Source organism: Pseudomonas sp. KH_024_B2 (assembly GCF_057839965.1).
In genome coordinates this window covers 3,725,828-3,782,552 of record NZ_CM174502.1, presented here as the reverse complement: position 1 = coordinate 3,782,552, position 56,725 = coordinate 3,725,828, and the positions used below count along the sequence as shown (strand labels likewise).

Here is a 56,725-nt window from a genome sequence, read left to right as displayed (position 1 = left end):
ACATAGCGTTTCATTGGCAACCCTGCTGGCACTCAGCGGGTTGAGCGCTACCGCCTGGGCGGATGCCTATGAAGACGCTGCCAGGAAATGGATTGGCAGCGAATTCAAACCGTCCACCCTGACCGAAGCTCAGCAGCTTGAGGAACTGAAGTGGTTCATCAAGGCCTCCGAGCCGTTTCGCGGGATGAAGATCAACGTGGTCTCGGAAACCATCGCCACCCACGAGTACGAGTCCAAGGTGCTGGCCAAGGCCTTCACTGAAATCACCGGGATCAAGCTGACCCACGACTTGCTGCAAGAAGGCGACGTGGTGGAAAAGCTGCAGACCCAGATGCAATCGGACAAGAATATCTATGACGGCTGGGTCAACGACTCGGACCTGATCGGCACGCACTTTCGTTACGGCAAGACCGAATCCATCACCGACATGATGGCCAACGAAGGCAAGAACTACACCTTGCCGACCCTGGACATCAAGGACTTCATCGGCATCTCCTTTACCACCGCGCCGGACGGCAAGATCTATCAGTTGCCTGACCAGCAGTTCGCCAACCTTTACTGGTTCCGCGCCGACTGGTTCGAGCGGGCGGATTTGAAAGCGAAATTCAAAGAAAAGTATGGCTACGAGTTGGGCGTGCCGGTGAACTGGTCGGCCTACGAGGACATCGCTAAATTCTTCAGCGAAGACGTCAAGGAAATCGACGGCAAGCGCGTCTACGGCCACATGGACTACGGCAAGAAAGACCCGTCGCTGGGCTGGCGCTTCACCGATGCCTGGTTCTCCATGGCCGGCGCTGGCGATAAAGGCATACCCAACGGCTTGCCGGTGGACGAGTGGGGCATCCGCGTCGAGGATTGTCATCCGGTCGGTTCCAGCGTGACCCGCGGCGGCGACACCAACGGCCCGGCAGCGGTGTATGCGACCACCAAGTACGTTGACTGGATGAAAAAATACGCGCCACCGGAGGCGGCGGGCATGACCTTCTCCGAATCGGGCCCGGTGCCGTCCCAGGGCAACATCGCCCAGCAGATCTTCTGGTACACCGCGTTTACCGCCGACATGACCAAGCCCGGCCTGCCGGTGATGAACGCCAACGGCACGCCGAAATGGCGCATGGCACCGTCACCGAAAGGCCCGTACTGGGAGGAGGGCATGAAGCTCGGTTATCAGGACGCCGGTTCCTGGACCTTCCTCAAATCCACACCGGAGAAACAACGGCTGGCGGCCTGGCTCTACGCGCAGTTTGTGACCTCGAAAACCGTTTCGCTGAAGAAAACCATCGTCGGCCTGACGCCGATCCGCGAGTCGGACATCAACTCGCAAGCCATGACCGACCTGGCGCCGAAACTTGGCGGTCTGGTGGAGTTCTACCGCAGCCCGGCGCGGGTGCAATGGACCCCGACCGGAACCAACGTGCCTGACTATCCGCGTCTGGCACAGCTGTGGTGGAGCCATATCGCGGAAGCCGCCAGCGGCGAGAAAACCCCGCAACAAGCGCTGGATGGCCTGGCCAAGGATCAGGACGCAATCCTGACCCGTCTGGAACGTTCCAAGGCACAAGCCACCTGCGCCCCGAAAATGAACCCCGAGCGCGATGCGCAATACTGGCTCGATCAACCGGGCGCCCCGAAACCCAAGCTGGCCAACGAGAAGCCTAAAGGCGAGACCGTCAGCTACGCCGAACTGCTGAAATCGTGGGAGGCGGCGCGTAAGTAAATCGCTTCAGGCGTTAAGCAAACGGCACCGTAAGGTGCCGTTTTCAATTGTGTCTGTTCCACCGCTATCGCGAGCAAGCTCGCTCCCACCTTAGATCTTCAGTGAACACAGAATCGGTGTACGACAGCGATCCAATGTGGGAGCGAGCTTGCTCGCGATGAGGCCATTCCAGATATCCAGCTTCTCCTGGCTGGACACACAATCCTCAGAGTTCGCTAAGGTAAAGAAAAATCTCCCCCCCAAACGCAAAAACGGCACCCGAAGGTGCCGTTCTGTTTTTCTACCGCGTGTAACTAAGCGATCAACCCGCCAGGCCGGTCTGTTGCACCAGCGCCAGCAGCGGCTGTGGGTACAGGCCGAGGAAAAACGCCAGAACAGCGATGGCCAGCAGCATCACGCCGCCGGTACGTTGTTCCCAATGCAGCTGAGCATCGTGACGACGCAGGTTCGGCTCGATCAGGTACAGGGTGACCATGACGCGCAGGTAGTAGAAGACGCCAATGGCGCTACCCAGCACCAGAGAACCGACCAGCCACCACTCGTGGGCTTCGACACCGGTTGCGATGATGTAGAACTTGCCGATGAAGCCCGCGGTCAGCGGGATACCGGCCAGGGACAGCATCATCACGGTCAGTACCGCGGTCAGGTACGGACGGCGCCAGAACAGGCCGCGGTACTCGTACAACGCATCTGCGTCACGGCCGTTGTACGGCGAGGACATTAGGGTGATCACGCCGAACGCGCCGAGGCTGGTGATCACGTAGGTGACCAGATAGACGCCGATGGCTTCCATCGCCAGACCTTTGCTCGCCACCAGGGCGATCAGCAGGTAACCGAAGTGTGCGATGGACGAGTAACCCAGCAGACGCTTGAGGTTGCTCTGGGTCAGCGCCAGCAGGTTACCGAACAGGATCGAGGCGATGGCAATGATGGTCAGAACGTTGCTCAGTACGCCACTGTTGGCCACTGGCGAGAGCTGGAACAGACGCACCATTACCGCGAACACCGCGACTTTCGAAGCTGTCGCCAGGAACGCTGCCACTGGGGCAGGGGCGCCTTCGTAGACGTCCGGGGTCCAGAGGTGGAAAGGTACCAGCGACAGCTTGAACGCCAGACCGATCAGCATCATGGCCAGGCCCAGTTGCGCGATCGGGCTTGGCAGACCGGTAGCGGCCAGTGCCTGACCGATGCCGCTGAAGCTCAGGCTACCGGCTTCTGCGTAAAGCATCGCCATACCGAACAACAGGAACGCGGAACCGGCTGCAGACAGCACCATGTACTTGATGCCGGCTTCCAGGGAACGTTTGTTGAAGAAGGCATATGCCACCAGACCGTAGACCGGTACCGAGAGCAGTTCCAGACCGACGAACAAGCCGGCCAGGTGCTGCGCGCTGACCAGCACCAGGCCACCGGCCGCAGCCATCAGGATCAGCAGGTACAGTTCTTCGCGGTTGCCCGGATAACCCGAACCGCCATCGCCGAGGTAGGCGTGGGCGAGGGTCACGCAAGCCAGCGTGGCGACCAGGATCAGCGCCATGTAAAGGCAGGCGAAGCTATCGATCTGCAGCAGTGGCGTCACGGCCAGAGGCGCGACTTTCAGGGCCGGGAGGATCGACAGCAGTGCCAGGTTGAGACCCGCTACTGAAAGCAGGAAGGTCTGTGAGTGGTTGCGACGCCAGGCGATTGCCAGCATCACCACGATAATCGTGGCGCTGGTAATCAGCAGCGGCGCAAGCGCGATAAAGTGTTGAGTCGTCAGGTCCATAGCGCTCTTACCGGGCCGAAGCGAGTTGAGTGGAGGCGGTGCCGAACCATTGCTGCACGCCATGCATCGTCGCGGCAGAGGTATCGAGGAACGGTTGCGGGTAAATGCCGATGTAGATCAGCAGCCCCGCAAGTCCGACCACCATGATCAGTTCGCGAGCATCCATGCCGTGCAGTATTTCGTCCGACTTGGACGGGCCGAAGTAGGCGCGGTGGATCATGATCAGCGAGTAGACCGAACCGAACACCAGACCAGAGGTGGCAATCGCGGTGATCCATGGCCAGCTGGCAAAGTTGCCCAGCAGGATCAGGAATTCACCGACGAAGTTACCGGTACCCGGCAAGCCCAGCGAAGCGGCTGCAAAGAACAGGCTGACCGCCGGCAGATACGCAATGCGTGACCACAGGCCACCCATCTCGCGCATGTCGCGAGTGTGCATGCGCTCGTACAACTGGCCGCTGATGATAAAGAGTGCGGCTGCCGAAACACCGTGCGCCAGCATCTGCATCACCGCGCCTTGCAACGCCAGCTGGCTGCCGGAGTAGATCCCGATCAGCACGAAGCCCATGTGCGCAACGCTGGAGAAGGCGATCAGACGCTTGATGTCGGTTTGGGCGAACGCCAGGAACGCACCGTAGAAGATCCCGACCAGACCCAGGGTCATGGCGATCGGCGCGAACTCGGCCGAAGCATTCGGGAACAGCGGCAGGGCGAAACGCAACATCCCATAAGCAGCGGTCTTCAACAAGATACCGGCCAGGTCCACGGAACCGGCGGTCGGCGCCTGGGCGTGGGCATCCGGCAGCCAGGAGTGGAACGGCACCACGGGCAGCTTTACCGCGAAGGCGATGAAGAAGCCGAGCATCAGGATGTACTCGGTGGTCTGCGACATCTTGGTTTTCAACAACTGGGCGTAATCGAACGTGATCACCCCGGTGTCGTTGAAGTTGACCAGTACCAGCCCAAGAATCGCCACCAACATGATCAGGCCGCTGGCCTGGGTGAAGATGAAGAACTTGGTCGCCGCGTAGATCCGGGTCTTCTTGCCGTCCGATGAACTATGACCCCAGAGCGCGATGAGGAAGTACATCGGCACCAGCATCATTTCCCAGAAGAAGAAGAACATGAACAGGTCGAGGGCGAGGAACACGCCGACCACACCGCCCAGGATCCACATCAGGTTCAGGTGGAAGAAGCCCACGTGACGCTGGATCTCTTTCCACGAGCAGACTACCGAGAGGACACCCAGCAGGCCGGTCAGCAGGATCATCAACAGCGACAGGCCGTCGAGGGCCAGGTGCACGTTGATGCCGAAACGCTCGATCCAGACGTGTTTGAACTCAATCACCCAGGTCGGATCGGCGCCAGGCGCCGGCGCAAATGAATAGTCACCCTGGGCCCACAGCATGAGGCCGAGAGCGAGTTCCAGGGACATGGTCAGCAACGCAATCCAGCGTGGCAGGGTAGCGCCGAAGCGCTCCCCCATCCAGCACAGCAGGCCGCCGATAAAGGGGATCAGGATTAGCCAAGGCAGAATCATGACGGGCTCAATTCCTTTCGCAATTTCGCAAGGTTCATATCAGACCGCTACCAACACGATGGCGCCCATGACCAGCACGGCACCAGCAGCCATCGAAGCGGCATACCAACGCAGTTGACCGGTCTCGGTACGGCTCAGGGAGTTGTGACCCCCTTTGGCCATACGCGGGATCAAACCAATGGTCTGGTCGAGCGGGTCTTTGCGCAGTATGTGATTGATCATCAGGTACGGCTTGACGAACAGTTTGTCGTAGATCCAGTCGAAGCCCCAGGCGGCGAACCACCAGGCCGAGAGGAAACGCCCGGGAGCGCTGTTGGCGATGGCGGTGACCAGGCGACGCTTGCCGAGGAACAGCAGGGCCGCCAGCAGGATACCGGCCAGGGCGATAGCGCCTGAGGCGATTTCCAGGCTGTGCTTGGCTTCGCCACCGGCATGGCCGACGCTTTCCGGCAGTACACCGTGCAGCGGTGGAACGATCATGGCGCCGACGAAGGTCGACAGCACGATCAGCACCGACAGCGGCAGCCAGTGAGCAATGCCGTGACCTGCATGGGCTTCGGTCTTGGCTTCACCGTGGAACGTGATGAAGATCAGGCGGAAGGTGTACAGCGAGGTCATGAAGGCACCGACCAGACCGGCGTACAGCAGACCGTGGTTACCGCTGGCGAAGGCTTCCCAGAGGATCTCGTCCTTGGAGTAGAAACCTGCGGTCACCAGCGGCAAGGCTGCCAGTGCGGCACCACCGACGATGAAGCTGGCATACGCCAATGGCAGTTTCTTCCACAGACCGCCCATCTTGAAGATGTTCTGCTCGTGGTGGCAGGCAACGATCACCGAACCGGATCCGAGGAACAGCAGCGCCTTGAAGAAGGCGTGGGTCATCAGGTGGAAGATCGCGCCTTCCCAGGCACCAACGCCCAGGGCCAGGAACATGTAGCCGATCTGGCTCATGGTCGAGTAGGCGAGGACGCGTTTGATGTCGGTCTGCACCAGCGCAGCGAAGCCGGCCAGTACCAGCGTCACGCCACCGACGATCCCTACCAGATGCAGGATATCCGGCGCCAGGGCGAACAGACCGTGGGTACGGGCGATCAGGTAGACACCGGCGGTCACCATGGTCGCGGCGTGGATCAGTGCCGAGACCGGAGTAGGACCGGCCATCGCGTCCGCCAGCCAGGTTTGCAGCGGCAGTTGCGCGGATTTACCGACCGCACCACCGAGCAACATCAGGGTCGCCAGAACGATCCAGAAGTCGCCGACCTGGAATTTCTGCGGTGCCAGTACCAGCAGCTCCTGGATGTTCAGCGTGCCCAACTGTTGGAACAGGATGAACAGGCCGATGGCCATGAACACGTCGCCGACACGGGTGACGATAAAAGCCTTGAGTGCGGCGTTACCGTTGTTGCGGTTGCTGTAGTAGAAACCGATCAACAGGTAGCTGCACAGGCCCACGCCTTCCCAACCGAAGTACAGGAACAACAGGTTATCGCCCAGGACCAGGAACAGCATGCTGGCGATAAACAGGTTGGTGTAGGCGAAGAAGCGCGAGTAACCGGCTTCACCGCGCATGTACCAGGAGGCGAACAGGTGGATCAGGAAGCCGACGCCCACCACCACACCGAGCATGGTCACGGACAGACCATCCAGGTACAGGGCGAAGTTCGGCTTGAAGCCTTCCACCGCCATCCACTGCCACAACACCTGGGTGTAGTGACCGCCTTCAGGCGGGGCGACGTTGAATTGCCAGATCACGTAGGTGGCGACAATGGCCGAGAGGCCAATGGAACCGACGCCGATCAATGCCGAGAGGTTTTCCGAGAGACGTCCCCGAGAGAACGCCAGCAGCACAAAACCGATCAGAGGGAACAGGAAAGTCAGATAGAGAAGGTTCATCCGCGCATCTCGCTGGCAGCGTCGATATCGAGAGTGTGGAAGCGGCGATACAGCTGCAACAGAATCGCCAGGCCAATACTGGCCTCGGCGGCAGCCAGGCTGAGGACCAGGATGAACATGATCTGTCCATCCGGCTGCGCCCAGCGGCTACCGGCAACGATGAAGGCCAGACCCGAGGCGTTCATCATGATCTCCAGGCTCATCAGCACGAAGAGAATGTTGCGGCGGACCATCAGGCCGACCAGACCGAGGCAGAACAGGACACCGGCGACAGCCAGGCCATGCTCGAATGGGATAGAACCGAAAGGGATAGCAGGCATAGCGTTACTCCTTCGCCTCGTTGCGGCCCAAGTGGAACGCCGTGACGGCTGCAGCGAGCAGCAGCATCGAGGCGAGTTCGACCACCAGCAGATAAGGACCGAACAGGCTGATGCCCACGGCCTTGGCGTCTACGGTGGTGTGACCGATAGCGCCGGCGCTTGGATTGGCGAACAGGACATACAGCAGTTCAGCCAACAACAACGCTGCGAGTACGACCGGACCACCCCAGATACCGGGTTTGAGCCAGACGCGCTCTTGCTGAGCCGAGGCCGGGCCGAGGTTCAGCATCATCACCACGAACACGAACAGCACCAGGATGGCACCGGCGTAGGCGATCACTTCCAGTACACCGGCGAATGGAGCACCGAGGCTGAAAAAGGTCATCGCCACGGCAAGCAGCGAAATAATCAGGTAGAGCAGGGCGTGCACAGGGTTGGTGTTGGTGATCACGCGAAGCGTGGACACAACGGCAACTCCTGACGCGAAATAGAAAGCGAATTCCATCTTTCTTCCTTAAGGCAGCAAGCTCTTCACGTTGATCGGTTCGGCTTCATTTTGCGCGGAGCCTTTTGGCTTACCGGCAATGGCCATACCTGCAACACGATAGAAGTTGTAATCAGGGTTTTTACCGGGACCGGAGATCAACAGATCTTCTTTCTCGTAAACCAGGTCCTGACGTTTGAACTCGGCCATCTCGAAATCCGGTGTCAGCTGGATCGCGGTGGTCGGGCAGGCTTCCTCGCAGAGGCCGCAGAAAATGCAGCGCGAGAAGTTGATGCGGAAGAACTCCGGGTACCAGCGACCGTCTTCGGTTTCAGCTTTCTGCAGCGAGATGCAACCCACCGGGCACGCCACGGCGCACAGGTTGCAGGCTACACAACGCTCTTCGCCGTCAGGGTCGCGGGTCAGCACGATACGCCCACGGAAGCGCGGCGGCAGGTACACCGCCTCTTCCGGGTACTGCAGCGTGTCGCGCTTGCGGAAGGCGTGGCTGAAAATCATCACCAGGCTGCGAAGCTGGGTGTAGAAGCCATGCACGATGTCAAAAATATACTTCATGATTCTCTATCCTCACTGAGCCGCGACGGCGGGCGTGTTGAGCAACACGATCGCAGCGGTCACCAGCATGTTGACGAGGGTCAGCGGCAGGCAGAACTTCCAGCTGAAGTCCATCACTTGGTCATACCGTGGGCGCGGAATCGAGGCGCGCAGCAGGATGAAGAACATGATGAAGAACGCGGTTTTCAGTGCGAACCAGATGAACGGGATCTGCGGCAGAATGCCGAACGGACCGTGCCAGCCACCGAAGAACAAGGTCACCAGCAGCGCCGAAATCAACACGATACCGATGTACTCGCCGACGAAGAACATGCCCCATTTCATGCCGGCGTATTCAATGTGGTAACCGTCGGCCAGTTCCTGTTCCGCTTCCGGTTGGTCGAAGGGGTGACGGTGAGTCACGGCGACGCCAGCGATGAAGAAGGTCAGGAAACCGAAGATCTGCGGAATGATGAACCACAGGTTCTGGGCTTGATACTCAACGATGTCGCGCATGTTGAACGAGCCGACCTGGATCACGATGCCCATCAGCGACAGGCCCATGAACACTTCGTACGACACGGTTTGCGCCGAGGCCCGCAAGCTGCCCAGCAGGGCGAACTTGTTGTTACTCGACCAGCCGGCGAACAGCACTGCGTAGACCGACAGACCGGCCATGGCGAAGAAGAACAGGATGCCGATGTTGATATCCGCCACGCCCCAGGTCGGGGTGATCGGGATGATCGCGAAGGCAATCAGCAAGGCGCTCATGGCCACCACCGGCGCCAGAGTGAAGATCACTTTGTCGGCGAACGGCGGCGTCCAGTCTTCCTTGAAGAACATCTTGATCATGTCGGCGGCGATCTGGAAGGCGCCGAACGGGCCAACCCGGTTCGGGCCGTAACGATCCTGCCAGAGGGCAAGCAAACGACGCTCGACCCAGCTGAGCAGCGCGCCGCACACCACCACGGCGAGCAGAATCACGATGGCTTTGACCACCGAGATGATCACATCGATCACTTCAGGCGTGAACCAGGTCATTGAGCTGCCTCCTGCAAACCATCAACGGTTTTGCCAAAGAGAGCCGGTGGGATGCCAGCCAGACCGGCAGGCAAAGCCACCAGACCGGCACCCAGCTCTTCGTTGATACGCAGTGGCAGACGCAGGGTCTGACCGGCCACGTTCAAGCTGAGCAAGGCACCGTCGTTGACGCCCAGGCGATCCGCTTCGGATTTGGCCAGAGAAACGTAGGCGGCCGGGATGCGTTCCTGAACCGGAGCGGCTTTCGAAGAGTTCTCTTCGCTGCCGAACAGGTGATAGAACGGCACCACTTGCCAGGTTCCACGAGCAGGGGAGAACGCGGTCGGAATGCTGGCGAACCAGCTCAGACCATCACCCTGGGTTTCGATCAGGCGAGTGCCTGGGTCACCCGCACGGATGTGACCACCGACTTCGTCTTGGAACTTGTTCCAGGCTTGCGGCGAGTTCCAGCCCGGAGACCAGGCGAACGGCACTTGCTGACGCGGTTCGACGGAGCCCGAGTAGCCTTCCATGGAGAACGCGAACGCGGTGTCGTTGTCCTGAGAGGTACGCGGCTCATGCACGCTGATATCGGCACGCATGGCGGTCCGGCCACTGTAACGCAGCGGTTCGCGGGCCAGTTTCAGGCCTTTGATGCGGAACGCAGCGGACGGTGCGGCGCTGACAATGCCTGCCAGCAGCGAGTTGCTGGCGGCGCAGGCTGCGGTGACGTGGTCCAGTTGGGTCCAGTCCAGCGGCTGGTTCAGCAAAGTGCTGCGCAGGGCATGCAGCCAGCGCCAGCCTTCGTGAACCAGGATGCTCGCATCCAGATAAGTCGGGTCGAAGACCTGGAAGAAGCGCTGGGCGCGACCTTCCTGGCTGACCAGCGTACCGTCGCCTTCAGCGAAGCTGGCCGCTGGCAGAACCAGGTGCGCGCGATCGCTGGTGGCAGTCTTCTGATGGTCGGCAACGATCAGCACTTTCGCAGCGTTCAGTGCAGCATCGACCTTGGCTTTGTCGGTACGGGTGTACAGATCGTTTTCCAGGACGACGATTGCGTCGGCTTTACCGTCGATCACAGCTTGCAGCGCAGCGTCTACCGACTCGCCACCGAGCATGGCCAGGCCGAGGCTGTTGGCCTCTGGCACGATCAGGCTGATGGAACCGTTCTTTTCGCGCAGCTTCAGGGCTTTGGCGATGTTCGCCGCGGCTTCGATCAGCGCTTTGGAACCCAGGGAAGTACCAGCGATGATCAGCGGACGTTTGGCCGCGAGCAGGGCATTGGCAATGCGCTGAGCCAGTTCGAGGGCTTCGCTGTCCAGGCCTTCAACGGCTGGAGCACTGGCGTCGAGGGCGTGAGCCACGGCGAAACCGATACGGGCGAGATCGTCGGGAGCGGCGTGAACGCACTCTTCGGCGATATCGTCGAGTTTGGTTTCAGCCAGGCTGGCGATGAACAGTGGGTTCAGCGCGTTCTGACCGATGTTTTTCACCGCCGCATCCAGCCACGGCTGAACGCGCATGGCGTCGGCCATGTCTTCGGCTTTGCCTTTGACCGATTGACGCAGGGCCAGCGCCATACGGGCGGCGGTCTGGGTCAGGTCTTCACCGAGGACAAAGATCGCATCGTGGTCTTCGATGTCGCGCATGTTCGGGATCGGCAGCGGGCTGTTTTTCAGCACTTGCACGACTAGGCGAATACGTTCCAGCTCGGACGCTTCGATACCCGAGTAGAAGTGCTCGGCACCGACCAGTTCGCGCAAGGCGAAGTTGCTTTCCAGGCTGGCACGCGGCGAACCGATACCGACGATGTTGCGACCGCGCAGCAGGTCAGCGGCTTTATCCAGCGCTTCGTCGAGACTCAACTTGGTGCCGTCTGCCAGCAGTGGCTGACGTGGGCGATCCTTGCTGTTGACGTAGCCATAACCGAAACGGCCACGGTCGCAGAGGAAGTACTGGTTCACCGAACCGTTGAAACGGTTTTCGATGCGCCGCAGTTCGCCGTAACGCTCGCCCGGGCTGATGTTGCAACCGCTGGAGCAGCCATGGCAGATGCTCGGCGAGAACTGCATGTCCCACTTGCGGTTGTAGCGCTCGGAGTGAGTCTTGTCGGTGAACACACCGGTCGGGCAAACCTCGGTGAGGTTGCCGGAGAACTCGCTTTCCAGGGTGCCGTCTTCAACGCGACCGAAGTACACGTTGTCGTGGGCGCCGAATACACCGAGGTCGGTACCGCCGGCGTAGTCCTTATAGAAACGTACGCAGCGATAGCAGGCGATGCAGCGGTTCATCTCGTGACCGATGAACGGGCCGAGGTCCTGGTTCTGGTGGGTACGCTTGGTGAAGCGGTAACGGCGCTCGTTGTGGCCGGTCATTACCGTCATGTCTTGCAGGTGGCAGTGACCGCCTTCCTCGCAGACCGGGCAGTCGTGCGGGTGGTTGGTCATCAGCCATTCGACGACGCTGGCGCGAAACACTTTGGCTTCTTCGTCGTCGATGGAAATCCAGCTGCCGTCGGTGGCAGGTGTCATGCAGGACATGACGATACGACCACGCTTGTCGTTCTCGTCGGTGTACTGCTTGACCGCGCACTGGCGACAAGCGCCAACGCTGCCAAGGGCGGGGTGCCAGCAGAAATACGGGATGTCGAGGCCTAGCGACAGACACGCCTGTAACAGGTTGTCTGCCCCATCGACTTCGAGCGCTTTGCCGTCTACGTGGATAGTGGCCATGGTTCAAAGTTCTTCGTTGGCCCGGTGTCAGCGGGCGTGGCTAATGGAATCTGTGTACTCGCCTGGCGCTATGACAGCCTCGTTGAAAACAACGTTTTCAATAAGTCTGAAGCGTCTTCAGACGATAAGAGGGCGGCACGGACCACCCTCGTTCGATACGTTTACGCGACGACCGGAATCTGGACCGGGCGAGCCAGAGGCGGGACGGCAGCACTGTTGGATGCAATGCCGGCCTCGAACTCCGGACGGAAATATTTGATTGCGCTGCCCAATGGCTCCACGGCGCCCGGTGCGTGAGCACAGAAAGTTTTGCCAGGGCCGAGGAAACCGACCAGACCCAGCAGGGTCTCGATATCGCCGGCTTGCCCTTCACCGTTCTCGAGCGCACGCAGCAGCTTGACGCTCCACGGCAGACCGTCACGGCACGGGGTGCAGAAGCCGCAGGATTCGCGGGAGAAGAACTCTTCCATGTTGCGCAACAGAGAGACCATGTTGACGCTGTCGTCCACCGCCATGGCCAGACCGGTACCCATACGGGTGCCCACCTTGGCGATGCCGCCGGCGTACATTTGTGCGTCGAGGTGCTCGGGCAAGAGGAAACCGGTACCGGCGCCGCCTGGCTGCCAGCACTTGAGCTTGAAGCCGTCGCGCATGCCGCCGGCGTAGTCTTCGAACAGCTCGCGAGCGGTCACGCCGAATGGCAGTTCCCACAGGCCAGGGTTCTTCACTTTGCCGGAGAAGCCCATGAGCTTGGTGCCCATGTCTTCACTGCCTTCACGGGCCAACGATTTGTACCAGTCCACGCCGTCGGCGATGATCGCCGGCACGTTGCACAGGGTTTCGACGTTGTTCACGCAGGTCGGCTTGCCCCATACGCCAACGGCGGCAGGGAAGGGCGGCTTGGAGCGCGGGTTGGCGCGGCGGCCTTCGAGGGAGTTGATCAGTGCGGTTTCTTCACCGCAGATGTAACGCCCGGCGCCGGTGTGGACGAACAGCTCGAAATCGAAGCCGCTGCCCAGGATGTTCTTGCCCAACAGACCCGCAGCTTTTGCTTCTTCCACGGCACGGTTCAGGTGCTTGGCGGCGGTGGTGTATTCGCCACGCAGGAAGATGTAGCCACGGTAGGTTTTCAGCGCGCGAGCACTGATCAGCATGCCTTCGATCAGCAGATGGGGCAGTTGCTCCATCAGCATGCGGTCTTTCCAGGTGTTGGGTTCCATTTCATCCGCGTTGCACAGCAAGTAGCGGATGTTGATGGATTCGTCCTTGGGCATCAGGCCCCACTTAACGCCAGTGGGGAAGCCTGCACCGCCGCGACCTTTAAGGCCCGAGTCTTTCACGGTCTGGACGATGTCGTCCTGAGCCATGTCGGCGAAAGCCTTGCGCGCAGCGGCGTAGCCATTCTTGGCCTGGTACTCGTCGAGCCAGACAGCCTCGCCGTCGTCACGCAGACGCCAGGTCAGCGGATGGGTTTCTGCACTGCGCTTGATGCGGTTGGCAGGGCCGAATGAAGTCAGGGTCATACGTAGCCCTCCAACAGTTTGGCGACGCCAGCAGGCTGTAGGTCACCGAAAGTGTCGTCGTCGATCATCATCGCCGGCGCCTTGTCGCAGTTGCCGAGGCAGCAGACCGGCAGCAGCGTGAAACGACCGTCGGCGGTGGTTTCACCCAGGCCGATGCCGAGCTTGCTCTGGATCTCGCTGACCACCGACTCGTGGCCGCCGATGTAGCAGACCATGCTGTCGCAGACGCGAATAATGTGACGGCCGACCGGTTGACGGAAGATCTGGCTGTAGAACGTCGCCACGCCTTCAACGTCGCTGGCCGGGATGCCGAGGATCTCGCCGATGGCGTAGAGCGCGCCATCAGGCACCCAGCCACGTTCCTTCTGGACGATCTTCAGGGCTTCGATCGACGCCGCGCGCGGGTCTTCGTAGTGATGCAGCTCGTGCTCGATGGCCGAGCGCTCGGTTTCGCTCAAGGCGAAACGGTCTGTCTGGATAAGCGTGCTATTCATGCTTAGCGGTCCACGTCGGCCATAACGAAATCGATGCTACCCAGGTACGCGATCAAGTCCGCGACCATGCTGCCTTTGATCACCGAAGGGATCTGCTGCAAGTGCGGGAAGCTTGGGGTACGAATCCGGGTGCGGTAGCTCATGGTGCCGCCATCGCTCGTCAGGTAATAACTGTTGATACCCTTGGTCGCTTCAATCATCTGGAAGGATTCGTTGGCCGGCATGACCGGGCCCCACGAAACTTGCAGGAAGTGCGTGATCAGGGTTTCGATGTGCTGCAGCGTGCGCTCTTTGGGCGGCGGCGTGGTCAGCGGGTGATCCGCCTTGTACGGGCCTTCCGGCATGTTGCGCAGGCACTGGTCGATGATCTTGATGCTCTGGCGCATTTCTTCGACGCGCACGATGCAACGGTCATAGGCATCGCCATTGGCCGCCAGCGGCACTTCGAATTCGAAGTTCTCGTAACCGGAGTACGGGCGCGCCTTGCGCAGGTCGAAGTCGCAACCGGTCGAACGCAGGCCAGCACCGGTGATACCCCATTCCAGGGCTTGCTTGGTGTTGTAGTCGGCGACGCCGATGGTCCGGCCACGCAGGATGCTGTTGTCCAGTGCAGCTTTCTGGTATTCGTCCAGACGCTTTGGCATCCACTCGACGAAGTCTTTCACCAGCTTTTCCCAGCCCCGCGGCAGATCGTGGGCGACGCCACCAATGCGGTACCAGGCCGGGTGCAGACGGAAACCGGTGATGGCTTCGATCACCGTGTACGCCTTCTGGCGGTCGGTGAAGGTGAAGAACACCGGGGTCATGGCGCCGACGTCCTGGATGTAAGTCCCCAGGAACAGCAGATGGCTGGTGATCCGGAAGAACTCGGCCATCATGATGCGGATGACGTCGACCTTCTCGGGCACCTTGATGCCGGCCAGCTTCTCGACCGAGAGCACGTACGGCAGGTTGTTCATCACACCACCGAGGTAGTCGATACGGTCGGTGTACGGAATGAAGCTGTGCCAGGACTGACGCTCGGCCATTTTCTCGGCACCACGGTGGTGGTAACCGACGTCCGGCACGCAGTCGACGATTTCTTCACCGTCCAGCTGCAGAATGATACGGAACGCACCGTGAGCCGAAGGGTGGTTCGGGCCAAGGTTGAGGAACATGTAGTCCTCGTTGGCACCGGAGCGCTTCATGCCCCAGTCTTCCGGTTTGAAACGCGCGGATTCTTCTTCCAGCTGTTGCTTGGCCAGGGTCAGGCTGAACGGATCGAACTCGGTGGCACGGGCCGGGTAGTCCTTGCGCAGCGGGTGACCTTCCCAGGTCGGCGGCATCATGATCCGGGTCAGGTGCGGGTGGCCGGCAAAGTGGATGCCGTACATGTCCCACACTTCACGCTCGTACCAGTTGGCGTTCGGCCAGATCGAGGTGACGGTCGGCAAGCTGAGGTCGCTCTCGGACAAGGCGACCTTGATCATTACGTCACTATTACGTTCGATCGACATCAAGTGATAGAACACAGTGAAGTCGGCGCCGCTCGGCAGCCCGTTGCGCTTGGTGCGCAGACGCTCGTCCACGCCGTGCAGGTCATAGAGCATGACGTACGGCTTGGGCAGGTTACGCAGGAAGGTCAGGACTTCGACGAGTTTGGCACGGGTAACCCAAAGCACCGGCATGCCGGTGCGGGTGGCCTGGGCGGAAAACGCCTCGGGGCCAAAACGGTTGTTCAGTTCGACGACCACATCTTGGTCGTCTGCCTTATAAGGCGGGATGTACAGAGCACTGCCTGTAGTCATGGTTTTTTATCGCTTTCGGTCAACGTAAAGAATGAAGCCAGTTTCTCGTTTCTTTGTAAGAGCGGAGCTGGATCAGACTTCGTCGGGGCTGCGCAGGTTGGTTACCTGAATACGCTGTTCGCGGCGCTTTTCCTTTTCGGAAGGCATCTCGGCGCGATACACGCCTTGATCGCCAACGACCCAGGAAAGTGGGCGGCGCTCCTGGCCAATCGACTCCTGCAAGAGCATCAAGCCTTGCAGAAAAGCTTCAGGGCGGGGCGGGCAGCCAGGCACGTAGACGTCCACGGGCAGGAACTTGTCCACCCCTTGAACGACGGAGTAGATGTCGTACATGCCACCGGAGTTGGCGCACGAACCCATGGAGATAACCCACTTCGGTTCGAGCATCTGCTCGTAGAGACGCTGAATGATCGGCGCCATCTTGATGAAGCAGGTTCCGGCAATAACCATGAAATCCGCCTGACGCGGTGATGCCCGGATAACCTCGGCGCCAAAGCGGGCGATGTCATGGGGCGCCGTGAAGGCGGTAGTCATTTCCACGTAGCAGCACGACAGGCCGAAGTTGTACGGCCACAGGGAGTTTTTACGTCCCCAGTTGACCGTGCTGTTCAGCACGTCTTCGAGCTTGCCCATGAAGATGTTTTTGTGGACTTGATCTTCTAACGGATCGGAAACAGTTTCCCGTTCGCCGATCGGGTATTGCTCGTTAGGAGCATCCGGGTCGATCCTGGTGAGATTGTATTGCATCGCCAAAGCCTCATTGTTTCAGCTTCGCTTGCCGCTTACGACGAGCTTCCGGAGCCCAGTCAAGGGCGCCCACTCGGAATAGGTAGACAAGGCCTGCCAACAGAATTGCTATGAAAACGAGAGCTTCGACGAATCCGGTCCAGCCGCTTTCGCGGACGGACACAGACCAGGCAAAGAGAAAAAGGGCTTCGATATCGAAGATCACGAAGAGCATCGCGACCAGATAGAATTTGGCTGAGAGCCGCAAGCGGGCGCTACCGGTAGGTAGCATGCCGGACTCGAACGGTTCGTTTTTGCTGCGGCCCCAGGCTTTACTGCCGAGCAGGCTGGAGACGCCGAGCATGAAGGCGCAAAGGCCGCCAACACCCAAAAGGAAAATGGCAAAGCCCCAGTTATGGGCCATGAGTCCTGTCGCTTCGGGCATGCTGGTAATCCTTGACAGAGAGCAAAGGTCTCTGAGCTTGAAAAGAAATAAAGCAGTGACGATATGTCGCAGCGCAATCGATCCCGGTGATTTTATGGCTAAACACCGTGCAAGTAAATTTTCTATAGCGAAATTATTTAGTGAAATAGGGACATGGTGAGCCTCCGGGGCCCCGCAGCCCATACCATGCGGGCATCAGGCGGGGTTTTGTCAATTATGTCTTGTGGGTGTTGCAATGAACTGCCTGGCTGCTAAATGATAATCAATATTGTTTGGGGTGGTTTTTAAACTGTTATTCGAGAGGGTGGTCGGGAAGTTGTGCTTACATGCTCGTTACAGCAAGTTGCGAGCTCGGCCTTTTTAACCTCTTTTTCGGGATCGGATACTGCGTTTGATCAATTTTTTGTGTCAGGGCGGGCGCAAGCTTGATGGGCTGTGCTTTTGTGGGAGCCGGGCTTGCCCGCGAAGAACGGCTCACCGCTTACCCCCCTGTGGGAGCGAGCTTGCTCGCGATGGCGGCTGATCATCCAGTATTGATGTCGGCTGAACCACCGCTATCGCGAGCAAGCTCGCTCCCACAAGGGATTTGTGGCGCTTGTGAAATTGGGGGCAAAAAAACGCCCCGAACCAGTCGGGGCGTTAGATGTGCGGCACTGCAGTTAGCTCTTTACTCGTTCTGCAATGGCCGTTTGCTCAAGAAGTCGATCAGTGGAACTGTTCTTCTTCGGTGGAGCCGGTCAGTGCGGTAACCGAAGACGAACCACCCTGGATCACGGTGGTCATGTCGTCGAAGTAGCCGGTGCCGACTTCCTGCTGGTGAGCCACGAAGGTGTAACCCTTGGCAGCGTCAGCGAACTCTTGCTCTTGCAGCTTCACGTAGGCGGTCATGTCGTTGCGGGCGTAGTCGTGCGCCAGGTTGAACATGCTGTGCCACATGTTGTGAATGCCAGCCAGGGTGATGAACTGGTGCTTGTAACCCATGGCGGACAGTTCGCGCTGGAACTTGGCGATGGTCGCGTCGTCCAGGTTTTTCTTCCAGTTGAAGGAAGGCGAGCAGTTGTACGACAGCAACTGGTCCGGGTATTCCTTTTTGATCGCTTCAGCGAAACGACGAGCTTCGTCCAGGTCCGGCTTGGCGGTTTCGCACCAGATCAGATCGGCGTACGGTGCGTAGGCCAGGCCGCGGGAGATGGCCTGGTCGAGACCAGCGCGCACTCTGTAGAAGCCTTCCTGGGTACGTTCGCCAGTGACGAACGCTTTGTCATACGGATCGCAATCGGAAGTCAGCAGGTCAGCCGCGTTGGCGTCGGTACGGGCCAAAATGATGGTCGGAGTACCGGCAACGTCAGCCGCCAGACGGGCAGCGGTCAGCTTCTGTACGGCTTCCTGGGTAGGAACCAGTACCTTGCCGCCCATGTGGCCGCATTTCTTCACGGAAGCCAGTTGGTCTTCGAAGTGAACGCCGGCGGCGCCTGCTTCGATCATGCTCTTCATCAGCTCGTAGGCGTTCAGTACGCCACCGAAACCGGCTTCAGCGTCAGCCACGATTGGAGCGAAGTAGTCGATGTAACCTTCGTCGCCCGGGCCTTTGCCGGCTTTCCACTGAATCTGGTCGGCACGACGGAACGAGTTGTTGATGCGCTTGACCACGGTTGGAACCGAGTCCACCGGGTACAGCGACTGGTCCGGGTACATCGATTCGGCGGAGTTGTTGTCTGCAGCGACTTGCCAGCCCGACAGGTAGATCGCCTGGATACCGGCTTTAACTTGTTGTACAGCCTGGCCACCGGTCAGGGCGCCCATGCAGTTGACGAAATCTTTCTCAGGACGGAAGGACGGCTTGGCCCCCTGGGTCACCAGGTTCCAGAGCTTCTCGGCGCCCATTTTTGCAAAGGTGTGCTCAGGTTGAACCGAGCCACGCAGACGGACGACGTCAGCAGCGGAGTAAGCGCGTGTCACGCCTTTCCAGCGCGGGTTTTCAGCCCAATCTTTTTCGAGGGCTGCAATTTGCTGTTCGCGTGTCAGTGCCATGGAGATAAACCTCGTCGCGTCTTGTATGGAAAGTTGTTCTGCGGTGGAAAATTCCTTGCTCCAGCCAATAAGCCTTTCTAAGGGGCGTAAAGGCTGCTCGCTGACCAGAAGCTTAGATGGTCAAGTCGGATTCGGCGGGGGTGGCGACGGGATGAACGATGGGCTCGAGGGGAAGTGAGCAGGTAAGGGCGAACTGGCGAGCGCATTCGGGCGTCGTGGGCCTTTATACGAACTTCAGTGGGGTGCCGGGTTACCTAATTACGCTTCCGTCCCTCGGGACAACTTCGTTCCAGTCGGCAACCTCGTCAAACACACCTTGTTGGCGGTACAGACACGAAACGGCTCGCGGGGTAGGTGCGAACAACGCCTCGAAGGCCCTTGCCAGGGCCCCTGATTAGCGGGAGCGAGGCCATCATGCCTTTGCTTTTTTCGATCGTCAAACGTTTTGTAGTGCTTTTTTTCAAGCACTACATCTTTGGTCTAATACGACTAATCAGTCAGTTTTTGGTGCTTTAGTCCAAAGTATCGACTTTCACCCGCAGGGTCATGTCATCCCGGCCCTGAGTCGAGTGGCTGCGGGTCAGACCCTGTTTGTCGGCCTGCGTCTGGCGGTTCACGCCGGCCAGGGTGATCCATTCGCCCAGTCGCCCCGTGACAGTTGTGTCAGTGCTTTGCACGTTCACTACATCGGGACGTTCCTGGCTCATGCGGTCACGGTTGGTACTGATCGCCAGGTGAACGATGTCGCCGGTGACGCTGGCGGTGACGTAGAAGCCCTGGGTGACGTTGCGATACTGCGTCTGGTTTTGCTGGTTGCCGTAGGGGTCGGTCCGGGTGGTGGTCAGCGGCACGCTCTGGCCGACCTGGATCAGTGCCGGCGCTCCTTCGCTGGCCTGGATCTGCTGGATGCCGCCATCGCGGCTGTCGGTGCTGCGGTTGATGATGCGGGTCTGACTCGGTTTGGCAGCGTTTACGGAGTAACCCTGGTCGCTCTGGAAGTTGTTTTCGTTGCTGTCGACGGTGATCAGCAAGCGCTTGGCAGCAACGTCGAGTTGCGCGATCAAGGCCTTAAGTTCGTCGATCCTGCGGGGTTCGGCATTGACGATCAGCTGATTTCCGTAGGCGCTGACCTTGCCGTCCTTGCCGATGAAATTCTGCGCTACAGGCAGCAGGTCGGTGCTGGTGCGGTAGTTCAGGGGCACGATCTCGGTGGCGGCCATGACCGAAAAACTGCAGGTCAGCAGCAGCGTAGTGAGCAGGGTGCGTAGGGATATGTCCATTATCTGCGCCTTTAAAAGTCTTGATATTGCCAGTTTGTCGGCCCGGGAGGGGGCAAGTTGAATCGTAGACAGCAAAACGCCCCGATATCCGAGGATGGCGGGGCGTTTTGTGGTGTTCCTGAGGGCTTTTGTGGCGAGGGAGCTTGCTCCCGCTGGGTCGCGAAGCGGCCCCAAAATTATTAGGGCTGCTGCGCAGCCCAGCGGGAGCAAGCTCCCTCGCCACAGGTCTCAAGCCGAATGGCGCACCATGTCCACATGCGGAATCCCGGCTTCCAGGAATTCCTCACTGACCAAGGTAAAACCCAAGCGCTCATAGAACGCCATGGCCTGGACCTGCGCGCTGAGCATTTGCTGCTTCAGGTCGCGCTTCTCGGCATCAAGGATCACCGCCTGCATCAGTGCATCGCCGACCTTGAGTCCGCGCCAGTCCTTGAGTACCGACACCCGGCCGATCTGCCCATCAGGCAGCAGGCGGGCGGTACCAATCGGAAAGTCGCCTTCGAAGGCGAGGAAATGCACGGCGCTTTCGTCGTCGGCATCCCATTCGAGTTCTGGCGGAACGGATTGCTCGGCGACGAACACCGCTTCACGAATGCGCCGGATCTCGGCGTTATCCTTTTGCCAGTCTGCGACACGTACGTGAATCTTATTCATCGGCAAACCCCAGGCTTCCTTGCTTGACCAGTTCACAGAGCAGGTTGCGCCCATCTTCGTCGGCCAGCCATGTGCCGAGATTGTCGCTGTGCAGGGCATCGGCGGCGCAGATCATTTTCAGCAACTCGCGCAGTTTGCCTGGCAGGTAACGGCTCTGGCCGCTGGCGAACAGCAGCAGGTCGTCATCGACTTCGGACCATGCGAGGCGCGCGCTCGGGTTGCGAATCAGCACTGCGCCTTGCTCGAGGCTGGCGAGCAGGTCGTCTTCTTCGATTTCTTCCGGGCCCACCACCAGCTCCGGGTAACGCGGCTCGGTCATGAACTGGCCGAACCAGGTCAACAGCAGACGCTCGTCGCTCATGTGCTCGGCCAGCAGGCCTTTCAAGCGGTCGAGTGCGTCGTGCTGGATCTGGTGCGGGTCGCTGGCAGGCTGTGCATCGGCATCGGTATAGCGCTCTTCGTCAGGCAGGAACTGGCTGAGGAAGTCGGTGAAGTGGGTCAGCACTTCGGCGGCGCTCGGGGCGCGGAAGCCCACCGAGTAGGTCATGCAGTCGTCGACAGCCACGCCGCAGTGGGCCAGGCGCGGTGGCAGGTAGAGCATGTCGCCCGGTTCCAGGGTCCACTCGGCGGTGGCTTCGAAGTCGGCAAGAATGCGCAGGTCGGCGTGCTCGAGCAGTGGGCTCTCGGAATCGCACATCTGGCCGATTTTCCAGTTGCGCTTGCCGTGGCCTTGCAGCAGGAACACGTCGTAGTTGTCGAAGTGCGGACCGACGCTGCCACCCGGGGCGGCGAAGCTGATCATCACGTCGTCGATGCGCCAGCTTGGCAGGAAGCGGAAGTGCTCCAGCAATTCGCCGACTTCCGGCACGAACTGGTCGACCGCTTGTACCAGCAGGGTCCACTCGCGCTCGGGCAGCTTGCTGAATTCGTCTTCGGCGAACGGGCCGCGGCGCAGTTCCCATGGCCGCTCGCCGTGCTCGATGATCAGGCGCGATTCGACTTCTTCTTCCAGCGCCAGGCCGGCCAGTTCGTCGGCATCGATCGGGCTTTCGAAATCAGGAATTGCCTGGCGAATCAGCAGCGGTTTTTTCTGCCAGTAGTCGCGCAGGAATTCCCGTGCCGTGATGCCGCCCAGAAGTTGAAGAGGAGTGTCAGGATTCATGTGTAACCTATTGAAAAAAAGCACTTTTCAGACGGGAATAAAAACGCCCGGCGCTGCCGGGCGTCTCAAGGGGTCAAGCGGTGATCAGATACGTTTGGCTTGTGCCACGGCGTTGCCGATGTAGTTGGCCGGGGTGAGCTTTTTCAGCTCGGCCTTCGCCTCGGCAGGCATGTCCAGTGCATCGATGAAAGTTTGCAGCGCTTCAGGGCTGATGCCCTTGCCGCGAGTCAGCTCTTTCAGCTTTTCGTACGGGTTTTCGATGTTGTAGCGACGCATCACGGTCTGAATCGGCTCGGCCAGCACTTCCCAGCACGCATCCAGGTCCGCAGCAATCTTCTGAGCATTGAGCTCTAACTTGCTGATTCCCTTGAGGCTTGCTTCGTAAGCGATAACGCTGTGGGCGAAGCCGACGCCGAGGTTGCGCAGTACGGTGGAGTCGGTCAGGTCACGCTGCCAGCGGGAGATCGGCAGCTTGCTCGCCAGATGCTGGAACAGGGCGTTGGCTATCCCTAAGTTGCCTTCGGAGTTTTCGAAGTCGATCGGGTTGACCTTGTGCGGCATGGTCGAGGAACCGATTTCGCCAGCGATGGTGCGCTGTTTGAAATAGCCCAGGGAAATGTAACCCCAGATATCGCGATCGAAGTCGATCAGGATGGTGTTGAAACGGGCCATGGCGTCGAACAGTTCGGCGATGTAGTCGTGCGGTTCGATTTGCGTGGTGTAGGGGTTGAAGCCCAGGCCCAGCTCATCTTCGATAAAGGCGCGAGCATTGGCTTCCCAGTCGATTTCCGGGTAGGCCGAGAGGTGTGCGTTGTAGTTGCCGACAGCGCCGTTGATCTTGCCCAGCAGCGGAACGGCAGCGACCTGGGCGATCTGACGCTCCAGGCGGTAAACCACGTTCGCCAGCTCTTTGCCCAGGGTGGTCGGCGAAGCCGGTTGACCGTGGGTGCGCGACAGCATCGGCACGTCGGCGAAACGCACAGCCAGTTCGCGGATGGCTTCAGCGGTTTGACGCATCAGCGGCAGCATGACGTCATCACGGCCTTCGCGCAGCATCAGGGCGTGGGACAGGTTGTTGATGTCCTCGCTGGTGCAGGCAAAGTGGATGAATTCGCTGACCTTGGCCAGCTCGGGCAGCTTGGCCGCTTGCTCTTTGAGCAGGTACTCAATGGCTTTGACGTCGTGGTTGGTGGTGCGCTCGATCTCTTTGACGCGCTCGGCGTGCTCCAGAGAGAAGTTTTCCGCCAGGGTATTCAAGACCGCGTTGGCTTCGGCGGAGAACGCCGGAACTTCGCTGATACCCGGGTGAGCGGCCAGGCGCTGGAGCCAGCGTACTTCAACCGTGACGCGAGCACGGATCAGACCGTATTCGCTGAAAATCGGGCGCAGGGCCTGGGTTCTGCCGGCGTAGCGGCCGTCAACAGGGGAAACCGCAGTGAGCGAAGAAAGCTGCATGGGGTGTTCTCGGACAGTCGGGCAACGAAATGGGGCGCGTATCATACATGAAAAAAAACCGCTGGTCCGTTGCCAACTGACCAGCGACTTACGCGTATCAAATTACAAAAAAGATCTTGCGGGCGCGGTTCAGCTGTTGCGCATCAGCGGGTAAAGTTCTTTGAGCAATTTGCGGCGGCTGACCACCAGTTGCCAGCGATGGCCGCCCAACTGGCGCCAGAGGCGTGCCGAGCGGATGCCGGCCAGCAGCAGGGCGCGGATTTTCGAGGCGTTGCTCGGCTGCTGCAGGTTGCGCATGTCGCCGTGCACCTGGATGCGCTGGCGCAGGGTACTCAAGGTGTCCTGATACAGCGCGCCACAGGCCGCCACGACGTTTTCGTGAGTGGGACCGAAGTGTTCGACCTGGGACTGAATCTGCGGCAGCCGCTTGCCGATGGCTTCAAGCATGTCGGCGCGCTTGGCCAGTTGCCGCTCAAGGCCGAGCATCGACAGCGCATAACGCAGCGGTTCGCGTTGCAAGCTGCTCGGGTCACGCTCCAGAGCGCCGATCAATGCGCGATAGCCTTCGCGCAGATTGATGTCGTCGCCACCGTAGACTTCCAGGGTGTCTTTCGGATCCCGGATCAGCAGGCTGCCCAGCATGCAGCCGAGGCCGGCTTCCGTGACCTGGCCGGTCCTGGCGATCTTGTCGACCAGCACCGCGGCGAGAAACACGCCGCCCAGCGCGGTCAGTTGCTCCTGAGTCGGGCTCATGGGCGCTGGTCCTTGCTGCTCCAGGGTTCGGCCACTTCAATCACGCCGCCGCCGAGGCAGATTTCGCCGTCGTAGAACACCACGGACTGGCCTGGAGTGACGGCGCGTTGCGGGTCATCAAAGGTCGCACGATAGCCGTTGGCGGTCTTTTCCAGGGTGCAAGGCTGATCGCTCTGGCGATAGCGGACTTTTGCCGTGAGCCTGCGTGGCGTGCTCAGGTCGACCGGGTTGACCCAGTAGATGTCCGAGGCGAGCAGGGCGCGGGAGAACAGCCATGGGTGATCATTGCCCTGGCCAACGATCAGCTCGTTGTGCTCCAGGTCCTTGATCAGCACGTACCACGGCTCTTCGCCGGCGTCTTTCAGGCCGCCGATGCCCAGGCCCTGGCGCTGGCCGATGGTGTGGTACATCAAGCCGTGGTGACGGCCGATCACTTCACCTTCGGTGGTTTTGATCTCGCCCGGTTGTGCCGGCAGGTATTGCTTGAGGAAGTCGCTGAAACGGCGTTCGCCGATAAAGCAGATCCCGGTGGAATCCTTTTTCTTCGCGGTGGCCAGCTGGTGTTTCTCGGCGATCGCGCGAACGGCAGGTTTTTCCAGCTCGCCGACCGGGAACAGGGTCTTGGCGATCTGCTCGCCGCCGACCGCGTGCAGGAAGTAGCTCTGGTCCTTGTTCGGGTCCAGGCCCTTGAGCAGTTCGGTGCGACCATCGATGTCGCGGCGGCGCACGTAGTGGCCGGTGGCGATCAGGTCGGCACCGAGCATCAGCGCGTAGTCGAGGAACGCCTTGAACTTGATTTCACGGTTGCAGAGGATGTCCGGGTTCGGCGTGCGGCCGGCCTTGTATTCGGCCAGGAAGTGCTCGAACACATTGTCCCAGTACTCGGCGGCGAAGTTGGCGGTGTGCAGCTTGATGCCGATCTTGTCGCAAACGGCCTGGGCGTCGGCCAGGTCGTCCATCGCGGTGCAATAGTCCGTTCCGTCGTCTTCTTCCCAGTTCTTCATGAACAGGCCTTCCACCTCATAGCCCTGCTCGATCAGCAACAGAGCGGAAACGGAAGAGTCCACGCCGCCGGACATGCCGACAATGACGCGCTTCTTTTGTGTATCAGAAGGGGCTGGATCACGCATAAGGATTCAATGAGTGTCTTGAAAAAGGACGCGATTCTAGCAGGCCGGAGCCCGCAAGGCTAAACAGAAGGGCGGATCAGCTCGAGACTGTGCAACTTGCCGCTCAGATAATCGTCGATGCACTGGATGATCAGCTCGCTGCGCCAGTATGAGCGTTGTTCCAGCAGTTCGTCACGGGTTAGCCAGCGCGGGCCGATAATACCGTCGTCCAGCTGATAATCGGGATGATGCTGTAGCGGTTTGCCGGCAAAGCATACGCGCTGGTAGGTCACGCCGTTGCTCGGAGCGGTATAGAGGTAGATGCCGATGACGCCGGTCAGTTCGATGTCCCAGCCGGTTTCTTCGAGGGTTTCGCGGATGGCGGCCTCGATCAGGCTTTCGTCGGGATCCAGATGTCCGGCGGGCTGATTGAGTACCGCTCGTCCGTCCGCGAGTTCCTCGACCATCAGGAAGCGGCCGTTATCTTCGACGATTGTCGCGACGGTGATGTGGGGTTGCCAATCCATATAAGTACCTGCCTTTGAGCTCGACGGAGATCCAATGTGGGAGCGAGCTTGCTCGCGAATGCGGTGGGACAGTCGACATCAATGCTGAATGATAAACCGCTATCGCGAGCAAGCTCGCTCCCACATTTGATTTGTGTGAAGTCTGAAAACACAAACCCCGGCACAGGGCCGGGGTTTGTGGTGTTGCAACGCTATCAGGCAGCCAGGTTATCGGAAACCAGCGCAGCGATTGCCGCGTTGAAGGTTCCGCTAGGGCGCATGGCCTTGCTGATCAGTGCTGGCGTGGCGTAGTAGTAGCCACCGATTTCCACGGGTTTGCCCTGAACGGCATTGAGCTCGGCAACGATGGTCGCTTCGTTCTCGGTCAGGGTCTTGGCCAGTTCGCCGAACTGCGCCTGCAGTGCAGCATCTTCAGTCTGGGCGGCCAGGGCCTGGGCCCAGTACAGCGCCAGGTAGAAGTGGCTGCCGCGGTTGTCGATGCTGCCGACTTTGCGCGCTGGCGACTTGTTGTTGTCCAGGAATTGACCGGTGGCCTGATCGAGGGTCTTGGCCAGTACCTGGGCTTTCGGGTTGTTGTAGGTGGTGCCAAGGTGCTCGAGGGACGCTGCCAGCGCCAGGAACTCGCCCAGCGAATCCCAGCGCAGGAAGTTTTCTTCGAGCAGTTGCTGGACGTGTTTCGGTGCGGAACCGCCGGCGCCGGTTTCGAACAGGCCGCCGCCGTTCATCAGCGGAACGATCGACAGCATCTTGGCGCTGGTGCCCAGTTCCATGATCGGGAACAGGTCGGTCAGGTAATCGCGCAGTACGTTGCCAGTCACCGAGATGGTGTCTTTGCCTGCGCGAGTGCGGTCCAGAGTGAACTTCATCGCGTCGACTGGCGACATGATGCGGATGTCCAGGCCTGCGGTGTCGTGATCCTTCAGGTAAGCCTGAACTTTCTCGATCACCACGCCGTCGTGGGCGCGCATCGGGTCCAGCCAGAAGATCGCCGGGGTGTCGCTCGCGCGAGCGCGGTTGACCGCCAGTTTGACCCAGTCCTGGATCGGCGCGTCTTTGGTCTGGCACATGCGGAAGATGTCGCCGGCTTCCACGGTTTGTTCCAGCAGGGTGCGGCCAGCGCTGTCGGAAACCCGAACCACGCCATCAGCCTTGATCTGGAAGGTTTTGTCGTGGGAGCCGTACTCTTCGGCTTTTTTCGCCATAAGGCCAACGTTTGGCACACTGCCCATGGTGGTTGGGTCGAAGGCGCCGTGTTGCTTGCAGTCCTCGATCACCGCCTGGTAGATGGTGGCGTAGCAGCGATCCGGGATCACGGCCTTGGTGTCGTGCAGTTGGCCGTCGGTGCCCCACATTTTGCCGGAGTCACGGATCATTGCCGGCATCGAAGCGTCGACGATCACATCGCTCGGTACGTGCAGGTTGGTGATGCCTTTGTCGGAGTTGACCATGGCCAACGACGGACGAACGGCGTAGACCGCCTGGATGTCCGCTTCGATCTGTGCTTGCTGCTCGGCAGGCAAAGCCTTGATGCGAGCGTAGAGGTCGCCGATGCCGTTGTTCAGGTTGAAGCCGATCTGGCTCAGCACGTCAGCGTGCTTGCTCAGAGCGTCTTTATAGAACTCGGCAACGATCTGGCCGAACATGATCGGGTCGGAGACCTTCATCATGGTCGCTTTCAAGTGGACCGACAGCAGCACGCCTTGCTGCTTGGCGTCTTCGATTTCAGCGGCGATAAAGCTGCGCAGAGCGTTTTTGCTCAGGACCGCGCAATCGAGGATCTCGCCGGCTTGCACGGCGGTTTTTTCTTTCAGGACGGTGGTGTTGCCATCCCGAGCGATCAGTTCGATTTTAACGCTGTCTTTGGCGTCGATCAGGGCGGCTTTTTCGCTGCCGTAGAAATCGCCAGCGCTCATGTGAGCGACGTGGGACTTGGAGTCAGTGCTCCAGGCGCCCATTTTGTGCGGGTGCTTGCGGGCGTAGTTCTTGACCGACAGCGGAGCGCGACGGTCGGAGTTGCCTTCGCGCAGCACCGGATTCACGGCGCTGCCCTTGATTTTGTCGTAACGCGCCTTGGCGTCCTTGTCGGCATCGCTGGTCACGGTTTCCGGGTAGTCCGGCAGTTCAAAGCCCTGGGCTTGCAGTTCTTTGATCGCGGCCTGGAGTTGTGGAACCGATGCGCTGATGTTGGGCAGCTTGATGATGTTGGCTTCAGGCGTGATGGCCAGGTCGCCCAGTTCGGCGAGGTGGTCCGACACGGCTTTGTCTGTGCCCAGCTGCTCGGGGAAGCTGGCAAGAATACGTCCTGCAAGAGAGATGTCGCGGGTTTCCACGGCGATATCGGCCGAGGCCGTGAAGGCTTCGATGATAGGTAGCAGTGAATAGGTGGCGAGGGCAGGGGCTTCGTCGGTGAAGGTGTAGATGATCTTCGAGCGGGTGGGCATATTCGGATTAACTCTCTTCTTTGCTAGGCGTGCTCGGAATCTCGAGATGCGCGGGGTGGGCGCTTTCGTTCAAAGTCATCCCTGAGCCGAAAGTCGAGGTTTCTTCGCGGTGATGTTAGGTGCATCAGTCGAGCGTCGGACGGCCGGGTCGCGGTAACAGCCCGGCGTTTTCAGGCTTGAAAGTCTCATTCCAGACCGGTCAGCCGGTGTGACTCGGTGGTCACCGGCGCATTATACATAGGTCTTTAGTGTTGCGACGATAGGTCGCGTATTCAAAGCGAGGTTCTTTGGTCTAAAGGATCGCGCCGGGGCGGCGCCGTACACTGATCGGATTAGTCCTGACTTTGTCGGTTTTCCCTTTGCTTTCAGGCTTGTAGGCCGCAAAGAGTATAGGTTTTGGCCTGGATGTATGGAACATAAGGTTCCCGTCCAGATTCAACTGGGTTACGCTCCAGCGCAGCCAGATGTTCAATCCACACAACGGAGTTCAGCATGGGATACAAGAAGATTCAGGTTCCAGCCGTCGGCGACAAAATCACCGTCAATGCAGACCATTCTCTCAATGTTCCTAATAACCCGATCATCCCTTTCATCGAAGGTGATGGTATTGGCGTCGATATCAGCCCGGTCATGATCAAGGTTGTCGATGCTGCTGTTAAGAAAGCTTACGGCGGCGATCGCAAAATCTCCTGGATGGAAGTCTATGCCGGCGAGAAGGCCACCCAGGTCTACGACCAGGACACCTGGCTGCCTCAGGAAACTCTGGACGCTGTCAAAGACTACGTCGTTTCCATCAAAGGCCCGCTGACCACGCCAGTCGGCGGCGGCATCCGTTCCCTGAACGTTGCCCTGCGTCAGCAGCTGGACCTGTACGTTTGCCTGCGTCCGGTACGCTGGTTCGAAGGCGTGCCTAGCCCGGTCAAGAAGCCAGGCGACGTCGACATGACAATCTTCCGTGAAAACTCGGAAGACATTTATGCCGGTATCGAGTGGAAAGCCGGTTCGCCGGAAGCGACCAAGGTCATCAAGTTCCTGAAAGAAGAAATGGGTGTCACCAAAATCCGTTTCGACGAAAACTGCGGTATCGGCGTCAAGCCGGTCTCGCTGCAGGGCACCAAGCGTCTGGCCCGCAAGGCTCTGCAGTACGTTGTCGATAACGACCGCGACTCGCTGACCATCGTGCACAAAGGCAACATCATGAAGTTCACCGAAGGTGCCTTCAAGGAGTGGGCCTACGAAGTGGCAGCTGAAGAGTTCGGTGCGACCCTGCTCGATGGCGGCCCCTGGATGCAGTTCAAGAACCCTAAAACCGGCAAGAACGTCATCGTCAAAGATGCCATCGCCGACGCCATGCTTCAGCAGATCCTGCTGCGCCCGGCTGAATACGATGTGATCGCGACCCTGAACCTGAACGGTGACTACCTGTCCGACGCCCTGGCGGCCGAAGTCGGCGGTATCGGTATCGCGCCAGGTGCGAACCTGTCCGACACCATCGCCATGTTCGAAGCCACCCACGGTACGGCTCCAAAGTACGCCGGCAAAGACCAGGTGAACCCGGGTTCGCTGATCCTGTCGGCTGAAATGATGTTGCGCCACATGGGCTGGACCGAAGCGGCTGACCTGATCATCAAAGGCACCAATGGCGCTATCTCGGCCAAGACCGTGACCTATGACTTCGAACGTCTGATGGACGGCGCCACGCTGCTGTCTTCTTCCGCGTTCGGCGATGCGCTGATCTCTCACATGTGAGCTGATCCGCGTTAAGCAAAAACCGGCCGACTCAAAATAATCGAGTCGGCCGGTTTTTTTATGACTGAGTGTTGGGCGCAGTCAGTTTAATGCGGTTTCGTGGAGAGGGGGGAGGGCAGCCGCAGCGGTCTGGGTTTTGACCGAGTTGATTTTGACGGCATGCAGGCCTTTAGGGCCCTGGATGATTTCAAAACTCACGGCCTGACCGGCTTTCAGGGTTTTGTAGCCTTCCATCTCGATGGCCGAGTAATGGGCAAACAGGTCTTCGTCCTTGTCGTCTTCGTTGATGAACCCATATCCCTTGGCATTGTTGAACCACTTGACCTTGCCGCTTGCCATACACATATCCCTCTGCAACAGACTCCATCACTGGAGTATCATCCAGTTCATCAGCACCCGAACCAGGAAATCTGGTTGACTGTGCGGACGTTTATTACCCACTGTGGGCTCTATTGGTTGTAACACCGTTTTGCCATTAGTCAAGGTGACCGGGCAGTCAGGGTTGAAATCCGGCCTGAGCGCCCCCACCACTGTATTTGTTCAACTAAACGAACCTTTCTTTCCATGCATGCAATCAGCCAGATTCGACTAACATTCAATCAGGATCGTCCTGATTTACACGATGACGATTCCGCGGGCATTGCTGTACAGGAGGCTAAGCCCGCCTTGCAGGCACCGCCGATGTACAAGGTGGTTTTGTTCAACGATGACTACACACCGATGGATTTCGTCGTCGAAGTGCTCGAGGTGTTTTTTAACCTGAATCGAGAGTTGGCGACCAAGGTAATGCTGGCCGTTCATACAGAAGGACGGGCAGTATGTGGAGTGTTTACCCGCGACATCGCCGAGACCAAGGCCATGCAGGTCAACCAGTACGCCAGGGAAAGCCAGCATCCGCTACTCTGTGAAATCGAGAAGGACGGTTAACGCCGACCACTTGGGTATGAGGTGAAGCTATGTTAAACCGCGAGCTCGAAGTCACCCTCAATCTCGCCTTCAAGGAGGCCCGCTCGAAACGTCATGAATTCATGACCGTCGAGCACCTTCTGTTGGCTCTTTTGGATAATGAGGCAGCCGCTACCGTTCTGCGTGCCTGCGGCGCAAACCTCGACAAACTCAAGCATGACCTGCAGGAGTTCATCGACTCCACCACGCCATTGATCCCTGTCCATGACGAGGATCGCGAAACCCAGCCAACCCTGGGTTTCCAGCGTGTACTGCAACGTGCTGTCTTTCACGTACAGAGCTCGGGCAAACGCGAAGTGACTGGCGCCAACGTGCTGGTCGCAATCTTCAGTGAGCAAGAGAGTCAGGCGGTGTTCCTGCTGAAACAGCAGAGCGTTGCGCGCATCGATGTCGTCAACTACATCGCTCATGGCATCTCGAAAGTGCCAGGGCATGGCGATCACTCTGAAGGTGAGCAAGATATGCAGGACGACGAGGGCGGTGAGTCTTCTTCTTCAGGCAATCCTCTGGATGCTTATGCCAGCAACCTCAACGAGCTCGCGCGCCAGGGTCGAATAGACCCGCTGGTCGGCCGGGAGCTGGAAGTCGAGCGGGTCGCGCAGATTCTGGCGCGTCGACGCAAAAACAATCCGCTGCTGGTGGGTGAGGCGGGCGTGGGTAAAACCGCGATCGCCGAAGGTCTGGCCAAACGCATCGTCGACAATCAGGTACCTGATCTGTTGGCTAACAGCGTCGTCTACTCCCTGGATCTGGGGGCGTTGCTGGCCGGTACCAAATACCGCGGCGATTTCGAGAAGCGCTTCAAGGCGCTGCTCAATGAATTGAAGAAACGTCCGCAGGCGATCCTGTTCATCGACGAAATCCACACCATCATCGGGGCCGGTGCGGCTTCCGGTGGCGTCATGGATGCCTCGAACCTGCTCAAGCCGTTGCTGTCTTCGGGTGATATCCGTTGCATCGGCTCGACCACCTTCCAGGAATTCCGTGGCATCTTCGAGAAGGATCGTGCGCTGGCTCGTCGCTTCCAGAAAGTCGATGTGTCCGAACCTTCGGTAGAAGACACCATTGGCATTCTCAGAGGTCTCAAGGGGCGCTTCGAGGTGCATCACGGTATCGAATACAGTGATGAGGCGTTGCGTGCCGCTGCCGAGCTTGCGTCGCGCTACATCAATGATCGGCACATGCCGGACAAGGCGATCGACGTCATCGACGAGGCGGGTGCCTATCAGCGCCTGCAGCCGATCGAGAAGCGTGTGAAGCGCATCGAGGTGGCTCAGGTCGAGGATATCGTCGCGAAGATTGCGCGGATTCCGCCAAAACACGTCACCAGCTCCGACAAAGAACTGCTGCGTAACCTTGAGCGTGATCTGAAGCTGACCGTGTTTGGCCAGGATGCGGCGATCGACTCCTTGTCGACGGCGATCAAGCTGTCCCGTGCCGGCTTGAAGTCGCCTGACAAACCAGTGGGTTCGTTCCTGTTCGCCGGCCCTACGGGTGTCGGTAAAACCGAGGCCGCACGGCAACTGGCCAAGGCGCTGGGGATCGAACTGGTGCGCTTCGATATGTCCGAGTACATGGAGCGCCACACCGTTTCCCGTTTGATCGGTGCACCTCCTGGCTACGTGGGCTTCGATCAGGGCGGTCTGCTGACCGAGGCGATCACCAAGCAGCCTCACTGCGTGCTGTTGCTCGATGAAATCGAGAAAGCGCATCCGGAAGTCTTCAACCTGCTGCTGCAGGTCATGGACCACGGTACGCTGACCGATAACAACGGGCGCAAGGCAGACTTCCGCAACGTGATCATCATCATGACCACCAACGCCGGTGCCGAAACTGCAGCGCGAGCTTCGATCGGTTTCACCTATCAGGATCACTCTTCCGATGCGATGGAAGCGATCAAGAAGAGCTTCACGCCGGAATTCCGTAACCGTCTGGACACCATTATCCAGTTTGGTCGCCTCAGTCATGAGGTCATCAAAAGCGTGGTGGACAAGTTCCTTACCGAACTTCAGGCGCAACTGGAAGACAAGCGTGTGCTGCTCGAGGTGACCGATGCTGCGCGCGGTTGGCTGGCGGCGGGTGGTTACGATGTGCTGATGGGTGCGCGACCAATGGCTCGCTTGATTCAGGACAAGATCAAGCGTCCGCTGGCCGAGGAGATTCTCTTTGGCGAACTGGCCGAGCATGGTGGTGTGGTACACATCGACCTCAAGGACGGCGAGTTGACCTTCGAGTTCGAGACCACTGCAGAGATGGCTTGATGTAGTGTTGCTGCTGTAAAGCGAAAGGCGCCGAAAGGCGCCTTTTTGCTGCGTGCGAGATTGTGGGAGCTGGCTTGCCCGCGAAGGCGGCCTTACAGGCTCTTGCGGATGTACCCAAATCAAATGTGGGAGCTGGCTTGCCTGCGAAGGCGGCCTGACAGCCGACCTGTCTCTTGCGGGTGTACATATCCATTTCTGCGGTAACGGCCACTTAGGGTTTCGCCCTTACGGCGAGGCCCTTTTGGCAAACGCGGTACGTGTCAAGGTACCTGTCGCCTTGGTACTGCTGCGGCTAACCCATTGCGCCCTTAACTTCAGGGCGTTCGGGGTTCAAATACACCGCATCTGCCAATTTCCAGTTGCGTGTCCTGGTACTCCAGCGGCTCGGATTGACCTCCCTGGCATCTTCATAAAGCGCTGCTCTGGCCTGTAATAGAGCTGTTGCTTTGCCTTCGTGGCGCTCGTTCGGCGTCACGTATTTCAAGGCACTATGACGATGATCTTCGTTGTACCACTCGATAAATTTTTGCACCCAAAGCCTTGCTTGCGTGACCGTATCAAACGGCTGGTCCGGCCAGAGTGGGCAGTACTTTGCGGTACGAAAAAGTGCTTCGGCGTACGCATTGTCATTGCTCACGCGCGGTCGGCTAAATGACGGCTCTACGCCTAGCGAAACCATGCTTTCACGCAGAAGAGAGCCTCTCATGACGTGGCCATTGTCCGAGTGCAGCACCAATGGACGACCGGCCGTGTGTTCGCGCAAACATCCCTTTTCGAGTAGTTCGCACGCATGCTCAGCGCACTCCACCTCATGCACTTCATTGGCTACTAGCTTGCGGCTGTAGATGTCCTTGACCATGTACCAGTAGAAAAAACGGCCTTTGACGGTGCTAGGCAACCAGGTGATATCCCAGCACCACACCTGATTGGGACCGTCAGCACGATGTGTCGTCAGTACCCTGCGTTTGGGCGCTTTGGCCCTACCACGGCGAACGTTTTGATTCGCAGCTTTTAACACGCGATAGAACGTCGACTCCGACGCCAGATAGATGCCCTCATCTGCCAGCTTGGGAACAATTTGGTGTGGCGTGAGGCTGGCATAGCCAGCCTGATTGGCGGCATCGAGCACCGCCTGGCGCTCCGCCTCACTGAGCTTGTTCGACGGAGCTGCCCGCTGAGCCAGCAGACGCCTGTCGCAGTCGGTGTGTTGCCAACGTTGAACCGTGCGCAGGCTCAGCCCCAGTTCATTGCACGCCCGATATCGACGAGCCCCACTCAGCACCGCTTCAGCAATCAACTTCATGGCTTGCATACGATCGGGGGCGCTGATCAATCTTCCTTGTCCTTGCCCCAAATCGCATTGGCTTTTTTTCTGAGTTCCAGCAAAGCCTCCGCTTCGGCACGTCCAGCATCGGATTGGATCAACTGACGCTCCAGCTCTTTGATCCGTCGCTGCTCGGCAGTTTTCTCTGCGCTGGGCTTCAGATCAGCGAGGGTATTGGCGTTTTGGCAGGCCTCGCGCCACTGCTGGATTTGCTCAGGATAAATGCCCTTGATTCGGCAATATTGAGAAATCTCCACCTCGCTCAGCGGTGCGGTTTCCATGACGGCATTGAATTTATCGGCGCTGGACCATTGATCACTGGTCTTCCCGTTTCCGGGCACGATCAAACCGTTATCTCTAGCCATTTGCCTCCAATTACGCAGTGCCTGTGGCGTGACATTGAGTGCAACAGCGAGGTCCGCCACTGAACGATTGAGGGGCGGCATCATTTGCTGTACGGCCCAGTCTTTGAAGTCGTCGGTGTAACGTTTAGACATTGCTATGCACCTTCGCCCCCTTGAATGAATGAGTCAATCAACAAGGGCGACAGGTAGCCTGACACGGAGGGAACGCCACAAAAGGACCCAAAAAGGCTTGCCCCAAGCGTTCGGCACCTCGCCAAGGCTCGGCGTTCCCTCGCTCCGGTGTCCATCAGGGGGCATCGCCCTCCGGTCTGCTGCGCGACGACCTCCATGCGATGTCCTCGGCTTCGCCGAGGGGCGCTGCGCGCCAGTCCCCTGATGAACACCTCCACTCGGCCTGCCGAAGGGGCGGGTAGATCAAAAGCCAAAGCCAAAGCAACAGCAGATCAACAGCAGATCAACAGCAGATCAACAGCAGATCAACAGCAGATCAACAGCAGATCAACAGCAGATCAACAGCAGATCAACAGCTTCGCTGGCAAGCCAGCTCAGGGGAACGCGCGTTTGTGGTCAGGCCGGCCGGTCGGCCGCCTCGCTTTTGATCTTGATACACCGCCCCCTCGAGAGGCCGAGCGCAGGTTCTGCGCAGTGGGCAACCCGGCATGGATGCCGGGTTAGCCGCGCACGGCCATGGATGGCCGATCGCGGCGGGCCCACGGAGCAGGACCGGAGCGAGGGCATGCCGAGCCTAGGCGAGGCACCGAACGAAAGGGGCAAAAGCCCTTGGTTACTTGGGGCTTTTCCAAGTGACCCGCCGTCAGGGCGGAACCCTAAGTAGCCGTTACCGCAGGAATGGATATGTACACGAGCCAGGCCGGCTGTCAGGCCGCCTTCGCAGGCAAGCCTGCTCCCACACTTGATCTGTGTACATCCGCAAGAGGCAGGTGAGGGTTAAAACGGACAAACAAAAACGCCCGGCATAAGCCGGGCGTTTTGTATTGACTTGCTTAACGAGCGCGGTAAGTGATGCGCCCTTTGCTCAAGTCATAGGGCGTCAGCTCGACGCGCACTTTGTCACCGGTAAGAATACGAATGTAGTTCTTGCGCATCTTGCCGGAGATATGCGCGGTTACGACGTGCCCATTTTCCAACTCCACACGAAACATGGTGTTGGGCAGGGTGTCGACGACAGTGCCTTCCATTTCGAAGCTGTCTTCTTTCGACATGCAGTAAAGCCCTCGGTATCCAATGAATGGCCCGGTGCAACTGCGCCAGGCAAAAGCGGCGTGCATTGTGCCCGAAAAATGGGGTTTAAGCCAAGGGCTTCTAGTTCAAGGTGACCCATCTCTGGTTAATGAGCAGCTCGATTGGGCGATATTGGGTCTTGTAGCTCATTTTTTTGCAATTTTTTATCCAATACCCAAGGTAGACGGCGTCCAGCCCCAGGCGCCGGGCCTCGCCAATTTGCCAGAGAATCGCATAACGACCCAAGCTGCGGCGTTCTTCCTCGGGGTCGTAGAAGGTGTAGACCGCCGATAAGCCGTTGGGCAGCAGATCGGTGACGGCTAGCGCCAGCAGGCGCCCTTCAAGACGGAACTCATAGAATCGCGAGAACGGCAGGTCGCGGACCAAAAAGGTTGAAAACTGGTCGCGACTGGGTGGATACATATCGCCATCAGCATGCCGCTGCTCGATATAGCGCTGGTAAAGGTCGAAATACTCTTCGCTGTAATCGGGTTTCGCAGGCTGGACCTGCAAATCGGCATTGCGTTTGAAGATGCGTTTCTGCTGACGGTCAGGCAGAAATCGCGCCACGGGAATTCGCGCCGGAACACAGGCATTGCAGTTTTGGCAATGCGGCCGGTAAAGATGGTCGCCACTGCGACGGAAACCCATTTCCGACAGATCTGCGTAGACATGCACATCCATGGGCTGACTAGGGTCGAGGAACAGCGTGGTGGCCTGTTCTTCGGGCAGATAGCTGCAAGAGTGGGGCTGAGTGGCATAAAACTTCAAGCGCGCCAACTCGGTCATGATCAACCCTCGGGGTAAGCTTTTGTTAATTGTAAGCCAGGCTGGGAAAAGTCGCCTAGGAAACCCAGGTGGCCGTGTTCGGTTGATCGAGATGTTGCTGCAAGTAGCTGGCAAAACGGCTGCGCGGTATGGCGCGAGCACCCAGGCTGTGCAGATGGTCGGTAGGCATCTGGCAGTCGATCAGCACGAAACCCCATTGCTGGAGGTGTTTGACCAGTGTCGCGAAACCGAACTTCGAGGCGTTGTCGGCACGACTGAACATGGATTCGCCGAAAAACAGTTGCCCCATCGCCAGTCCGTAGAGCCCGCCGACCAGAACACCTTGATCCCAGACCTCGACCGAGTGCGCGTAGCCTCGCTGATGCAATTGCAGGTAAGCGGTCTGCATGGCATCGGTGATCCAGGTGCCGTCGGCATACTCGCGCGGAGCGGCGCACGCCCGGATCACCGAGGCGAAATCGCGATCGAAGGTCACCTCGTAGCGCTGCTGGCGGAGCAGCTTGTTCAGGCTGCGGGAGACATGCAGTTCATCTGGAAACAACACGGTGCGCGGATCGGGCGACCACCAGAGAATCGGCTGGCCTTCCGAGAACCATGGAAAGCAGCCATGGCGGTAGGCCTGAATCAAGCGGTCGGCGGACAGATCGCCACCCGCGGCGAGCAAGCCATTGGGATCGTGCATGGCTTTTTCCAATGGCGGGAAAGTCAGGCTATTGCGTTGTAACCAGGTCAGCATGGCATTCAGACTTACAGAAGGGGAGGGCGATGGCGGGTCATTGGCCCGCCGCGAGGCGCTGGATAATTTAGTTGTCGTCGAGGTACTTCTCGGCGTCCAGTGCCGCCATGCAGCCGGCTCCGGCGGAAGTAACAGCCTGGCGGTAGACATGATCGGCAACGTCGCCGGCCGCGAAAACCCCGGCAATGCCGGTTGCAGTGGCATCGCCTTCGCTGCCGCCCTTGATCAACAGGTAGCCGTTGCGCATTTCCAGTTGACCCTGGAACAGGTCGGTGTTGGGTTTGTGACCGATGGCAATGAATACGCCGGTCAACTCCAGGTCCCTGGTCGCGCCCGTAAGGCTATCGCGCAGGCGGGCGCCGGTTACGCCGCTGGCATCGCCCAGCACCTCGTCGAGGTTCTGGTTCCAGTGCAGGCGGATATTGCCGTTGGCGGCCTTTTCGAAGAGTTTGTCCTGAAGGATTTTCTCCGCGCGCAGTTTGTCGCGTCGGTGAACCAGATGGACTTCCCTGGCAATATTGGACAGATAAAGCGCTTCTTCCACGGCGGTGTTGCCGCCGCCGATGACCGCGACCACTTGATTGCGGTAGAAGAAACCGTCACAGGTTGCGCAGGCAGAGACGCCTTTACCGGCAAAGGCTTCTTCGGAAGGTAGGCCGACGTATTGCGCAGAGGCACCGGTCGCAATAATCAGCGCGTCGCAGGTATAAGTGCCGTTATCGCCGGTGAGGATAAACGGGCGCTGCTGCAACTCTGCGGTATGGATGTGGTCGTAGACGATCCCGGTGTCGAAACGCTCGGCATGCTTTTGCATGCGCTCCATCAGCACCGGGCCGGTCAGGCCTTCCACGTCGCCGGGCCAGTTGTCGACTTCGATGGTGGTGGTCAGTTGACCACCGGCTTGCAGGCCGGTAATGACCGTCGGCTTGAGGTTGGCGCGAGCGGCATAAACGGCGGCGCTGTAACCGGCAGGGCCTGAACCCAGGATAATCAGGCGTGAATGCTTCACTTCACTCATAAAAACACCTCATAAGCCTTTGTCACCAAAGAGAATGCATGCTCAAATTGAACCGCGTATCAGTGCTGTTGGCTATGCTACACCGAAGCCGCTCTGGCGTGGCATCGGGCGGACAAATCCGTACAATGCGGGTCTATAGCAAGATGTTCAGTCATTACGCTGTTTCAGAATCGAAGGCCAGAGTGTTAAAAGTAGCTCCAGTTGCGCTCGTTAACTTTGTTACCTGCCTGGATTGGGCAGTTTTTATAGTCAATCAACAGTTGGTCGCGCTACAGGCGCAGGAAAAGACGCGTTTTGAAGAAATCCACCGCTACACCTAAAACAGTAGTTCCGCTCTGGCGTCAGCAACTGCACTACCGGTTGAAGGAAGGTGCGCTGATTGCCATTGGAGCCTTGTGCCTGTTCCTGATGATGGCATTGTTGACATATGGCAAGGATGATCCGGGCTGGAGTCACAACAGTAAAATTGAAGATGTGCAGAACTTCGGCGGGCCTGCGGGCTCCTACAGCGCCGATATTCTGTTCATGGTGCTGGGTTACTTCGCTTATATCTTCCCGTTGCTATTGGCGATCAAGACTTGGCAGATATTCCGTCAGCGTCACGAGCCATGGCAGTGGAGTGGCTGGCTGTTTTCCTGGCGGCTGATCGGTCTGGTGTTTCTGGTGCTGTCGGGCGCTGCCCTGGCGCACATCCACTTCCATGCGCCGACCGGTTTGCCGGCAGGCGCGGGTGGGGCCCTGGGTGAAAGCCTCGGTGACCTGGCGAAGAACGCGCTGAATATCCAGGGCAGCACCCTGATGTTCATTGCGCTGTTTCTGTTCGGCCTGACGGTGTTCACCGACCTTTCGTGGTTCAAGGTCATGGACGTCACCGGCAAGATCACCCTCGATCTGCTCGAGCTGTTCCAGGGCGCGGCCAATCGCTGGTGGGCGGCGCGCAATGAGCGCAAACAGCTGGTTGCGCAACTGCGTGAAGTCGATAACCGGGTCAACGACGTGGTTGCTCCGACCGTGACCGATAAACGCGAGCAGGCCAAAGTCAAAGAGCGCTTGATCGAGCGTGAGCAGGCCCTGAGCAAGCACATGTCCGATCGCGAAAAGCAGGTTCCACCGGTGATTGCCCCAGCGCCGCCCAAAGCGCCGCCGCCAAGCAATCGCGTGGAAAAGGAAAAGCAGACGCCGCTGTTCGTCGACAGTGCGGTCGAAGGCACCTTGCCGCCGATCTCGATTCTCGACCCGGCGGAAAAGAAACAACTCAACTATTCCCCTGAGTCTCTGGCTGCGGTCGGCCACTTGCTGGAAATCAAGCTCAAGGAATTCGGCGTCGAAGTCTCGGTCGACTCGATCCATCCGGGCCCGGTGATTACCCGTTACGAGATTCAGCCGGCCGCCGGGGTCAAGGTCAGCCGTATTTCCAACCTGGCCAAGGATCTGGCGCGTTCGCTGGCGGTGACCAGCGTGCGGGTGGTCGAAGTGATTCCCGGCAAGACCACCGTGGGTATCGAGATTCCCAACGAAGACCGGCAGATCGTGCGGTTCTCCGAAGTGCTGTCGACCCCGGAGTACGATAACTTCAAGTCTCCGGTCACTCTGGCCCTGGGCCATGATATCGGCGGTAAACCGGTCATCACTGACCTGGCAAAAATGCCGCACTTGCTTGTTGCCGGTACCACCGGTTCCGGTAAGTCGGTGGGCGTGAACGCAATGATCCTGTCGATCCTGTTCAAGTCCGGCCCGGAAGACGCCAAACTGATCATGATCGACCCGAAAATGCTCGAGCTGTCGATCTACGAAGGCATCCCGCACCTGTTGTGCCCGGTGGTGACCGACATGAAGGACGCGGCCAACGCCCTGCGCTGGAGCGTCGCCGAGATGGAGCGGCGCTACAAGCTGATGGCGAAGATGGGCGTGCGTAACCTGTCGGGCTTCAATGCCAAGGTCAAGGAAGCTCAGGACGCCGGTACGCCGTTGACTGATCCTTTGTACAAGCGCGAAAGCATTCATGACGAGGCGCCGCTGCTGGTCAAGTTACCGACCATCGTGGTCGTGGTCGACGAATTCGCCGACATGATGATGATCGTCGGCAAGAAGGTTGAAGAGCTGATTGCCCGTATCGCCCAGAAGGCCCGTGCTGCCGGTATCCACTTGATCCTCGCGACCCAGCGTCCGTCGGTTGACGTGATCACCGGTCTGATCAAGGCGAACATTCCAACGCGTATGGCGTTCCAGGTGTCGAGCAAGATCGACTCGCGGACCATCATCGATCAGGGCGGCGCCGAACAACTGCTGGGCCACGGCGACATGCTCTACATGCCGCCGGGCACCAGTCTGCCGATCCGTGTCCACGGTGCCTTCGTCTCCGATGACGAGGTTCACCGGGTGGTTGAAGCCTGGAAACTGCGTGGCGCGCCGGAATACAACGATGAGATCCTCGCCGGTGTCGAAGAGGCCGGTAGCGGCTTTGACGGCGGCGGCAGTGGCGGCGACGAAGACAGCGAATCCGATGCGCTTTACGACGAAGCGGTGCAGTTCGTTCTGGAAAGCCGTCGCGCGTCCATCTCCGCCGTTCAGCGCAAGCTGAAAATCGGTTACAACCGCGCCGCGCGCATGATCGAAGCCATGGAAATGGCCGGGGTCGTGACTTCCATGAACACCAATGGCTCCCGTGAAGTACTGGCGCCAGCCCCAATGCGCGACTGACCATTGTCTGACATAAGCGGCGTGGTGATACGCTGCTCGCACCCCCAACGAATTTAATGAGGACTCCCATGCGTCTTATCCGCATGCTGTTGCTGCCGGTACTGGCTTTAACCACGCTCTCGGCCCATGCCGATGACAAAGCGGTGGCGCGTCTGACCCAATTGCTCGAAAAGTCGCAGACGCTGACGGCGCGTTTCTCGCAGTTGACCCTCGATGGCGGTGGCACTCAGTTGCAGGAAACGACCGGTGAAATGGCTGTGCAGCGTCCAGGCCTGTTCTACTGGCATACCGATGCGCCACAAGAGCAGTTGGTGGTCTCCGATGGCAAGAAGGTTTCGCTGTGGGATCCGGACCTGGAGCAGGTCACCATCAAGAAGCTCGATCAGCGTCTGAGCCAGACCCCGGCGTTGCTGCTGTCCGGTGACGTGTCGAAAATCAGCGAGAGTTTCGAGATCAGTGCCAAGGAAGCCGGCGGCGTGATCGACTTCACCCTCAAGCCGAAAACCAAAGACACCCTGTTTGACAGCCTGCGTCTGTCGTTCCGCAACGGCATGGTCAATGACATGCAGTTGATCGACAGCGTCGGTCAGCGCACCAACATTCTGTTCACCGGCGTGAAGGCCAACGAGCCGATTCTGGCCTCCAAATTCAAGTTCGACATCCCCAAGGGTGCCGACGTGATCCAGGAATAAAGAGCAGGACCCTGTAGGAGCGAGCTTGCTCGCGAATGCGGTGTGTCAGACAACACTAATGGCGACTGACACTCTGTCTTCGCGAGCAATCGAGCGTCGACCGGCTGCTCCCACACGGCATCAGGACCCAGTGAGGTTTCATAAGTAGTGATGGACCTGTTTCGAAGTGACCCGATTGCTCAGCCCCTGGCCGCGCGCTTGCGCTCGACCAACCTGGACGAGTACGTCGGTCAGGAACACCTGCTCGCTCGCGGCAAGCCTCTGCGCGAGGCCCTCGAGCAGGGTGCCCTGCATTCGATGATTTTCTGGGGGCCGCCGGGAGTGGGTAAAACCACGCTGGCGCGCTTGCTGGCGAAAGTCTCGGACGCGCATTTCGAAACGGTCTCGGCGGTACTGGCCGGGGTCAAGGAGATCCGTCAGGCGGTAGACATTGCCAAGCAACAGGCTGGGCAATACGGCCGCCGGACCATCCTGTTCGTCGACGAAGTGCATCGCTTCAACAAGTCGCAGCAGGATGCGTTTCTGCCCTATGTCGAAGACGGTACGCTGATCTTTATCGGCGCGACGACGGAAAACCCCTCCTTCGAGTTGAACAACGCACTGTTGTCTCGCGCTCGCGTCTACGTCCTCAAAAGCCTCGATGAGGCAGCCCTGCACAAACTGGTGCAGCGCGCGCTGAGCGAAGAGCGCGGCCTTGGCAAGCGGCAATTGAGCCTCAGCGACGAAGGCTTCAAGATGCTGCTGTCGGCCGCCGATGGCGACGGTCGACGTTTGCTCAATCTGCTGGAGAACGCCTCCGATCTGGCCGAAGACGGCACGCAAATCGGCGTCGATCTGCTGCAAAGCCTGTTGGGTGATACCCGGCGACGTTTCGACAAGGGCGGTGAAGCCTTTTACGATCAGATCTCCGCACTGCACAAATCGGTGCGCGGCTCCAACCCGGACGGCGCGCTGTACTGGTTCGCCCGTATGCTCGATGGTGGCTGTGATCCGCTGTACCTGGCGCGGCGCGTGGTGCGCATGGCCAGTGAAGACATCGGTAACGCCGATCCGCGAGCCCTGAGCCTGTGTCTGGCGGCCTGGGAAGTTCAGGAGCGTCTGGGCAGTCCCGAAGGTGAGTTGGCGGTGGCCCAGGCCATCACCTATCTGGCCTGCGCACCCAAAAGCAATGCGGTGTACATGGGCTTCAAGGCCGCCATGCGCAGCGCTGCCGAGCATGGTTCTCTGGAAGTACCGCTGCATTTGCGCAATGCGCCGACCAAGCTGATGAAACAGCTGGGTTACGGCGACGAATACCGTTACGCCCACGATGAACCCGATGCTTACGCCGCCGGTGAGGACTATTTCCCGGACGAGCTTGAGCCGCAGCACTTCTATCAGCCAGTGCCCCGTGGCCTTGAACTGAAAATCGGCGAGAAGCTCAATCACCTTGCCGAACTGGACCGACTCAGCCCCAGACAGCGGAGAAAGCCTTGATTGCAGTGATCATTGCGGTCTCCGTGGGGGGCATCGCCGGGACTTTGTTGCGCTTTGCTACCGGTAACTGGATCAACGCTAATTGGCCGCGGCACTTCTATACCGCGACGCTGGCCGTTAATATCGTGGGCTGCCTGTTGATCGGCTTGTTGTATGGCCTGTTTATGCTGCGTCCGGAGGTGCCGATCGAGGTGCGTGCCGGATTGATAGTGGGCTTGCTTGGCGGCCTGACGACTTTTTCATCCTTTTCACTGGATACGCTGCGCTTGCTGGAAACCGGGCAAGCGCCGCTGGCCCTGGGCTATGCGGCTATCAGCGTATTCGGCGGGCTGCTCGCGACCTGGGCTGGCCTGTCCTTGACCAAACTTTGATAACGAGAGACCGACATGCTCGATTCCAAACTGTTACGTAGCAACCTTCAGGACGTAGCGGACCGCCTGGCATCCCGTGGTTTTACCCTGGATGTTGCACGCATCGAAGCGCTGGAAGAACAGCGCAAGACCGTCCAGACCCGCACCGAACACCTGCAGGCTGAACGTAATGCGCGCTCCAAATCCATCGGTCAGGCCAAGCAGCGCGGCGAAGACATCGCGCCCTTGATGGCCGACGTCGAGCGCATGGCGGGCGAGCTGCATACCGGCAAAGTCGAGCTGGACGCGATTCAGAGCGAACTGGATTCGATCCTGCTGAATATCCCGAACCTGCCCCACGAGTCCGTGCCGATTGGCGCCGATGAAGAGGCCAACCTCGAAGTGCGTCGCTGGGGCCAGCCGACTACCTTCGATTTCGAGGTCAAGGATCACGTTGCCTTGGGCGAGAAGTTCGGCTGGCTGGACTTCGAGACCGCCGCCAAGCTCTCCGGCGCGCGTTTCGCCTTGCTGCGCGGGCCGATCGCTCGTCTGCACCGCGCGCTGGCGCAGTTCATGATCAACCTGCACATCAATGAACACGGTTACGAGGAAGCCTACACCCCGTACCTGGTTCAGGCGCCGGCGCTGCAAGGCACCGGCCAATTGCCGAAGTTCGAAGAAGACCTGTTCAAGATCAGCCGCGATGGCGAAGCCGATCTGTACCTGATCCCGACCGCTGAAGTGTCGCTGACCAACATTGTGTCCGGCGAGATTCTCGATCCCAAGCTTCTGCCATTGAAGTTTGTCGCCCATACGCCGTGTTTCCGCAGTGAAGCCGGTGCGTCGGGTCGTGACACTCGCGGCATGATTCGTCAGCACCAGTTCGACAAGGTCGAGATGGTCCAGATCGTCGAGCCGAGCCAGTCGATGGAAGCGTTGGAAGGCCTCACCGGCAACGCCGAGAAGGTTCTGCAGCTGCTGGAACTGCCATATCGCGTACTGGCGTTGTGCACCGGCGACATGGGCTTCAGCGCGGTCAAGACCTATGACCTGGAAGTCTGGATCCCGAGCCAGGACAAATACCGCGAGATTTCGTCCTGCTCCAACTGCGGCGACTTCCAGGCCCGTCGTATGCAGGCCCGCTGGCGCAACCCGGAAACCGGCAAGCCTGAACTGGTTCACACCCTGAACGGTTCCGGTCTGGCAGTCGGCCGTACCCTGGTGGCAGTGCTGGAAAACTATCAGCAGGCCGACGGTTCGATCCGTGTGCCGGCCGTACTCAAACCCTACATGGGCGGCATCGAGGTCATCGGTTAAATGGAATTTCTGCCGCTGTTCCATAACCTGCGCGGCAGTCGTGTATTGGTCGTGGGTGGGGGGGAGATTGCCTTGCGCAAATCCCGCCTGCTGGCCGATGCCGGTGCGCTGCTGCGGGTGGTTGCACCCGAGATAGAAACCCAGCTGCGCGAACTGGTGCAGAGCAGTGGCGGTGAGTTGGTTCTGCGCGGTTATGCCGAGACCGACCTCGATGGTTGCGTGCTGATTATCGCGGCCACTGACGACGAACCGCTCAACGCGCAGGTTTCCAAAGATGCCCATCAGCGTTGCGTGCCCGTCAACGTGGTCGATGCTCCGGCCTTGTGCAGCGTGATTTTCCCGGCGATCGTCGACCGTTCGCCATTGGTGATTGCGGTTTCCAGTGGCGGTGATGCGCCGGTGCTGGCGCGGCTGATTCGGGCCAAACTGGAAACCTGGATTCCGTCGACCTATGGCCAGCTGGCGGGTCTGGCGGCGCGTTTTCGCACCCAGGTCAAAGGCTTGTTCCCGGATGTGCAGCAGCGTCGGGCGTTCTGGGAAGATGTTTTCCAGGGACCGATTGCCGACCGCCAACTGGCCGGGCAGGGCGCGGAAGCCGAGCGCCTGTTGTTAGCCAAAATCAATGGCACTGCGCCTGTTGCAACGGGTGAGGTCTATCTGGTCGGGGCCGGGCCGGGTGATCCGGACCTATTGACCTTCCGTGCCCTGCGGCTGATGCAACAAGCGGATGTGGTGTTGTATGACCGTCTGGTTGCTCCGGCGATTCTTGAACTGTGCCGTCGCGATGCCGACCGGGTCTACGTCGGCAAACGTCGGGCGGATCACGCAATCCCTCAGGAGCAGATCAATCAGCATTTGGTTGATCTGGCGAAGCAGGGCAAGCGGGTGTTGCGTCTCAAGGGCGGCGATCCGTTCATCTTCGGCCGTGGCGGCGAAGAGATCGAAGAACTGGCGGCCCAGGGCATTCCGTTTCAGGTCGTGCCGGGTATTACCGCGGCGAGCGGCTGTGCGGCTTATGCCGGGATTCCACTGACACATCGTGATTATGCGCAGTCGGTGCGTTTCGTGACCGGGCACCTGAAGGATGGCACCACGGATCTGCCGTGGAGCGATCTGGTCGCCCCGGCGCAGACGCTGGTGTTCTATATGGGGTTGATTGGCTTGCCGATCATCTGCAATGAACTGATCAAGCACGGTCGTTCAGCGGATACTCCAGCCGCGCTGATCCAGCAGGGCACCACCTCGAACCAACGGGTCTTTACCGGCACGCTGGCCAACCTCCCACAGCTGGTTGCCGAGCACGAAGTGCACGCGCCGACGCTGGTGATTGTCGGGGAAGTGGTGCAGCTTCGCGAGAAGCTGAAGTGGTTTGAAGGGGCTCAGTCGCAAGTCTGAAAAGCTTCGCGGGCAAGCCCGCTCCCACAGGGTTCGTGTAGTCCTTGTGGGAGCGGGCTTGCCCGCGAAGAGGCCATCAAGGTCCATACAAATCCTGGGTCAGACCTCGGCCTTCTGCCAAACCCCTTTCCCGCTCAACCGCTCCCGATCATGACCCGCATTGAAATCCTGCGCCGGTCCCTTCGGCACGATCCCTGTGGGATTAATCATGCGATGGCTCGCGTAGTAATGTCCCTTGATGTGGGTGAAATCCACAGTCTCGGCAATCCCCGGCCACTGATACAGCTCTCGTAGCCAGTTCGACAGATTCGGGTAATCGGCAATTCGCCGCAGGTTGCATTTGAAGTGGCTGTAATACACCGCATCGAAGCGAATCAGTGTGGTGAACAGTCGGATATCGGCTTCGGTGAGGTATTCGCCGGTCAGATAGCGCTTGTCACCCAGTCTCTTTTCCAGCCAGTCGAGTTCGGCGAACAGCTCGTCGAAAGCCTCTTCATACGCTGTCTGCGAGGTGGCAAAACCGGCCCGATAAACGCCGTTATTCACCGCCGGGTAGATCCGCGCGTTCAGCTCATCGATCTCTGCCCGTAGTGGTTGCGGGTAGAAGTCCAGGGCATTCCCGGTCAAATCGTCGAAGGCACTGTTGAACATGCGGATGATTTCCGCCGATTCATTGTTGACGATGCGATTCTGCTGCTTGTCCCAGAGCACAGGCACCGTGACGCGGCCGGTGTAATCGGCGGTATCTGCGGTGTAGCGTTGATGCATATAGGTCAGGTGATCGAGGCGGTCGCCGCTGGAGCCGAATGCCTTATCGAAGGTCCAGCCGTTTTCCAGCATCAACCAGCTGACGACAGAAACGTCGATGAGGCTTTCAAGGCCTTTGAGCTTGCGCAGGATCAGCGTGCGGTGCGCCCAGGGGCAAGCGAGAGACACATAGAGGTGATAGCGACCGGCTTCGGCGGGAAAGCCTCCTTCGCCGCCAAGGCCAGGCTTACCGTCGGCGGTCAGCCAATGGCGGCGCTGCGCTTGTTCGCGCTGGAACTCGCCGTCTTCGCCGCTCTCGTACCACTGGTCACGCCAGCGCCCTTCAATCAGCAAACCCATCAGAAACTCCTCGGCTAATATGCGTTGGAGTTCAGTCTAATCGGATGGGTTCGAACAAAAAGTGCAAAGGTTGGGCGCTAATGATCGATTAAATCGATTTGTCCCGCGCATCCCAATACTGCTGAGCGAGTTCGAACGCCTGCTCTCGCGGCGTTCCAAGGCCGCGCAGGGCCAGTGCCATGGTCGAAATCAGCGCCAGTTGCGGATAGCTGTCCTGCACGTCGCCGCGCCACAGCGCGCTCAGTTGCTCGGGGTCGAGGGTCGCGGGTTTGACATGGCGCTGGGTGGACAGCGCAGGCCATTCTTCATCCCAGCTTTCGCCGCCCGTGGTGCCATACAAATGGCTGATGGTGTCCGGGTTGATTTCGATCTCACCGCCATCGCCTTTGATAACGATGGTGTTGTCGCCCAGCAAGCCGCTGGCGTCGCGGTGCACGCCCTGGTAACCGGGATGGAAAATACTTTGCAGGCCACAGCGAGCACCCAGTGGATTGAGAATGCGCGCCAGTGAGTGGATTGGCGAGCGCAGGCCCAGGGTGTTGCGCAAATCGATCATCCGCTGCAACTGTGGCGCCCAATCACCGAGCGGAATAAACGCCAGGTTGCTTTGCTCGAGCGCCGTTTCGACCTGCTGCCAGTTACGGCACAGCGGGATCTGTAATTGCTCGAGCAGCTGCTCGCTATACAGGCGGCCTGCGGTATGGGCGCCGCCGCCGTGCAGCAGAATACGCACGCCGTTCTGCGCCAGGCATTTGGCCGCCAGCAGGTACCACGGCAGATGACGTTTCTTGCCGGCATAGGTCGGCCAGTCCAGATCAACCTTCAAGTCAGGTGCATTCAGACGCTCACGCAGCGCTTCGGTGAAGCCGGCCAGTTCCTCCGGGCTTTCTTCCTTGTGCCGCAACAGCATCAGGAAGGCACCGAGTTGGGTGTCTTCGACTTTCTCGTCGAGCAGCATGCCCATGGCCTCGCGAGCTTCCTCACGGGTCAGGCTGCGCGCACCGCGCTTGCCCTTGCCCAGAATGCGCACGAAGGGCGCGAAAGGGTGCTCGGCGGGTGTTTCGGTCATCAGCGGGGCAAAATCAGTCATAAGCAATTCGTCGGTTTGGGCAGGCCCGCCAGCTTGGCGGCAAGTTTGGCGGGAGTGCCTTTGAACAGTCGGTTCAGGTGCAGGCTGTTGCCCTTGTCCGGGCCCAGCTTCAGTGCGGTGTATTTGATCAGCGGGCGGGTCGCCGGCGACAGCTGGAACTCTTGATAAAACCCGCGCAGCAATTCGAGGATCTCCCAGTGCTCCGGGCTCAGTTCGAGCTCTTCGGCGGCGGCCAGTGCACTGGCCACCTCGATGGACCAATCGCTCAGGTTGACCAGATACCCGTCTTTATCGAGGTCGATGCTCTGTGCACCCACGGTGAGCGAATTCATAGCCAGGTGTTGACCTTGTCGTAGTGAATCGACAGCTCGACAAAGCCTGGGTAATCGATGCTTTTGACCCAGTCAGGGACTTCCAGGCCGCGGGCCTGAGTGTCTTCCGCGAGGGCGAACACACTCAACGTATCGACCCGTGCCTGCAGCGTGTTGAACGGCGCGCTATCGGGTTGCAGGGCATACACCGCATCGCCGCAGAGCAGAATGGCGTCCTGGGCACCGAGCAGGCGCAGGCAACTGGTCAGCCGGTTATCGCTAAACGGCGAGTGGGACAGCACATGCAAAGTCGACATCAGAGAGTTATAACCTGGTCGTAACGATCAATAATCGAAGAGATTTGCGCAGGATTCAGCAACTGCACGGTGTCCAGGCCCAATGACCCAAGCCCACGCTCAGTGACGCTGTAGCTGCAAGCAAAGACATCTTCAACACCAAACAGCGACAGTGCCTGCAAGTTGGCGCTGAGGTCTTTTTGCTGAACGGCCCTGGCATCCTGTGTCGGCGCCAGCTGGAACACACCGTCATCCAGAAACAGCAGACCGATCGGCAAATCAAAGGCGCCGCCAGCCAGCACGATGTCCAGCGCTTCACGAGCGCTGGGGCCTGACCAGGGCGCCTGTCGGCTGATTATCAACAAGGATTTAGGCATTTCACGGCCCTCCGAAACAAATCAATCGGTCGGCCGATTGCACGGCGTCATGCAGTTGCCCCAGCCCGGACAACTCCCAGGGCGCGCTCAAATTGACCGCGGGACGCTGATAACGCTGGGCTTCTTCTTCATCCAGCACGCCACGGCGCAGGGCGGCGGCAATGCACACCACGCCGTCGAGCTGATGCTCACTGACGAACGTGCGCCATTGCAACGGCAAGTCCCGCTCATCCTGCGGCGTGACGATGTTGCCCGACGCGCTGTGCACACCGTCCTGATAGAAAAACAGCCGCACGATCTCGTGGCCACCGGCCAGTGCCGCCTGCGCGAACAGCAGGGCACGGCGCGAGGAAGGCGCATGGGCAGCGGAGAAAAGCGCAATGGCAAACTTCATGACGGACTCTGTCAGCAAACCTTGCGCAATGATAAAGCTTTATCGCAGGGTCCGCGAAATCCGTTTGCGGCCAAGTGCCTGAAGGTCAGTGTGGCATGTATCCCAATTGCCAACGACGGGGGATCTTCAGGCAGGCAAAACCAAGAAGAGCGGAAATCAGACCGCTGACAAACAGCGCTTTCATCCCCAGCTGGTGCTCCAGTACAGCGCCAAGTACCGCGCCGGCAAACATCCCGGTCCAGGGTATCAACTGCACGCGCCAGCCATTACGACGCTCGCCGAGCATCCAGCGTCCCAGGCCACGGCCAAAGCGTGAAAGTGCACCCGTCACGTAGGTCAGCCCGACAGGCAGGCCATTCACCTCTTCGACGGCGGCGTTAAGCATTCCCATGGCGATGATCGCAGCCAGCAACGCAGGCAGCTGAGTATCAAACGGCCAGGCAGCGGCACCGCACAGCAGAGTTGCGATACACAACAGCAAGGGCAGGGCGCGCCGACCGCCGAAGCGGCTGACGACAATGCCGAGCGCATTGCCAGTGATGAACGTGGCGATGAGAATAAAAATTCTAAGGGTCAGTCCGATATCACCATCACTGATCGCTACCGCCAGGCGAGTGGTGTTGCCGCTCATGAACGACACGAAATCACCGGTGGCCATGAAACCTATGGCGTCGGTCATCCCGGCCAGCACGGAAAGGCTCGCGACCAGGCACAGACCGATGCGACCTCGCCATTTATGAGTGTGCAGAAGGCCAGGGTGGGAATGGTTTTTAGGAGAAGAGGGCAGCATCAGTGAAATGTCATCGGTAAAGATCCTTTATGAGGCGTCGAAGCCATGCAGCTGGCAGTAATCCGTCCAGTTCATGCCGGCCATCTCCGCCACTTCTTTGTGCACCTCAGTCCTGCGGGTTTCGAATTCCTCAGGCGTTTCGGTGGTCAGTTGCAGCGTCAGTTCCCAGGCAAAGAAACCCAAACGCTCAGCCTCCGCCTCAAATGCTTCGTGCAGGCGCTCATCGCGGTACTGCGCCATCGTCTCGCCTTTCGCCTGGGCAGCCAAAGGATTCAGGTGGTCGAGTTCGTCCCTGAGGGGCGGACGCTCAGCGAGAAATTTCTGTAAAGCCCGCTCATGCTGCTGTTCGGTTGAGGCCATGGTCAGTCCTTGATTGCAGGTGTGTTAAGCGTAGCCACCAGGTACCACTATCTATCAAAAAAAATAGTGATATGGGAGGCTGATGGCTGCAGGCATTCGACAAAAAATCATCGGGGAAGAAGTATGAAAATGGATGCGTTTGCTTTTGGTGTCACCAATTGGGCAGAGATCGAAAGAACAGAACACCAGGGCGAGACGGGAGTGGCCTATTGGCGAACCCGGTTTTTCGGTGACGAGCCGAATCAGCTTCGTGTGCGTATGGTGGAGTACAGCCCGGGCTACCTTGCAGACCATTGGTGCCATAAAGGGCATGTTCTGTTGTGTCTGGAGGGCGAGTTGGAAACCACCCTCGAAGACGGGCGAAAGTTCGTATTGACTGCGGGAATGAGCTATCAGGTTGGCGACAACGCCGAGGCGCATCAATCCTTTAGTGGTCCGGGCGCCAGATTATTCATTGTCGATTGAGTGCACGCAGTGAGATCGCAGGAGAGCTTGCTCCTGCGCTCATCTCGAACTGACGACCTGACTGCCAAGCGACCTACTCGGCTTTGGTCCGATGGATTACATGAGCCTTCACCTCATCGGCGTAGGCCATCAGGCGTTTTTCACCGGCCTGGAGCACCTCGCACTTTCTCAGCAGTGCCTGAGCATCGGCGTCATTCTGCGCCTCGCTCAATCTTTCAGCAATTTGCGTCAGCTCGACGATCGACCATCTCAAATCAGACGCAACGTCTTGAAGATCGCGCCTCAGGTCCTGCTCAAGTTCGTTGAGCCACATGATGACCTCCTGAAAATCAATGCCGCGCCTGACCCCATTCCCTGTTCGAAGTGAACAAAAAGGACCCTGAGTCTTTTCAGTCAGGAGCCTTGTCTGTCCGGGTGCTGCCTTTTACCGATACCGCATGCATAGACAGTAAACGACAGCTGTGAAGAAAGTGGTTTGAGGCGACGAACTGTAGAAGATGCCGGTATCCACCGACCGCCAGGCAGAAAAAAGCCCGCATGCGGGCGGGCTTAAAAGACGTTCTTGAAGGGAGCAGGTTCAATCTAAACGCCTCGGAGTGAAAGCTTCGTGAAAAGGGCATGTCGCAGGGTCTGCACGCGCTCATAATTCGTAGGTATCGGGGATACCTCGTTGGTTGGCGTGAAATGGAGCTGTGGGCTATTTCTGTATTCAGGCGCGAGGTCGGATTTGGGAGATCGCCATGCATTTGGGTGTTGAAAGACCTCATCCCGTGGATTACATCCATCCAAACGGAGAGATGGCGAAGATAGACTTCATCTGGGGCGACCCTAAAAGCCTGTCGCCTGTCGGAATTACCATTTGGATCAAGGACGAAAATGGCTACGCAAAGCTCGGCGAGGAAATTGGCGAATGGCCGACGTTTGCAGACGCCATGCGCCGAGGTATTGATCTCGCGTACAGGTGGCTGAGTCGTTAGGTCCGTCGAGGCTTCAGTGCAATAGTTGAAGGCAGGTCAGGTGGCGTTCCCTGCGAATCTCAGTGGTGCCAATAACCCTTCGCCCGCCGTTCACCCATTGGAAGAGGGGACAAACCCAGGAGAGAATCAGATGATCACTGATGCCCGGGATGCAGAGAAGTACGTTGAGTGCTATTCGTCCATCGAAAGCCCGCAAGTGCGGGAGGCGTTTTGCATGCTGGTTGGCGCGATTTGCGCAATGAGCAATTATGATTGCGCGCCCATGTCGCAGGGCGAGCTAAAGAGGTCCATCGGGATTTTTTCGGCATCCGATGGAAGCTGCCCCTTCAGCTTTGTGTCCAGCCATAATTGGCTTCTATTTCACTTTCGGCTGCCATCCTTCAAGACTGAACATCATTCGCTTAAAGCGCTATCCGCAGAGTTTGGCGAGGTGAATGACAAACCTGACGGGGAATGGACCATCAAACTGCGGTCAGTTGACGATGTTCGCCGCTTGCTACGGATAATCAATATTTCTTAGCTGAGATGGGGCAAGCCCTAATGCCGTTCAGTTAAGCGAATGTGGTCCACTGTAGGAGCGAGCTTGCTCGCGATGGTCGTTAACGATAACGCGTGTTTACTGGCTAAACGCGGCGCTCTTGAGTCCATCGCGAGCAATCGAGCGTCGACCGGCTGCTCCTACAATTTCCTTAACTGAACGGTATTACGCCAAGTGCGGGGTTTTTATTGAGCAAAGAAAACTCCACCGCAGCTAGGGCGGGCCTCACGGAGGGCCTGAAAACGGCTTTAGTTCTGGAACTTCCATAATAGTTCTGGAACACCCCGCCAGCAGGACTGTCGGCATCAAACCCCAGAAACGAAAAAGCCCCGAATAATCAGGGGCTCTAACCTACAAATATGGCGCAGGCACCTCATCCGGTCGCGTCTTGCGGCCAGCGGGTCCGGCGCCTAATGTTAAGAAACAGGCACCAGCCAAGCGAGGAGGTCGTATGCGCTGCGCAAACTGCGGATTCGAGAATCCCTCCGGGGCCAGCTTCTGTGAAGCGTGCGGCACCAGGCTGTCTTGCAGCTGTCCGCGCTGTGGCCACGAGGCGGGCCTTGGCGCCAAATTCTGCAGTGAATGCGGCGCACCGCTAACCGATGCGCCTGCTGCGCCATCACCGCGCCCCCGGCCTGTTTCAGGGCCTTCTCCAGCGCCCATTCATTACACGCCCCACTACCTTGCCGAGCGCATCCGCGCCGAACAGGCGGCCATGGAAGCCCGGGGCGAGACCGCCGGCGAACGCAAGACCATCACGGCGCTGTTTGCCGACATGGCCGGCTCCATGGCGCTGATCCACGACCTCGATCCGGAAGAGGCCCAGCGCCTGATCGAGCCCGTCGTCGCGCTGATGATGGAAGCCGTCCACTACTACGAAGGCTACGTGGCCAAGTCGCTGGGCGATGGCATCCTCGCGCTGTTCGGCGCCCCCATCGCCCATGAGGACCATCCGCAGCGGGCGCTGTATGCGGCGCTGCGGATGCAGGAGGCGATTCACCGACATGGCGACCGCATTCGTCTGGAGAAGGGCATTCCGCTGCAAATCCGCGTCGGCATCCACACCGGAGAGGTCGTCGTGCGCTCGATCCGCACGGACGATTTGCACACCGATTACGATCCGGTCGGGCACACGATCCACATTGCGTCCCGGATGGAGGGAATCGCCGCACCATCGTCGATCCTGGTGAGCGAGTCCACCTACAAGCTGGCGGAGGGCTATTTCGAGTTCAGGACTCTGGGGGCTACCCAGGTCAAAGGCATTCCCGATCCGCTTGTCGTGTATGAGGTGCAGGGTGTCGGCGCGCTGCGTACGCGCCTGCAACTGGCGGCACATCGCGGGCTGGCCAGGTTCGTCGGCCGCCAGGTCGAGCTGGATCACCTGCATCAGGCGCTCGATCAGGCCAAAGCGGGCCACGGGCAGGTTGTCGCGGTGGCAGGCGAGGCCGGGGTCGGGAAGTCGCGGCTGTTCCATGAGTTCAAGGAACGCTCGCGACGCGGCTGTCTGGTGCTGGAGACGTTCTCGGTGTCGCACGGCAAGGCCTTTGCCTATTTTCCGCTCATCGAGCTGCTGAAAAGCTATTTTCAGATCACTGCCCTGGACGACGAGCGGCGGTGCCGGGAAAAGGTCATGGGCAAGACCCTGACGCTCGAGCGCAGCTTCGAGGAGCTCGTGCCCTACCTGCTCTATCTGCTGGGTATTGGCGAACGCAGTTCGGCGCTCGCGGAAATGGATCCGCAGATCCGGCGCGATCGCATCTTCGACGCGATTACTCAGCTTCTGGCGCGCGAGAGTCGCGATCAGCCGATCGAGCTGCTGTTCGAGGACCTGCAATGGCTGGACCGCGAGACTGAAGCATTCCTCGTGTGCCTCATCGACCGCGTGGCGAGCGCCCCGATCCTGCTCCTCGTGAACTACCGGCCCGAGTATCAGCCTGCGTGGACGCACGCGGGTCATTGCAGCCAGCTGCGGCTCGAACCGCTGGGCCCGGCCGAAGCCCAGGGACTGCTCGGGGCCCTGCTGGGGGACGATCCGACCCTCGTCCCCCTCAAACAGCTCATCCTGGAGAAGACGGAGGGCAACCCTTTCTTCATGGAGGAAGTGGTCCAAACGCTGGTCGAGGAGAAATCGCTGCTCGGCGAACCCGGCCGTTACCGGATCGAGCAAACTCCGGCTGCGCTGCATATTCCCACCACCGTGCAGGGTGTGCTCGCCGCCCGTATCGACCGGCTCCCCGTTGCGCAGAAGGAATTGCTGCAGACGCTCGCCGTCATCGGCAAGGAGTTTGTGTTCAGTCTGATCCAGCGCATCTATGATGGACGGGGTGCTCGGATGGACGACGATTTGCGCGATCTGCTGGCCCGACTGGAGGCCGCGGAGTTCATTTACCAGCGGCCCGCATTTCCGGAGGTGGAGTATTCGTTCAAGCATGCGCTGACCCAGGAGGTCGCGGGCTACTCGCTACTCACGGAGCGGCGTAGCGCACTGCACGAACGCACGGCGCAGGCCATCGAGGCACTGTTCCCCACCCGCATCGCGGATTACTGCAGCGAACTGGCGCACCACTACAGGCTGAGCGGCAATGTCCCGAAGGCCGTGGAATACCTGCAGCGTACCGGGCAACAGGCCCTCCAGCATTGCGCCCATCTCGATGCGATGCGTCACCTCGGCGCGGCGCTGGAATTGCTCGGGCATTTGCCCGACACGCCCGCGCGTGCTCATCAGGAACTGACGTTGCTGCTCTGCCTGGGGCCGGCCTTGATGGCCGTGCGAGGCTATGGTGTGCCCGAGGTGGCGGCCACCTACACCCGTGCACTGGCGCTATGCGAGCAAGTAGGCGACGACTCGCTTTTCCCTGCGCTGATGGGGCTGCGGATGTACTACCAGTTGCGTGCGCAATACTCTACTGCATGCGAACTGGGTGAACGATTGCTCAGTGTTGCGCAAACTGCGCAGGATCCGGACTTGCTCGTGGGAGCCCATGCGGCACTCGGGGCGACATTGCTTTTACAGGGGGATCTGCGCAATGCCCTTGAACACCAGGAGCAGGTGCGTGTCCTCTACAACCCGGACCGTCATCGCACACATGCCATTTCGTACGGCATAGACCCGGGCTATGCCCTGACACATTCGGCCTGGAGCCTTTGGTTCTTGGGATTCCCCGATCAGGCAAGCACGCGCAGCCGGGAGGCCCTTGCTCTGGCCAATAAGATTTTCGACCCGTTCA

53 protein-coding genes and 1 pseudogene (2 of these 54 cut by a window edge) are annotated in these 56,725 nt (G+C 59.2%); 17 read left to right on the top strand and 37 right to left on the bottom strand.

Annotated elements, in window-relative coordinates:
* Window positions 1–1,717, top strand: partial view of an ABC transporter substrate-binding protein gene (locus AC3I0A_RS17525; protein WP_489373417.1) — the 3' portion only. Its footprint begins 26 nt before the window's first position; the window shows 1,717 of its 1,743 coding nt (coding positions 27–1,743); the start codon falls outside the window, past its left edge; its stop codon occupies window positions 1,715–1,717.
* 301 nt (window positions 1,718–2,018) lie between these two features.
* Here the strand turns inward: AC3I0A_RS17525 and nuoN are convergent, their stop codons facing one another.
* From nuoN to AC3I0A_RS17415, 22 genes are all read right to left on the bottom strand, one after another.
* Complete coding sequence (nuoN, locus tag AC3I0A_RS17520; protein WP_489373416.1) at window positions 2,019–3,482, bottom strand: NADH-quinone oxidoreductase subunit NuoN; 1,464 nt, start codon at window positions 3,480–3,482, stop codon at window positions 2,019–2,021.
* 7 nt (window positions 3,483–3,489) lie between these two features.
* Window positions 3,490–5,022 carry an NADH-quinone oxidoreductase subunit M gene (nuoM, locus tag AC3I0A_RS17515; RefSeq protein ID WP_489373414.1) on the bottom strand — a complete coding sequence of 511 codons (1,533 nt, stop codon included), beginning with the start codon at window positions 5,020–5,022 and terminating at the stop codon, window positions 3,490–3,492.
* A gap of 39 nt (window positions 5,023–5,061) precedes the next feature.
* Window positions 5,062–6,915, bottom strand: coding sequence for an NADH-quinone oxidoreductase subunit L (nuoL, locus tag AC3I0A_RS17510; RefSeq protein WP_489373413.1), 1,854 nt, complete (start codon window positions 6,913–6,915; stop codon window positions 5,062–5,064).
* Entirely contained in the window at window positions 6,912–7,235 is a 324-nt protein-coding gene (gene nuoK, locus AC3I0A_RS17505) for an NADH-quinone oxidoreductase subunit NuoK (protein WP_489373411.1), read from the bottom strand. Before nuoK ends, nuoL begins: the two co-directional genes overlap by 4 nt.
* Window positions 7,236–7,239: 4 nt before the next feature.
* Window positions 7,240–7,740, bottom strand: coding sequence for an NADH-quinone oxidoreductase subunit J (nuoJ, locus tag AC3I0A_RS17500; RefSeq protein ID WP_489373409.1), 501 nt, complete (start codon window positions 7,738–7,740; stop codon window positions 7,240–7,242).
* 9 nt (window positions 7,741–7,749) lie between these two features.
* On the bottom strand, window positions 7,750–8,295 hold the full coding sequence (gene nuoI, locus AC3I0A_RS17495; RefSeq protein WP_219098071.1) for an NADH-quinone oxidoreductase subunit NuoI: 546 nt from the start codon (window positions 8,293–8,295) through the stop codon (window positions 7,750–7,752).
* Window positions 8,296–8,307: 12 nt separating this feature from the next.
* Window positions 8,308–9,315, bottom strand: coding sequence for an NADH-quinone oxidoreductase subunit NuoH (nuoH, locus tag AC3I0A_RS17490; RefSeq protein ID WP_489373408.1), 1,008 nt, complete (start codon window positions 9,313–9,315; stop codon window positions 8,308–8,310).
* Window positions 9,312–12,026 carry an NADH-quinone oxidoreductase subunit NuoG gene (gene nuoG, locus AC3I0A_RS17485; RefSeq protein ID WP_489373407.1) on the bottom strand — a complete coding sequence of 905 codons (2,715 nt, stop codon included), beginning with the start codon at window positions 12,024–12,026 and terminating at the stop codon, window positions 9,312–9,314. Before nuoG ends, nuoH begins: the two co-directional genes overlap by 4 nt.
* Before the next feature lie 161 nt (window positions 12,027–12,187).
* Entirely contained in the window at window positions 12,188–13,549 is a 1,362-nt protein-coding gene (nuoF, locus tag AC3I0A_RS17480; protein ID WP_489373406.1) for an NADH-quinone oxidoreductase subunit NuoF, read from the bottom strand.
* Window positions 13,546–14,043, bottom strand: coding sequence for an NADH-quinone oxidoreductase subunit NuoE (gene nuoE / locus AC3I0A_RS17475; RefSeq protein ID WP_489373405.1), 498 nt, complete (start codon window positions 14,041–14,043; stop codon window positions 13,546–13,548). Before nuoE ends, nuoF begins: the two co-directional genes overlap by 4 nt.
* Before the next feature lie 2 nt (window positions 14,044–14,045).
* Window positions 14,046–15,830, bottom strand: a complete 1,785-nt coding sequence (gene nuoC / locus AC3I0A_RS17470; protein ID WP_489373403.1) for an NADH-quinone oxidoreductase subunit C/D — start codon at window positions 15,828–15,830, stop codon at window positions 14,046–14,048.
* A gap of 72 nt (window positions 15,831–15,902) precedes the next feature.
* Window positions 15,903–16,577, bottom strand: coding sequence for a NuoB/complex I 20 kDa subunit family protein (locus tag AC3I0A_RS17465; RefSeq protein ID WP_489373402.1), 675 nt, complete (start codon window positions 16,575–16,577; stop codon window positions 15,903–15,905).
* 10 nt (window positions 16,578–16,587) lie between these two features.
* Entirely contained in the window at window positions 16,588–17,001 is a 414-nt protein-coding gene (locus AC3I0A_RS17460; protein WP_419114387.1) for an NADH-quinone oxidoreductase subunit A, read from the bottom strand.
* Window positions 17,002–17,706: 705 nt separating this feature from the next.
* Entirely contained in the window at window positions 17,707–19,032 is a 1,326-nt protein-coding gene (aceA, locus tag AC3I0A_RS17455; RefSeq protein WP_489373401.1) for an isocitrate lyase, read from the bottom strand.
* A 512-nt stretch (window positions 19,033–19,544) separates the two neighbouring features.
* Window positions 19,545–20,306: a secretin N-terminal domain-containing protein gene (locus AC3I0A_RS17450; protein WP_489378531.1), complete on the bottom strand. Its 762-nt coding sequence runs from the start codon at window positions 20,304–20,306 to the stop codon at window positions 19,545–19,547.
* A gap of 234 nt (window positions 20,307–20,540) precedes the next feature.
* Window positions 20,541–20,966: a GNAT family N-acetyltransferase gene (locus tag AC3I0A_RS17445; protein ID WP_489373400.1), complete on the bottom strand. Its 426-nt coding sequence runs from the start codon at window positions 20,964–20,966 to the stop codon at window positions 20,541–20,543.
* A complete protein-coding gene (locus tag AC3I0A_RS17440; RefSeq protein WP_489373398.1) occupies window positions 20,959–22,128 on the bottom strand; it encodes a ribosomal protein uL16 3-hydroxylase in 1,170 nt (389 codons plus the stop codon). Before AC3I0A_RS17440 ends, AC3I0A_RS17445 begins: the two co-directional genes overlap by 8 nt.
* A gap of 84 nt (window positions 22,129–22,212) precedes the next feature.
* On the bottom strand, window positions 22,213–23,583 hold the full coding sequence (purB, locus tag AC3I0A_RS17435; protein ID WP_489373397.1) for an adenylosuccinate lyase: 1,371 nt from the start codon (window positions 23,581–23,583) through the stop codon (window positions 22,213–22,215).
* Window positions 23,584–23,712: 129 nt separating this feature from the next.
* Window positions 23,713–24,336, bottom strand: a complete 624-nt coding sequence (gene hflD, locus AC3I0A_RS17430; protein ID WP_489373395.1) for a high frequency lysogenization protein HflD — start codon at window positions 24,334–24,336, stop codon at window positions 23,713–23,715.
* Window positions 24,333–25,466, bottom strand: coding sequence for a tRNA 2-thiouridine(34) synthase MnmA (gene mnmA / locus AC3I0A_RS17425; RefSeq protein WP_489373393.1), 1,134 nt, complete (start codon window positions 25,464–25,466; stop codon window positions 24,333–24,335). Before mnmA ends, hflD begins: the two co-directional genes overlap by 4 nt.
* A 59-nt stretch (window positions 25,467–25,525) precedes the next feature.
* On the bottom strand, window positions 25,526–25,972 hold the full coding sequence (locus AC3I0A_RS17420) for an NUDIX hydrolase (protein ID WP_489373392.1): 447 nt from the start codon (window positions 25,970–25,972) through the stop codon (window positions 25,526–25,528).
* A gap of 194 nt (window positions 25,973–26,166) precedes the next feature.
* Window positions 26,167–28,413, bottom strand: coding sequence for an NADP-dependent isocitrate dehydrogenase (locus AC3I0A_RS17415; RefSeq protein ID WP_489373391.1), 2,247 nt, complete (start codon window positions 28,411–28,413; stop codon window positions 26,167–26,169).
* 492 nt (window positions 28,414–28,905) lie between these two features.
* On the opposite strand from AC3I0A_RS17415, the gene icd reads away from it, so the two are divergent.
* A complete protein-coding gene (icd, locus tag AC3I0A_RS17410) occupies window positions 28,906–30,162 on the top strand; it encodes an NADP-dependent isocitrate dehydrogenase (RefSeq protein ID WP_489373389.1) in 1,257 nt (418 codons plus the stop codon).
* 81 nt (window positions 30,163–30,243) lie between these two features.
* Here icd and cspD read toward each other — a convergent pair whose 3' ends face one another.
* Window positions 30,244–30,501, bottom strand: a complete 258-nt coding sequence (cspD, locus tag AC3I0A_RS17405) for a cold shock domain-containing protein CspD (protein ID WP_489373387.1) — start codon at window positions 30,499–30,501, stop codon at window positions 30,244–30,246.
* Between the two features lie 225 nt (window positions 30,502–30,726).
* Between cspD and clpS the strand changes: the two genes are divergently transcribed.
* Both clpS and clpA read left to right on the top strand, forming a co-directional pair.
* Window positions 30,727–31,089, top strand: a complete 363-nt coding sequence (clpS, locus tag AC3I0A_RS17400; protein WP_015094394.1) for an ATP-dependent Clp protease adapter ClpS — start codon at window positions 30,727–30,729, stop codon at window positions 31,087–31,089.
* 29 nt (window positions 31,090–31,118) lie between these two features.
* On the top strand, window positions 31,119–33,389 hold the full coding sequence (gene clpA / locus AC3I0A_RS17395) for an ATP-dependent Clp protease ATP-binding subunit ClpA (protein WP_489373386.1): 2,271 nt from the start codon (window positions 31,119–31,121) through the stop codon (window positions 33,387–33,389).
* Between the two features lie 292 nt (window positions 33,390–33,681).
* Here clpA and AC3I0A_RS17390 read toward each other — a convergent pair.
* Window positions 33,682–35,210 (bottom strand): IS3 family transposase gene (locus AC3I0A_RS17390; RefSeq protein WP_489373385.1). Its coding sequence is split into 2 segments (ribosomal slippage): window positions 33,682–34,769 and window positions 34,769–35,210, totalling 1,530 coding nucleotides; the frame shifts between segments, so codons are not numbered across the junction.
* A gap of 243 nt (window positions 35,211–35,453) precedes the next feature.
* On the opposite strand from AC3I0A_RS17390, the gene AC3I0A_RS17385 reads away from it, so the two are divergent.
* Complete coding sequence (locus AC3I0A_RS17385; protein WP_489373383.1) at window positions 35,454–35,753, top strand: hypothetical protein; 300 nt, start codon at window positions 35,454–35,456, stop codon at window positions 35,751–35,753.
* 329 nt (window positions 35,754–36,082) lie between these two features.
* Here AC3I0A_RS17385 and infA read toward each other — a convergent pair whose 3' ends face one another.
* From infA to trxB, 4 genes are all read right to left on the bottom strand, one after another.
* A complete protein-coding gene (gene infA, locus AC3I0A_RS17380; protein ID WP_002553999.1) occupies window positions 36,083–36,301 on the bottom strand; it encodes a translation initiation factor IF-1 in 219 nt (72 codons plus the stop codon).
* Between the two features lie 100 nt (window positions 36,302–36,401).
* Window positions 36,402–37,109: an arginyltransferase gene (locus AC3I0A_RS17375; RefSeq protein WP_489373381.1), complete on the bottom strand. Its 708-nt coding sequence runs from the start codon at window positions 37,107–37,109 to the stop codon at window positions 36,402–36,404.
* Window positions 37,110–37,164: 55 nt separating this feature from the next.
* The gene (aat, locus tag AC3I0A_RS17370; RefSeq protein WP_489373380.1) at window positions 37,165–37,845 is read right to left on the bottom strand and encodes a leucyl/phenylalanyl-tRNA--protein transferase; all 681 of its coding nucleotides are present in this window, start codon (window positions 37,843–37,845) and stop codon (window positions 37,165–37,167) included.
* Window positions 37,846–37,912: 67 nt separating this feature from the next.
* Complete coding sequence (gene trxB, locus AC3I0A_RS17365; RefSeq protein WP_489373379.1) at window positions 37,913–38,863, bottom strand: thioredoxin-disulfide reductase; 951 nt, start codon at window positions 38,861–38,863, stop codon at window positions 37,913–37,915.
* A 38-nt stretch (window positions 38,864–38,901) separates the two neighbouring features.
* On the opposite strand from trxB, the gene AC3I0A_RS17360 reads away from it, so the two are divergent.
* The 7 genes from AC3I0A_RS17360 (at window position 38,902) to cysG (ending at window position 46,793) form a co-directional block, all read left to right on the top strand.
* Entirely contained in the window at window positions 38,902–39,183 is a 282-nt protein-coding gene (locus AC3I0A_RS17360) for a hypothetical protein (RefSeq protein WP_489373377.1), read from the top strand.
* On the top strand, window positions 39,158–41,563 hold the full coding sequence (ftsK, locus tag AC3I0A_RS17355; RefSeq protein WP_489373376.1) for a DNA translocase FtsK: 2,406 nt from the start codon (window positions 39,158–39,160) through the stop codon (window positions 41,561–41,563). The genes AC3I0A_RS17360 and ftsK overlap by 26 nt, the downstream gene beginning before the upstream one ends.
* Before the next feature lie 68 nt (window positions 41,564–41,631).
* A complete protein-coding gene (lolA, locus tag AC3I0A_RS17350) occupies window positions 41,632–42,255 on the top strand; it encodes an outer membrane lipoprotein periplasmic chaperone LolA (protein ID WP_489373374.1) in 624 nt (207 codons plus the stop codon).
* Between the two features lie 150 nt (window positions 42,256–42,405).
* Window positions 42,406–43,731, top strand: coding sequence for a replication-associated recombination protein A (locus AC3I0A_RS17345; protein ID WP_489373372.1), 1,326 nt, complete (start codon window positions 42,406–42,408; stop codon window positions 43,729–43,731).
* The gene (gene crcB / locus AC3I0A_RS17340; protein ID WP_489373371.1) at window positions 43,728–44,102 is read left to right on the top strand and encodes a fluoride efflux transporter CrcB; all 375 of its coding nucleotides are present in this window, start codon (window positions 43,728–43,730) and stop codon (window positions 44,100–44,102) included. Before AC3I0A_RS17345 ends, crcB begins: the two co-directional genes overlap by 4 nt.
* A 15-nt stretch (window positions 44,103–44,117) precedes the next feature.
* Complete coding sequence (gene serS / locus AC3I0A_RS17335) at window positions 44,118–45,398, top strand: serine--tRNA ligase (protein ID WP_489373370.1); 1,281 nt, start codon at window positions 44,118–44,120, stop codon at window positions 45,396–45,398.
* On the top strand, window positions 45,399–46,793 hold the full coding sequence (cysG, locus tag AC3I0A_RS17330; RefSeq protein WP_489373368.1) for a siroheme synthase CysG: 1,395 nt from the start codon (window positions 45,399–45,401) through the stop codon (window positions 46,791–46,793). It abuts the gene before it with no gap.
* A 99-nt stretch (window positions 46,794–46,892) separates the two neighbouring features.
* On the opposite strand, the gene AC3I0A_RS17325 is transcribed toward cysG, so the two are convergent.
* The 8 genes from AC3I0A_RS17325 to AC3I0A_RS17290 all read right to left on the bottom strand — a co-directional run bounded on the left by AC3I0A_RS17325 (window position 46,893) and on the right by AC3I0A_RS17290 (window position 51,518).
* Window positions 46,893–47,900: a glutathione S-transferase family protein gene (locus AC3I0A_RS17325; protein ID WP_489373367.1), complete on the bottom strand. Its 1,008-nt coding sequence runs from the start codon at window positions 47,898–47,900 to the stop codon at window positions 46,893–46,895.
* Between the two features lie 88 nt (window positions 47,901–47,988).
* The gene (locus tag AC3I0A_RS17320) at window positions 47,989–48,972 is read right to left on the bottom strand and encodes a glycosyl transferase family protein (protein ID WP_489378530.1); all 984 of its coding nucleotides are present in this window, start codon (window positions 48,970–48,972) and stop codon (window positions 47,989–47,991) included.
* Between the two features lie 14 nt (window positions 48,973–48,986).
* Window positions 48,987–49,322 (bottom strand): TusE/DsrC/DsvC family sulfur relay protein, encoded by a 336-nt coding sequence (locus AC3I0A_RS17315; RefSeq protein ID WP_489373365.1) that lies wholly within the window; start codon window positions 49,320–49,322, stop codon window positions 48,987–48,989.
* A complete protein-coding gene (tusB, locus tag AC3I0A_RS17310) occupies window positions 49,319–49,618 on the bottom strand; it encodes a sulfurtransferase complex subunit TusB (RefSeq protein ID WP_489373363.1) in 300 nt (99 codons plus the stop codon). The genes AC3I0A_RS17315 and tusB overlap by 4 nt, the downstream gene beginning before the upstream one ends.
* The gene (tusC, locus tag AC3I0A_RS17305) at window positions 49,618–49,974 is read right to left on the bottom strand and encodes a sulfurtransferase complex subunit TusC (RefSeq protein WP_489373361.1); all 357 of its coding nucleotides are present in this window, start codon (window positions 49,972–49,974) and stop codon (window positions 49,618–49,620) included. Before tusC ends, tusB begins: the two co-directional genes overlap by 1 nt.
* Window position 49,975: 1 nt before the next feature.
* Window positions 49,976–50,368, bottom strand: a complete 393-nt coding sequence (gene tusD / locus AC3I0A_RS17300) for a sulfurtransferase complex subunit TusD (RefSeq protein ID WP_489373360.1) — start codon at window positions 50,366–50,368, stop codon at window positions 49,976–49,978.
* Between the two features lie 85 nt (window positions 50,369–50,453).
* Window positions 50,454–51,158: a YoaK family protein gene (locus AC3I0A_RS17295; protein ID WP_489373359.1), complete on the bottom strand. Its 705-nt coding sequence runs from the start codon at window positions 51,156–51,158 to the stop codon at window positions 50,454–50,456.
* A 27-nt stretch (window positions 51,159–51,185) separates the two neighbouring features.
* Window positions 51,186–51,518 carry a DUF6388 family protein gene (locus tag AC3I0A_RS17290; RefSeq protein ID WP_489373358.1) on the bottom strand — a complete coding sequence of 111 codons (333 nt, stop codon included), beginning with the start codon at window positions 51,516–51,518 and terminating at the stop codon, window positions 51,186–51,188.
* Window positions 51,519–51,641: 123 nt separating this feature from the next.
* Between AC3I0A_RS17290 and AC3I0A_RS17285 the strand changes: the two genes are divergently transcribed.
* Entirely contained in the window at window positions 51,642–51,983 is a 342-nt protein-coding gene (locus tag AC3I0A_RS17285; protein ID WP_489373356.1) for a DHCW motif cupin fold protein, read from the top strand.
* Window positions 51,984–52,056: 73 nt separating this feature from the next.
* On the opposite strand, the gene AC3I0A_RS17280 is transcribed toward AC3I0A_RS17285, so the two are convergent.
* Window positions 52,057–52,296, bottom strand: a complete 240-nt coding sequence (locus tag AC3I0A_RS17280; RefSeq protein ID WP_489373355.1) for a hypothetical protein — start codon at window positions 52,294–52,296, stop codon at window positions 52,057–52,059.
* Window positions 52,297–52,723: 427 nt separating this feature from the next.
* Here AC3I0A_RS17280 and AC3I0A_RS17275 point away from each other — a divergent pair, with 427 nt between their 5' ends.
* From AC3I0A_RS17275 to AC3I0A_RS17260, 4 genes and pseudogenes are all read left to right on the top strand, one after another.
* Window positions 52,724–52,960: a hypothetical protein gene (locus tag AC3I0A_RS17275; protein WP_489373354.1), complete on the top strand. Its 237-nt coding sequence runs from the start codon at window positions 52,724–52,726 to the stop codon at window positions 52,958–52,960.
* 130 nt (window positions 52,961–53,090) lie between these two features.
* Entirely contained in the window at window positions 53,091–53,480 is a 390-nt protein-coding gene (locus AC3I0A_RS17270; protein WP_489373352.1) for a hypothetical protein, read from the top strand.
* Window positions 53,481–53,949: 469 nt separating this feature from the next.
* Window positions 53,950–54,066, top strand: a pseudogene (locus tag AC3I0A_RS17265) (double zinc ribbon domain-containing protein); the annotation flags it as partial.
* A gap of 147 nt (window positions 54,067–54,213) precedes the next feature.
* Window positions 54,214–56,725, top strand: the 5' portion of a protein-coding gene (locus tag AC3I0A_RS17260; protein ID WP_489378529.1) for an adenylate/guanylate cyclase domain-containing protein. The gene runs 674 nt beyond the window's last position; the window shows 2,512 of its 3,186 coding nt (coding positions 1–2,512); its start codon is at window positions 54,214–54,216; its stop codon lies off the right edge, out of view.

Bases quoted from the DNA above. Each gene is read 5' to 3' on its own strand.
- nuoN (WP_489373416.1), bottom strand. From the start codon at position 3,482: ATGGACCTGACGACTCAACACTTTATCGCGCTTGCGCCGCTGCTGATT.
- nuoM (WP_489373414.1), bottom strand. From the start codon at position 5,022: ATGATTCTGCCTTGGCTAATCCTGATCCCCTTTATCGGCGGCCTGCTG.
- nuoL (WP_489373413.1), bottom strand. From the start codon at position 6,915: ATGAACCTTCTCTATCTGACTTTCCTGTTCCCTCTGATCGGTTTTGTG.
- nuoK (WP_489373411.1), bottom strand. From the start codon at position 7,235: ATGCCTGCTATCCCTTTCGGTTCTATCCCATTCGAGCATGGCCTGGCT.
- nuoJ (WP_489373409.1), bottom strand. From the start codon at position 7,740: ATGGAATTCGCTTTCTATTTCGCGTCAGGAGTTGCCGTTGTGTCCACG.
- nuoI (WP_219098071.1), bottom strand. From the start codon at position 8,295: ATGAAGTATATTTTTGACATCGTGCATGGCTTCTACACCCAGCTTCGC.
- nuoH (WP_489373408.1), bottom strand. From the start codon at position 9,315: ATGACCTGGTTCACGCCTGAAGTGATCGATGTGATCATCTCGGTGGTC.
- nuoG (WP_489373407.1), bottom strand. From the start codon at position 12,026: ATGGCCACTATCCACGTAGACGGCAAAGCGCTCGAAGTCGATGGGGCA.
- nuoF (WP_489373406.1), bottom strand. From the start codon at position 13,549: ATGACCCTGACTTCATTCGGCCCTGCCAACCGCATCAAGCGCAGTGCA.
- nuoE (WP_489373405.1), bottom strand. From the start codon at position 14,043: ATGAATAGCACGCTTATCCAGACAGACCGTTTCGCCTTGAGCGAAACC.
- nuoC (WP_489373403.1), bottom strand. From the start codon at position 15,830: ATGACTACAGGCAGTGCTCTGTACATCCCGCCTTATAAGGCAGACGAC.
- AC3I0A_RS17465 (WP_489373402.1), bottom strand. From the start codon at position 16,577: ATGCAATACAATCTCACCAGGATCGACCCGGATGCTCCTAACGAGCAA.
- AC3I0A_RS17460 (WP_419114387.1), bottom strand. From the start codon at position 17,001: ATGCCCGAAGCGACAGGACTCATGGCCCATAACTGGGGCTTTGCCATT.
- aceA (WP_489373401.1), bottom strand. From the start codon at position 19,032: ATGGCACTGACACGCGAACAGCAAATTGCAGCCCTCGAAAAAGATTGG.
- AC3I0A_RS17445 (WP_489373400.1), bottom strand. From the start codon at position 20,966: ATGAATAAGATTCACGTACGTGTCGCAGACTGGCAAAAGGATAACGCC.
- AC3I0A_RS17440 (WP_489373398.1), bottom strand. From the start codon at position 22,128: ATGAATCCTGACACTCCTCTTCAACTTCTGGGCGGCATCACGGCACGG.
- purB (WP_489373397.1), bottom strand. From the start codon at position 23,583: ATGCAGCTTTCTTCGCTCACTGCGGTTTCCCCTGTTGACGGCCGCTAC.
- hflD (WP_489373395.1), bottom strand. From the start codon at position 24,336: ATGAGCCCGACTCAGGAGCAACTGACCGCGCTGGGCGGCGTGTTTCTC.
- mnmA (WP_489373393.1), bottom strand. From the start codon at position 25,466: ATGCGTGATCCAGCCCCTTCTGATACACAAAAGAAGCGCGTCATTGTC.
- AC3I0A_RS17420 (WP_489373392.1), bottom strand. From the start codon at position 25,972: ATGGATTGGCAACCCCACATCACCGTCGCGACAATCGTCGAAGATAAC.
- AC3I0A_RS17415 (WP_489373391.1), bottom strand. From the start codon at position 28,413: ATGCCCACCCGCTCGAAGATCATCTACACCTTCACCGACGAAGCCCCT.
- icd (WP_489373389.1), top strand. From the start codon at position 28,906: ATGGGATACAAGAAGATTCAGGTTCCAGCCGTCGGCGACAAAATCACC.
- cspD (WP_489373387.1), bottom strand. From the start codon at position 30,501: ATGGCAAGCGGCAAGGTCAAGTGGTTCAACAATGCCAAGGGATATGGG.
- clpS (WP_015094394.1), top strand. From the start codon at position 30,727: ATGCATGCAATCAGCCAGATTCGACTAACATTCAATCAGGATCGTCCT.
- clpA (WP_489373386.1), top strand. From the start codon at position 31,119: ATGTTAAACCGCGAGCTCGAAGTCACCCTCAATCTCGCCTTCAAGGAG.
- AC3I0A_RS17385 (WP_489373383.1), top strand. From the start codon at position 35,454: ATGAACACCTCCACTCGGCCTGCCGAAGGGGCGGGTAGATCAAAAGCC.
- infA (WP_002553999.1), bottom strand. From the start codon at position 36,301: ATGTCGAAAGAAGACAGCTTCGAAATGGAAGGCACTGTCGTCGACACC.
- AC3I0A_RS17375 (WP_489373381.1), bottom strand. From the start codon at position 37,109: ATGACCGAGTTGGCGCGCTTGAAGTTTTATGCCACTCAGCCCCACTCT.
- aat (WP_489373380.1), bottom strand. From the start codon at position 37,845: ATGCTGACCTGGTTACAACGCAATAGCCTGACTTTCCCGCCATTGGAA.
- trxB (WP_489373379.1), bottom strand. From the start codon at position 38,863: ATGAGTGAAGTGAAGCATTCACGCCTGATTATCCTGGGTTCAGGCCCT.
- AC3I0A_RS17360 (WP_489373377.1), top strand. From the start codon at position 38,902: ATGCTCAAATTGAACCGCGTATCAGTGCTGTTGGCTATGCTACACCGA.
- lolA (WP_489373374.1), top strand. From the start codon at position 41,632: ATGCGTCTTATCCGCATGCTGTTGCTGCCGGTACTGGCTTTAACCACG.
- AC3I0A_RS17345 (WP_489373372.1), top strand. From the start codon at position 42,406: ATGGACCTGTTTCGAAGTGACCCGATTGCTCAGCCCCTGGCCGCGCGC.
- serS (WP_489373370.1), top strand. From the start codon at position 44,118: ATGCTCGATTCCAAACTGTTACGTAGCAACCTTCAGGACGTAGCGGAC.
- cysG (WP_489373368.1), top strand. From the start codon at position 45,399: ATGGAATTTCTGCCGCTGTTCCATAACCTGCGCGGCAGTCGTGTATTG.
- AC3I0A_RS17325 (WP_489373367.1), bottom strand. From the start codon at position 47,900: ATGGGTTTGCTGATTGAAGGGCGCTGGCGTGACCAGTGGTACGAGAGC.
- AC3I0A_RS17315 (WP_489373365.1), bottom strand. From the start codon at position 49,322: ATGAATTCGCTCACCGTGGGTGCACAGAGCATCGACCTCGATAAAGAC.
- tusB (WP_489373363.1), bottom strand. From the start codon at position 49,618: ATGTCGACTTTGCATGTGCTGTCCCACTCGCCGTTTAGCGATAACCGG.
- tusC (WP_489373361.1), bottom strand. From the start codon at position 49,974: ATGCCTAAATCCTTGTTGATAATCAGCCGACAGGCGCCCTGGTCAGGC.
- tusD (WP_489373360.1), bottom strand. From the start codon at position 50,368: ATGAAGTTTGCCATTGCGCTTTTCTCCGCTGCCCATGCGCCTTCCTCG.
- AC3I0A_RS17295 (WP_489373359.1), bottom strand. From the start codon at position 51,158: ATGCTGCCCTCTTCTCCTAAAAACCATTCCCACCCTGGCCTTCTGCAC.
- AC3I0A_RS17290 (WP_489373358.1), bottom strand. From the start codon at position 51,518: ATGGCCTCAACCGAACAGCAGCATGAGCGGGCTTTACAGAAATTTCTC.
- AC3I0A_RS17285 (WP_489373356.1), top strand. From the start codon at position 51,642: ATGAAAATGGATGCGTTTGCTTTTGGTGTCACCAATTGGGCAGAGATC.
- AC3I0A_RS17280 (WP_489373355.1), bottom strand. From the start codon at position 52,296: ATGTGGCTCAACGAACTTGAGCAGGACCTGAGGCGCGATCTTCAAGAC.
- AC3I0A_RS17275 (WP_489373354.1), top strand. From the start codon at position 52,724: ATGCATTTGGGTGTTGAAAGACCTCATCCCGTGGATTACATCCATCCA.
- AC3I0A_RS17270 (WP_489373352.1), top strand. From the start codon at position 53,091: ATGATCACTGATGCCCGGGATGCAGAGAAGTACGTTGAGTGCTATTCG.